We start from the raw sequence: 57,671 nt of genomic DNA, 5'->3' as shown, positions 1-57,671 counted from the left end.
ATGATTTTTGGTTTCCTGAAGTTGCCTACAAATACATTGCAGGTACAGCACCAGATGCTACGAGATATTATGGAGAGTTAGTTCATAAATTTCATGACCCAATTCGTACTGGGTTATATTGTATTTCTTTTGTGTTATTAGGATTCCACCTTTGGCACGGATTCAGTTCTTCTCTTCAATCTATGGGAATGAACAATAAGTACTCAAGATCTTTAAGTAGATTCGGTTATGGATTTGCGGTAGTAGTACCAGCACTTTTCGTCATAATCGCATTATTTCATCATTTCAATAATTAATATAAATTATAATGGCATTAGATTCAAAAATTCCACACGGCCCAATATCGGACAAATGGACAGATTATAAAGATCATATTAATTTAGTAAACCCTGCTAACAAACGTAATTTAGATATTATCATTGTTGGTACAGGTTTGGCTGGAGGTTCAGCTGCGGCTACTTTGGCTGAGCAGGGATATAACGTAAAAGCTTTTTGTTTTCAGGATTCACCAAGACGTGCGCACTCTATTGCAGCTCAAGGTGGTATCAATGCAGCAAAAAACTATAAAGGTGATGGTGACTCGGTTTACAGATTATTTTATGATACTGTAAAAGGGGGTGACTACCGTGCGCGTGAAGCAAACGTTCACCGTTTGGCTGAAGTTTCGGCTAATATTATTGACCAATGTGTGGCTCAAGGAGTGCCATTGGCAAGAGAGTATGGTGGTCTTTTAGATAACCGTTCTTTTGGAGGAACTTTGGTTTCTCGTACTTTTTATGCACAAGGACAAACAGGACAACAATTATTGTTAGGAGCTTATTCTGCAATGAACCGTCAGATTGGTCGTGGAAAAGTAAAAATGTACAACCGTCACGAAATGTTAGACATTGTTATCGTGAACGGAAAAGCGAGAGGTATTATTGCTCGTAACTTAGTTACTGGAGAAATAGAAAGACATTCTGCTCACGCTGTAGTAGTTGGTTCTGGAGGATACGGAAACGTGTTTTTCTTGTCAACAAATGCTATGGGAAGTAATGCAACAGCAGCTTGGAAAATTCATAAAAAAGGAGCGTTTTTTGCAAATCCTTGTTACACACAAATTCACCCAACTTGTATTCCTGTTTCAGGAGATCACCAGTCTAAATTGACTTTGATGTCTGAATCGTTACGTAATGACGGTCGTATTTGGGTTCCTGCAAAACAAGAAGATGCTAAAGCAATCCGTGAAGGAAAGAAAAAAGCAACTGATTTATCTGAAGCTGATAGAGATTATTTCTTAGAAAGAAGATATCCTGCTTTTGGTAACTTAGTGCCTCGTGACGTAGCGTCTCGTGCTGCAAAAGAAAGATGTGATGCTGGTTTTGGAGTTAACAAAACTGGAGAAGCTGTTTACTTAGATTTTGCTGCAGCGATTAAACGTTACGGAACTGAAGAAGCTTTTGTAAAAGGTTTAGATGATAAAGATGCTGCTTTGGTGACTAAATTAGGAGCTGAAATCGTGAAGAGTAAATACGGAAACTTATTCCAAATGTATTACAAAATCGTCGATGAGGACCCTTATACAACACCAATGATGATTTACCCAGCGGTTCACTACACAATGGGTGGAACTTGGGTTGATTATAACTTAATGACTACAATTCCTGGATGTTTCTCAATTGGAGAGTCTAACTTCTCTGATCACGGAGCAAACAGACTTGGAGCTTCTGCTTTGATGCAAGGTTTAGCTGATGGATATTTCGTATTACCTTATACTATCGGAGATTATCTTGCTCCGGATATTAAAATGGGAGAAATTTCTACAGATTTACCAGAATTCGTAGCAGCAGAAAAAGAAGTAAAAGATCAAATCGATAGATTTATCAATAATAAAGGAACTCATTCTGTAGATTATTTCCATAAGAAATTAGGAAAGATCATGTGGGATAAAGTAGGTATGGCTCGTAATGCTAAAGGTTTATCTGAGGCTATTGTTGAGATTGCTGCTTTACGTGAAGAGTTTTATAAAGATGTAAAAGTTCCTGGAAGCGCTAACGAATTTAATCAGGAATTAGAGAAAGCGACACGTGTTGCCGATTTCTTAGAGTTAGGAGAATTGTTCGCAAAAGATGCATTACACCGTAATGAATCTTGTGGAGGTCACTTCCGTGAAGAATACCAAACAGAAGAAGGAGAAGCACTTCGTGATGACGAAAACTTTGCATATGTTGCAGCTTGGGAATACAAAGGAAAACCAAGTGATGCAGTATTACACAAAGAACCTCTGGTCTACGAAAATATTAAATTAGTACAGCGTAGTTATAAATAAAAGTTGAGAGTTGAGAAACATTTAACTCATAACTTATAACCCATAACAAAATTATGAAACTTACATTAAAAATATGGCGTCAGAAAAACGCCCAAGATAAAGGGGGAATTGTTGATTACCCAATCGACGGAATCGAACCAGATATGTCTTTCCTTGAAATGCTTGATGTTCTTAACGAACAATTAATCAATAAAGGAGAAGAGCCAGTAGCATTTGATCACGATTGTCGTGAAGGAATCTGCGGTATGTGTTCATTATTCATCAATGGTGAAGCACACGGACCAGACAGAGGAGTAACTACTTGTCAGTTACACATGCGTATGTTTAAAGATGGTGATACGATTTTTATCGAGCCATTTAGAGCAAAAGCTTTCCCTGTAATTAAAGATTTAGTTGTTGACAGAAGTTCTTTTGACAGAATTCAACATGCTGGAGGTTTTATCTCGGTAAATACTTCAGGAAATACAATTGATGCAAATACAATTCCGATAAACAAACACGATGCAGATAAATCATTCGATGCTGCTGCTTGTATTGGTTGTGGAGCTTGTGTTGCAACTTGTAAAAACTCATCAGCAATGTTATTTGTTGCTGCAAAAGTATCTCAATATGCTTTATTACCCCAAGGTAAGATTGAAGCTGTTGATCGTGTACTAAACATGGTACACCAGATGGATCACGAAGGTTTTGGTAACTGTACTAACACTGGAGCTTGTGAAGTAGAATGTCCTAAAGGAATTTCTCTTGAAAATATTGCACGTATGAACCGTGAGTATTTATCTGCAAGCTTGAAAGGATAAAAATAAAATGCAATTTAGTTTTTATAAAAAACGCATTCGCCACGGCGAATGCGTTTTTTTGTTTTTGCCTATTCATAATACAATTGCGAAGCACTTATTTCTTGTTTTTCTTTCCCTTCTTGTCGGATAAAGCATCGTAGTGTAGAACTTCCTGCAGCATCAAAATAACTGATGTTTATCTTATGAAATCCTTTTTCGAGTTTTGCTGCCCCAAAAGCTTCATTAATCCAATGTCTTCCGTCGTTATCAACAATAAGCTGGTAGTCTATAAATAATTTTGCACCATCGTCTACAATAGTCGAGAACTCATATTGTGCAGTTTCAGGAATATAGATATAACCTTCAAATTTTAACCCCATGTATAGGTTTTCTTTTGATTTGTATCTTTTCATTTCAATTACTCCTTCATGAATGCCTGACTTAATAAATTTGATAGTATCTAGTTCTAGTGTTTGTTGAACGAGTTTATTTGTATAGGAATATTTTAAACCATTTTTGGTTGGCTTAATAGCCAAAGCAGGTTGGGTTTCGGAATTTTTAACTGAAATTGTGGTAATGGAACTTCTTCTTCCACTTGGGCTTATTTGTACTACTTTTATGTTTCTGAATTCTCCTTTTGGAATATAAACCGTAACTGGTTTTGTGTAATTATTGGCTGTTTCATCTGGATTATAACCATCGATGGTATAGAAAATTTGCCCATTTTTAATGGTTGGTTGCATTTCTAGAATGAATTTTGACGCTATAATAGTGGTGTCCTGAATTCCAAATGGGGTAGGGACTTTATATAATCGTTTTTCGGATTCTAATTTTTCTATATGATGTGGGAATCTTTTTAGCATTAAATTCGAATAATTTTTATTCTTTGTTTCTGTCCAGGCTATTTCTGCAAATGGAAAAAGTCTTGGATAAAGCATATAATTTAGTTTTGCAGGACTAGTTACATATTCCGACCAAATATTAGCCTGAACTCCATGAATGTATTTTTGTTGTTCTATGGTTAGGCTATCTACGGGAGTTGGGTTGTAGTTGTATACTTCATGAACTGTGGTTAATCGACCAACAGATAATGGTTCTTGTAAAGAATAGCCCTGATTATGGTCAAAATAGACATAATCTTCTGGAGTCATTACTACTTTGTGTTTGTCTCTAGCTGCTGCAATCCCGCCAGATTCTCCGCGCCATGACATAACTGCTGCATTAGGAGCAAGACCGCCTTCTAGAATTTCATCCCATCCAAAAATTTGTCTTCCGTTTGCGTTTAGAAATTTTTCCATGCGTTTAATAAAATAACTTTGTAGCTCATGTTCATTTTTTAAACCAAGGTCTTTTATTCTCTTTTGACAATTCGGACATTTTTCCCATCGTGATTTTGGACATTCGTCTCCGCCAATATGTATGTAGTTACTTGGAAAAAGTACCATCACTTCTTTTAAAACATCTTCTAAAAAAACAAAAGTTTCTTCTTTGCCTGCGCAAAATACATCTTCGAACACACCCCAGGATTCAATTACTTTTAAGTCTGTAGATGGGAAACAGGCTAAGTTTGGGTAAGCAGCCACGGCAGCAGAGGCATGTCCTGGCATTTCGATTTCGGGAATAATATTTACAAAATGCTCTTCGGCAAATTTTACAACATCTTTGATTTCTTCCTGTGTGTAATAACCTCCGTAGGGAGTATTGTCAAAAAATCTTGGGAATCGTTCGAATTTATTCCCAACGAGTGTTTGTGCTCTTTTGGATCCGATTTCGGTAAGCTTAGGATATTTTTTTATTTCGATTCTCCAGCCTTGATCATCAGTTAAATGCCAATGAAAATTATTTAGTTTGTAATAAGACATTTGGGCAATGAAATCTTTAATAACATCTGCCGAAAAAAAGTGACGACATACATCGAGATGTAATCCTCTATACGGATATCTAGGCTCATCGATAATTTCAATACATGGTAGTTTGATCTGAGAACTTACTGTTAAGTTATTTGGCAAAAGCTGAAGTAAACTTTGTACTGCGTAAAATAGCCCTTGCTCTTGACCCGTAACAAAAATACCTTTTTGAGTAATATTTATTTTGTAAGCTTCCTTATCTCCTTTTGCGGAAGCAGATTCGGTTGTAAATTGAACCAAAATGTCGACTTTCTTTTTAGAAGAGTTTTTGTTTATAACAGATTCAAAAATTTGAGCTGTTTTGAGTTCTTTTGGGGTGTATTTATTGTTTTTAAAAACAATTTTTATTTGTCCTTTTATAGCGATACTATCACCTGTTGCCTTAAAAAAATTAGGTGCAGGAATTATAGTTGTGTTGTTTGAAGTTTCTTGGGCATTCCCTAATGAATAGCACAATGTTAAAATAAATAGGAGGATTTTTTTCATGTTAGGGTTTTTGGTTGGTTAAAAACAAATTTAAAGTTTATAGTGATTTAAATTAGTTGTTTTGCGAAAAAATTGCACTGTGTGTTTTTGTATTTAATGTATTGTAAATGATGTTTTTTGTGTTGTTTTTGTGTTAGTTTTTTATTTCTTCCAGCAATATTATTGCATTATTTGTTTACTTTTGTTATAATAAATGGAAACGCATGAATGATAACGAATTGGTAAATTACACCAAGGAAGAAAGAAAAGCTCATATTTTAAAAGAGATTAACTTACATACCCGAGTGAGTTTCGACACACTTTCTAATCAATTGTTTGTTTCTGAGGATACAATTCGAAGAGATATAAATGAACTTGAATCAGAGTCTTTACTGATTAAGGTGAAAGGTGGTGCTATGACAAAAGCATATCATCATTCTTCGGTAACAAAAACTTACGCTGGTGAATCTAAACAAATAATTGCAAAAAAAACTGTTGGATTGCTTCACGACGGAATGGTTTTGTTAATTGGTGGAGGAACTACAATTAGAGAGTTTATTCGATTAATTCCTAATGATTTAAATCTTACTATTTTTACCGTAACTGTTTTATCTGCAGTTGAACTTTTGGATAAACCTAATGTGAAAGTTATAATGATTGGTGGGAGTATTTCGCCTTATAGTCAAATGTGTGTGAGCGGAGATGTGTATCATCAGTTATCAAGTATTAAGGTTGATTTATTAATTTTAGGAACAAATGCATTAGATATCAAAGGAGGTTTTTCAGACTCTGATTGGGAAACTGTTCAGGTAAAAAAAGCAATGATTCAGGCTTCTCAAAAAACGGCTATTCTTACAATATCCGAAAAATTGGATACGGTTTTAAAGATGAAAATTGCCAGCTTATCCGAAGTAGATTTTGTAATAACTGAGGTTGATCCTAATCATGAAAAACTTCAATCGTATAAGCAGGCTGTTCCAAATTTGACTTTTATTTAATCCCAATTTTTTATTAGGAAGTTTATCCAGTTTTGATGGAAGATATTTTTTAAATCTTCTTCTGAATATCCATGGCTTCTAAAGATGAAGACTAATTTTTGTAAATCGGCTATAGTGTTTAAATCATATGGTGTTTGTTCTGTGCCAAATGCGCCATCTAAATCTGAGCCTACGCCAATGTGATTTGCATTTCCTGCCAATTGGCATATGTGGTCCATATGTTTAAAAACGGTTTCGAGATTACATTGCATTCCTAATGGAGTAGAAACGCCTCGTTCCCAATTTGGTACCAACATCCATGCATCTAATGCGCCGCCTATAACTGCTCCTCTGGAAATGAGTTCTTTGATTTGATCATCACTATATTGTCTATTATGATTTACTAAGCTTCGGCAATTATTGTGACTTGCCCAAACTGGACCGTTATAGTTTTCTAGGGCTTGCCAAAAAGCATCGTCACATAAATGTGTTGCATCCAGAATAATATTTAAACGTTCCATTTCTTTAAGCAATGCGATTCCGTTTGCGCCCATTTTTCCTGTAGAATCGGTTCCGTTAGCATAACGACCTGGGCCATAATGTGCAGGACCAATAGCTCTTAGTCCGTAATTGTGCGCTTTTTCTACGTATGAAACATCAATAAGGGAATCTGCACCTTCGAGACTTAAAATATAGCCAATAGGTTTTTTGTCATTTGGAGTGCCATCATTCCATAATTCAATTTGTTTTAGTAGTGATTTCTTGTCGGTAATTGCAACCATTTCGCCTTCCTCTTCCATGCATTTGTACCAAGAGACTTGTGCTTGTGTTTGCGCCCAAGCTTGTTGTGGTGAATTCCAACCAGGAATTTTACTATCGGGTTTAACAAATCGCGCTATTTGAGTAGCTACTACAATCCCGATGTTTCCTTTTCTTAAATCGGGGAATGATACAGTAGCTTTTTCTCTATCTGGTTTGTCATTCATTCCTTTTTCTAAATGACGCAATGTAGATACATCATTTCTTAAATCTCTATTCCATTCCATAGCATTCATGCTTAGGTCTAGATGTGCATCAAATATGAACATAGTGTTGTATTTTATTTTTAAATACTTATTTTTTTATTACGGGCAAGAACAGTCCATTGATTGTAAATATCTTGCTGAGAGTTTACTACTTGAACTGTTTCGTATAAAGCACAAGTAGGACAAATATGGTAGGGGATTGCATAAATGGTATCGCCTAGTTTGTATTGTTTATTTCCTTTGTTTTCGAGAACTAAATGTTCTTCGGAATGCGATATTGGAATTAATTTATCGTCATTTAAAATTGTCAAACGTTTATCTATTGGGTTTTCTGAAGCTACAGATTTATATCCGATATCGATACATAGAGTATTTTCTGTGGGTTTAGAAATAATTGTTCCCACTAAAACCGCTGCGGGTTTAAAACTCTGCTCAGGTAAATTAGTCTGATAATTAATATCCCAAAATACAAATGTACCAGGGCTAGATTCTACATTTTCCTGAGTGGCATAAAACGGAAATGTATTAGAGCCACCAGCAACAATTTTTAGTTTGTAATTGAGTTTTTTTTTAAGTGTAGAAAGTTTATCTGTTATCTGGGTAAATGAATCTGATACTTCTTTTGTTCGTTGCTCGATAGTGCCTTTTAAATGGCCATCATAAATATGTAATCCTAAGAAATTGATATTTGGTAATTGGATTATGGCACTGGCTAAATCATTCCAATTGCTTTTAAAATTTACTCCGGTTCTATCCATTCCAGCATTTATATCAAGATAGATATTTAGCTTTAAATTGTAGCTTTTGCCTAACTCGGACAATTCGTTTGCTGTGTCGATATTATCAACAATAGTCGAAAAATTAAGACGAGGATATTTATGTAGTAAGGTAATCCAGCGTTTTTGTTTTAATCCTGTTGGTTGGTAGGCTAATAATATATCAGGAACATTGTGAATGGCACATAATTCGGCCTCGGCAATAGTGGCACATTTTACTTTGTTTATTTGATATTTTTTAAACAAATCGAGAATTTCTCCAAGTTTATGCGTTTTTATATGTGGTCTTAATTTTTGAGTATTCCCATTTACAGATTCAATTAAGTGCTCGATATTGTATCGAATACGGTCGATATAAAGCGCTAAAAAAGGAGTGTCAATACGCGTTTCTGGATTTATTTCCCACCAATTATTTTCCATGTCTTTATTTTCTGGTTTTATCAACAATAGCAATTAAATTTTTAAAAGCTTCAAATGATTTATTATAATCTAATTGAGATAGCATTTCTTTGGAGAACAAGTGAGAGCCAATTCCTACACAAACAACTCCTACTTTAAACCAGGATTTTAAATTGCTTTCTTCTAATGTTACTCCGCCAGTAGGCATCAGTTTTAAATTTGGGAATGGTGCTTTTATAGCTTTTACATAATCAGGACCTCCTATTTTATCAGCAGGAAAAAGTTTAACTATTTCGGCTCCTAATTTATTAGCATGAAGAACTTCGTTTAATGTAGCTGCTCCCGGAATCCAATAAAGATTATTTTTTAAACAATAATTTCCTATTTCTAAATCTGTATGGGGGCATATAATGCAATCTGCACCAAGTTTATGGTACGTTTCGGCATCATTTAAGGTCAGGACAGATCCAACAGCTAATTTTATATCTAGGTTATTTGTGTTTCTAAAATTTACCATTTGAGCAAAAACTTCTTTTGCGTCATCAGCACGTGCAGCAAATTCAATGATTTTAATTCCTGAATCTGAAGCAGATTTTAGTATAATCTCGGCAGTTTTAATGCTGATTTGTGTGACTAAAGGAAGTACTCTTTGTGCTTTTAAAATATTATACATTTTGTAATTATGTTTTATCTATTAATTCTATTACTTGAGCCGTATTTGATGAAATGGTTTATTTCTTCGGATGTGGTTATTGCAAAGTCTCCTACTACGCTTTGTTTTATAACACCACATGCCGTTGCCCAATCTATACATTCTTGTCCTGATAGATTGTTTTTAAGGCTGTAAAGTAATCCTGCGGTAAAGGCGTCTCCTGATCCAATCTGGTCGGTAACTAAATGTATTAGATATTGTTTTGATTCGTAAAATTTACCTTCGTGAAATAACATGCCTGAATACAAATGGGTTTGACCTTCTGATTTTCTGAAGCTCATAGCTAATGTTTTTAGGTAAGGCATTTTTTCTTTTAGCAATTCGTATGTTTTTAGAAACCGATTAGAATCGGAATCGTTTTTATCTGTTTTAATACCAAAATATATTTCTGTCGAATCTAAATCGGCTACAGTAATTGTGCTATAATAAAGTAAATCGGGCATAATTTCGGAAGGACTTTTTCCGTATTGCCATAATTTTGTACGAAAGTTAAAGTCAGAGGATATTGTTATGCCTTTATTATGAGCGGCTAATATTGCTTTCTTGCAAACTAAACCAGCCTCATTAGAAACTCCTGGGCTGATTCCAGACCAATGAAAATGGGTTGTATTTTCTAAAACTTTATCCCAATTTATTTCATCTTCAGCAATAGTTGCAAAAGCCGAATTATTACGGTCGTAAATTACCTGCGATTGTCTTATCTGATTACCTGATTCGATAAAATATAAGCCAATTCTATCTCCTCCATAAATACAATCTGTGGTATTTACATTGTACTTATGGAGTTCATTTAATGCAAGCTGAGATAGGTCGTTGTTAGGTAAACGAGTTATGTAATTGGTATTTATGCCTAATTGTGAAAGTAGTACACAAACATTTGCTTCGGCTCCTCCTATATGAACCTGCATTTCTTTGGCTTGCGTAAATCGATTGCCATTGGCTATGCCCATTCGTAATAGAAGTTCTCCAAATGTTGCAATTTTTGTTTGTGAGGTATTTGTATTCATAGTTATTATTTTTTTTTACCACTCCCGATAGCTATCGGGATTCACAGATCAAACATTTAATATTTTTTTACCATTAAGATATTAAGAAAATTAAGCTTGACTTCTTAATGAAAATTAGTAGGTTAAGAAAAATTAAGCTTAGATTCTTAATGAAACTTAATGTCTTAATGGTTTAATTAAAAAAATCAATGTTAATCATTGAATTCCGATAGCTATCGGGAGTGACATAACTTTTTTAATATAATTCGAAAATCGCTTCTACCTCAACAGGAATATTATCTGGTAAAGAACCCATTCCTACGGCACTTCTTACTCCGATTCCGTTTTCTTGTCCCCATACCTCAGCAAATAATTCGCTACATCCATTAATAACATAAGGATGACGTAAAAAATCAGAGGTACAATTTACCATTCCGAGTACTTTAATTACTCTTTTTACTGCGTTTAGACTATCAAAATTGGTAACAATTGTAGATAACATTGTTAATCCTACTTGTCTTGCGGCTAGTTTACCTTCTTCAATGTCCATATCTTCTCCAATTCTTCCTATGATTAAAGATTTGTCGTCTTTTACAGGACCATGACCAGATAAATACAAATATTTGCCATCGATTAAGAATGGTTTGTATATGCCTAAAGGTTTAGGAGCTGGAGGTAATGTTAGGCCAAGTGATTCGAATTTTTCTTGTGGTAATAAGCTCATAATATTAGTGTATAAAAATGTTTAATATAAATATAAAAATAATTCCAAGGACGGATACTAATGACTCCATCACTGTCCAGGATTTAATGGTGTCTTTCATGCTGGTGCCAAAGTATTCTTTGAACATCCAGAATCCAGGATCGTTTACATGAGAGCACATCAGGCTACCTGCGCCTATAGAAAGAACCAATAAGTTGGGGTCTAATGATTTTAATTGTAATAAAGGTACTAAAACTCCGGCAGTCATTAAGCCTGCGGCAGTGGCCGATCCAACACAAATTCGTATTAATGCAGCTATTAACCAGGCGAGTAAGTAAGGGTGGATGTCTATTTGTATTAAAGATTCGACAATGGTTTGACTTACGCCGCTTACCATCATTACTTCTTTTAAACTTCCGGCTCCCCCAATAATAAGTACTATTAATGCAACGTCTTTTATCGCAACTGCATATTCGTCCATGATGGTTTTCATGTTTTTACCTGTACGAAAGCCTAATGTGTAGGTGCAAATGATTAATGAAATTAACATGATAATACTAGGTTCGCCTATAGTTTTGCATATTAGTTCTACTTGTTCGTTTTTCCAGACTAATGGTAATAAGGAAGTAATTGTTAAGCCAAATACTGGAAATAATGAAGAAGCTATACTTGTAAAAAAACTAGGTTTTGTAGCTTGGTTTGTAGGTTCTTCGGTTGGAACAATAGTGTTTTTATCATTAGATTTAATATTCTTAAGCGTGTCAGAGAATAATAAACCTGCAATAAGAATAGTTGGTATAGAAACAATAATACCATAGGTTAAAACCAAGCCAATGTCGGCACTTAAGGTATTGCTTAAAGCCATTGGTGATGGGTGAGGAGGTAAAAAACCATGTGCAACCGAAAGTGACGCAAGCATAGGGATACCTATATATACCTTGGGTAGTTTAAACTGATTGGCTACAGAAAATATTAAGGGAACCAAAAGTATAAAGCCTACACTATAAAATAAAGGGATTCCAACAATAAATCCTGTAATCATTAAACCTAATCGTACGTATTTTTCGCCTGTCCATTCCATAACTGTTTTTGCAATTACAGATGCGGCTCCAGAAGAAACGGTAAGTTTACCAATGCAGGTACCAAATATGATAATTAGGGCAATTGAGCCCAGCATATCGCCCAAACCTTTTTGAACGGTTTGTGTTAACGTTATTATTGGCAAACCTAATAATAGGCCTGCCAATAATGATGTTATAATAAAGGCAATAAATGGGTTGATTTTAAACCAAGTTATTTGTAGCACTAAAAAAATAATGCATGCCGAAAGAATTATAATACTCATTTAATTTATTTATATTATTGTTTATCCCACCACATTCTTGTTGTAAATGCATCGCTGCCCTGACGCTTAACTGCTTCTGCTAAGTTAGCAGAATTAACAGAATATTCGGCAGTTGGATATTTAAAACGCCTTGGTATTGTGCCGTTTGTCACGTTTCCAGGAAAATTTACAGGAGTTAATATTGGGTAGCCAGTTCTTCTCCAGTTTGCATAAACCTCTTGTTCATCTACAAATAAAGCAATCCAGAATTGAGTATGTATCTGATTCATTTTTTGATCAAATGTGCCTCCAGCCAAATATGGATTTGCAGTTAAATATGGGGTTGCATCAGTTATGGCGTAAGATGGTCCATAAATCACAGCATTTAGGAAAGAAGCTTTTACCGCTTTTTCGTATAAACTTTGGTCAGATTCTCCCACATACCATCCTCTAAGAGCAGCTTCAGCCAGATATAAATTAGTTTCGGCATTACTAATTATAATAAGAGGAGAATCAACTTTAAGAACGGTACTTTGGTTTGGTTCAGAATAAGTAGCCTGCTCAATTGGAGTTGGTGCTATTTTAGTTCCGTTTGGAAAACCTTTTTGCACGGCAGGGCTTGTATTTTGTACCGTGCCTTGCCAAACACCTGAGTATATACTAATTCTTGGATCGTTAGTAGTTTTTAGTACATCGATAAAAGTTTTACTAAGTTTTCCACCTTCATTGTTTTTTTGTCCGAAAGATGATTTTGCAAAATCAAGAGTTATTGGATCTAGAGCAGATGGATTACGGTTTATATCGTTTGGCCCGTCTTTATATTCCATTATGGCATTATCGGCAGCATTAAGGATTACCCCACCTGTAATTGCCTTATTTACCCAAGTTTTAGAAAGCGCTGGGTCAACTTTAGATAATCTCATTCCTAATCGAAGCATTAATGAATATGAAAATTTCTTCCATTTATTAATATCACCATCGTATATTAAATCAGCTTCGCCAAAACTAGGTTTGGATGTTGTTAATGCTGATGCTGCTTCATCTAATTCTTTCAGTAAATCTTTATATATAAATTCCTGACTATCATATTTAGGTAAAAAAAGCAGATCAGAATTTGCTTTTGCAGCTTGAGAGTATGGAACGTCTCCATATAAATCTGTAACACGGTGAAATAGGTAAGCTCTCCAAATTCTGGCAATATTATACCTGTTGATATTTTCTGGATTATCCTTTAGTGTGTTTATTACAATAGTTACTTCGTTTATTGCATTTGGATATATTCGTGCAAAAAAGGCAGAGTAATATACTTCGTTGTCAAGGTATTTGTCTCCTGCTCCTGATGCTTCTTTGTAAGTGGAATAATGTTGCATCATTTGACCACATTCAATAATTGAGGTGAAAAAATAATTATTGTTTAATCCGTCAAGCTGAGATCTGCTAAAAATGAAATTTGGAGTAGGTTTATCTACTGCGTTTGGATTTGTATTAGTTTCCTCAAAATCTTTAGTACAAGCTGATATGCTTAATAAAAGGATGCCTGCTATATATAGGGTTGTTATCTTTTTCATGTCTTTTAATTTTTATATTTTAACACTTAAGCTTAAACCAAAACTTCTGGTTCTAGGTACACCAAATTGTTCTATACCTTGAGCATTACCAGCGCTAAAAACTGATTCAGGATCTACGTTTGGAGTTTTCTTATAAAGAATGAATAAATTTCGGGCAACAAATGAAATTGATGCTGATTGAATTACAGACAGACCTTTAATCTTATTAATAGGCAATTGGTATCCGATAATTACTTGTCTCAATTTTACAAAACTAGCATCATAAACAAATTCAGATGTTATGTTTTTTAATCCGTCATAATACGTTCTTAAGTTTTCAGGAGCAATAACCATATCTACAGTTCCTCCGTTTTTATCGACACCTTTTATTGGTAATCCATTTTCACGTCCTTCCAGAGTAAGTTTTGTAAGTCCCATACGAGTTCCGTATAAATCGGTACCAGAATATAGGCTACCTCCAAATTTTGCATCTATTAAGAAGCTAAAGGTTATTGCTTTGTATTTAAATTCATTACTAAGCCCTGCTCCCCAAGGATGTACACCTTGACCTAATTCTTCAAGTGGTCCTCTTTCTGTAGTAGCCGAGCCTCCGCTTACATTATAAACAGTGTTTCCATTTGCATCTTTAAGTGGTTTATATCCTTTTATGATACTATATGGTCTGCCAACATCACTTGCAATAATTGCATAATTATTTACAGAAGAAGCCATTGTTATTGAGGTTAATTCTTCGGTTAAGGCTTCTACTGTGTTTTTGTTATAAGATCCATTGAAGGTAACATCCCATGAGAAATTTTCTGAACTCATAATTTTTCCATTAATTAAAAGTTCTACACCTTCGTTTCTCATTTTTCCGAGATTTAATAAAGAAGTAGTTGCTCCAGATGCATTAGAAATAGTAGTTTCTACAATGTCGTTGGTTGTTTTACGATTGTACCAAGCAAAATCAATATTCATACGATTATTAAAAAAACCTAAATCTGTACCTATTTCAAATGTTGTTGAGGTTAAAGGACTTAGAGTAGGGCTAGGTATTCTTGAGCTAGTCGGACCTTGGAGTTGTTGCCCATTATGTCCTCCTTGAATCATAGAGTATGATGGATTTAATGCGTATGGGTCAGGAGTTGCTCCACCTACTTGTGCCCATGAACCTCTTAATTTTGCAAAAGAAACCCAGCTTGGCATAGTTAATATGTCTGAAACTATTACGCTAGATCCAATAGAAGGGTAGAATACGGTGTTATTATCTTTAGATAGTGTAGAGAACCAATCCTGGCGTCCTGTAAAGTTTAAAAAGAATACATTTTTATAATCTAAATCTATCGCACCGTAAACTGAGTTGGTTTTGGTTTTTCCGTAAGGGTATGTATAGCTTACAGTTTTTAAGTTTGTTAGTGAGTAAAAATCGTCTAGAACAAATCCTGTTCCATCCACTCTTACTTCGTCTCTTAGTGTCGTTCTCGAATTAACTCCTATTAATGAGCTTAAAGAAATTCCTCTGTATATGTTTTTCTTGGTGTAATTAAGTATTGCTTCAGAATTTATATTAGATAATATCATTTTTGAACCCTGAACATAACCATCAGGAGTATTTAAAGATGTTTTAGGGATGTATCCAAAAAATTCATAGTTTGTGTAATCTTGACCGATACGACCTTGTAAAAATAAATCTGGCGTAAAGTTTAATTTTACGTTTGCCATCCCCACAAAACGGTTTTTAGTATCATTATTTTTAATTCTATTCACTACAAATTGAGGATTTGTTGCAACGGGAACAGGGTTCCATGCTACTTCTCTTCCGTTTTCATCATATCCAGGAGCTAAGTTTCTAATGTCTACAGTATTTGCAATTAAGTAAGTTCCCCAGTTTGGGTTTGCTTCAGCATCGGATACAGTTGGTCTGTTGTTTGATTTTTCTAGGTTGTATTGTGTTACCACATCAAATTTTAACCAATCAGTTAGATTTACATTACTGGCTAAATTGATTGTTTTGCGATTAAAGTCGGCGTTTGGTACAATACCTTCACTATTCATGTTAGAGAATGAAAGACGGCCACTTGCTTTGTCGGTACCACCAGATAACGCAATTGAGTTTATATATGTAGTTCCAGGTCTATAGAAATTTTTAATATTATCTTTTTGTGGGCTATAAGGTCTTTTTACTCCATCAAATTGCACTACATCAGTTCCGTCCATTTTAGCTCCCCAAGACCAGCGTCCAGTAGCTATGGCTTCATTTTGGGTTAAAGGCTTTTTGCCAGCATCTCCAGCTCCATATTCATATTGCCAATCTGGTATTACTGCGGGAGTTTCTAGAGTAAATGATGTGTTATAGTCAATCCCGATACCTTTTTGAGCAGAACCTCTTTTGGTTTGAATCAAGATTACTCCATTGGCAGCATTAGCACCATATAAAGCCGCAGCAGTTCCTCCTTTAAGAACTGTTATAGACTTGATGTCGTCAGGATTTATTAAAGCAGTTCCATCTCCTCTGTCTACATTTAATTTTGGTGAGCCAGGTGCATTTCCTGTTCCGGGTAGATTAAGTTGTGTGTTGTCTATTGGTAAATCATTTACAACATACATAGGTTGGTTATTTCCGTTTAAGGAACCATTTCCACGTATTACAACTCTGGTCGAACCGTTTGGTCCTGTTGCTGTACTACTAACGTTTACTCCGGCAATTTTACCAACCAAAGCATTTGAGATATTGGCTTCTTTTGCTTTGTTAAACTCAGACCCTTTTAGCTCGGTTACTGCATAGGTTAGAGATTTGCTTACTTTTTTGACACCTAACGCAGTAACAAAAACTTGTTCTAAAACATTTTCAGATGGTTTTAAACTTATAAGTAATTGATTTGTGCCATTTATTTTGGATTCGCTTGTTCCGTATCCCATATAGTTAACGACAACAAAACTTTCGCTTTCAGGAACATTTAGTTTAAAGTTTCCGTTTTCATCAGTAATCGTTGCTATTCGGTTATTGCTTTTTGCGTATACGGTTGCTCCGGCTATTGGCATTCCGTCATCTTGACCTACTACTTTACCAGTTATCTCAATTTGACTTGTGCTTTGTTCTAAGAAATGCTTTTTTATTGCATTTTCATGTGCGTTTATTGTTAGACTCATTCCTCCAATAAATACTAAAGATAATAATTTGGTTTTCATAATTTTCTGGTTTTCATTGTTTTATGGTTTGGTTGGTTATTTGTTTGTGGTCAAATATATATAATTTATTCTCACTATTTGAAATATTTTTGCAATATTTTGCAAAAATATTGCAATATTTTTTTGTTTAATGTTTTTTTATTCCCAAAAGTGTGATGTTTGTTGAGTTGGATGAGTTTTAAGAAATAATCTATTTGGAGTTAAAGTCGAATGAGCTAATTTATTTTAAAAAAGAGTATTTTTACAATATGAAAATTGCATTAATTCAAACAGATCTATACTGGGAAAGCCCAGAAAAAAACCGAAATTATTTCGAACAAAAGATTCATGAAATTAGCGAAGCTGTTGATTTGATTGTGCTTCCCGAAATGTTTTCTACAGGATTTACTATGAATCCTTCTAGCGTTGCCGAAACAATGCAAGGAGAAACTGTTGAGTGGATGAGTTTATTAGCTAGAGCTACAAAAAGGGCAATTACCGGAAGTTTGGTAATCGAGGAGAATGGGGAGTTTTATAATAGATTATTATTTGTTTTTCCCTCAGGAGAAACAAAATATTATGATAAGCGACATTTATTTACTCTCGCTGGAGAAGATAAAGTGTATACCAAAGGAGATCAGAAACTAATTGTAGATTATTTAGGATGGAAAATATGTCCGCTAATTTGTTATGATCTTAGATTTCCTGTTTTTTCTAGAAATACAGAATCCTATGATTTGCTATTATATGTAGCCAATTGGCCTAAAATACGCACTAATGCATGGGATACATTATTAAAAGCGCGTGCTATCGAAAACATGTGTTATTCGGTAGGAGTAAACAGAATTGGTTTAGATTATCATGGATATGAGCACATTGGGCACTCACAAGTAATAGATTTTCTTGGAGAATATTTAATTACTCCCCAAGAAATAGAAGGTGTTTTTATTACGGAATTAGATAAAGAAAAAATGTACGAAACAAGAAAAAAACTTGATTTCCTGAATGATAAAGATCAATTTATAATCCAGGGATTATAGATTATTTCTTTTTATCGGTTTTCTTTTTGTCTGTTTTTTTATCAGATTCTGGATTATAAGGAATGCTTAGATCAAAAATTTGATCAACATCCCAATTGGCTCTAACGTCGATTTCTTTTGAGAAATAAATAACCTCTCTTATTCTTGCTCCAAAAACTATTAGATAGTTAAAAAAGCAACTGAACTTAGATAACTTTATCACAAGATTTACAAAACATTTGATTGTTAGGCACAATTAATTTTAACACATAGAAACATAGGTCTTGTAAACTCAAAAAAAAGGCGTTTCACTTATTTTAAATGCACATAGCTAAACTAGTGTGAAAGAAATATATTTCTTTTTGTGTTCTTTTTTACACATAAAATCTATGTTTCTATGTGTTAAATTAAATTTTTACGCCTCAAACGAAGCGAAAAGATGCAGTAATTACACCCAAAGAGCTTCGTTTACTAATACTATAAAAATTGTGTCAGTAGATTTCCTCTTAAAACTGATGAACTTTCTTAGAAATTACTAAAAATGAAACTAAAGATATTAAAGCAGCCGCAGTTAGATAAAATCCTACGTAACTCAAACCATAAGTCGTTGCCAACCAAATTGCAATCATTGGAGCAAAAGCTGCACCCAAAATACCTGCCATATTAAAAGTTAAAGATGCTCCAGAATAACGAACTGTCGTAGGAAACAACTCCGATAAAAAAGTTCCCAATGGACCATAAGTAAAACCCATCAATGACATTCCGATACAAACGAAAGCTGTTACCATGTAAGGACTTCCAGAATTAAGAAAATACGAAAAGAAAAAACCGAAAACAGCAATAGCTAAAGTCGTGAAAATTAATATTTTTCTGCGACCAATTTTATCGGCAACCAAAGCCGAAACAGGAATAAAAGCAGCAAAAAATAATACAGAAAACAATTGTATTAACAAAGCATCTCTTTTGGTAAAACCTAAATCTGAAGTAGCCCAGCTTAAGGTAAAAACCGTCATTAAATAAAATACCAAAAAGGTTGTAATTGCAGATAATGTCCCAAAAATCAATTGATTTTTATACGATTTAAGCAAAGTAAAAAATGGAATTTTCACTTCTTTTTGTTCTAATTTAGAGTTTTCAAAAGCAGGAGTTTCACTAATTTTCAAACGAATATAAAATCCAACAATTACCAAAAGTGAACTTGCTATAAACGGAATTCTCCAGCCATAATCCATAAAATCTTCGCTGGTCATAGTATCCGTTAAAACTAAAAAAGTTCCTCCTGAAAGTAGCAATCCAATAGGCGCTCCTAATTGCGGAAACATTCCATACCAGGCACGCTTATGCGGAGGTGCATTCTCTATTGCTAATAAAACAGCGCCACCCCATTCGCCTCCTAAACCAACTCCCTGACCAAATCGACATAACATCAATAAAATCGGCGCAGCGATTCCGATACTTGCATAACTTGGCAAAAAACCAATTGCAATTGTCGACAATCCCATGGTTAGCAAAGCCACTACCAAAGTAACTTTACGCCCTATTTTATCTCCATAATGACCAAAAACAGCAGAACCAATAGGTCTGGATAAAAAAGCTATCGAAAAAGTAGCTAAAGATTCAAGGGTCGAATTAGTACTACTAGCACCTGGGAAAAATAATTGCGGAAACACCAATACAGCTGCATTAGCATAAATATAGAAATCAAAAAATTCAATTGTCGTACCTATTAAGCTCCCAAAAAGAACATGTTTCAAGGAGTTTTCCTTAGTAGAATTATTTTTCATGCGGTTGATATGGTTTTTATGAAAATAGGATATAAAAATGACTCTAATTTTTGAAAATAACAAATATTAAATTCCCATTTTTTAAGAAATTAGTTTAAAAAATCATAATCCTCATGACCCCAAAAAGCCATCAACACATTCAAATTCTGTGAATTATTTTTCAAATAAATTAAAAAACAAGTATTTTCCTATATCACAATTATTTATATGATTATCAATGATTTGCAACTATTTTTAAAATTCAAATCATAAGCAATAGTTAAATCCATTTTTAAGTACAAATTTTGATTAAATTTACAGCTATCAAAAAAACAATACTTATGCCAACCGACTGTATCAGCTACCAAAACTCAGGATATTTCTCAACTTTGATACATGATTATTTAGAACAAAAATCAGATTTAAAACCATTATATAATAATTTTCCAACACTGGAAAACTTTGAAAAACAAATTATCGAAAAGCAACAAAATTTCGATAATAACAATAGAATTCCATTAGTTTCGGTCTTAAAAGAACAATATGCCAAAATTGAACTTTCGGATTCGACCAAACAAAATATCAAAGTCTTAGCACTCCCAAATACATTTACAGTTACAACAGGACATCAACTAAACCTATTTAGCGGTCCCTTATATTTCTTGTATAAAATAATCTCAACGATAAATCTTACCAACGAATTAAAAGCAAAATATCCTTCGCATAACTTTGTTCCCATTTATTGGATGGCGACAGAAGACCATGATTTTGAAGAAATTAATTATTTTAATTTTAAAGGTAAAAAGTTCCGATGGAATGCCGAAAGTACAGGTCCGGTAGGAAGATTATCAACTAAAGGACTTGAAGATTTTTTCGAAATATATACTTTAGAATTAGGTTCAAGCATCAATGCCAATGTTTTGAAAAAAATATTTAAAGATGCCTATCTAAAACACAATAATCTAGCAGATGCAACACGTTATCTTGCCAATAGTTTATTTGCATCACAAGGCTTAGTAATTCTAGATGCAGACAATGCCAATTTAAAGCGTGCTTTTATTCCATACATAAAAGAAGAATTAGAATCTCAATCTGCCTATAAAGCCGTTCAGGAAACTATCGAAAAACTGAAAGATTATACAGTTCAGGTAAATCCGCGCGAAATCAATTTATTTTATATCGAAGATAATTTACGCGAACGTATCATTTTTGAAAACGGAAAATATAAAGTTAACAATACAAAAATTGAATTTTCAGGAAGAGAAATCTTTGATTTACTAGAAAGAAATCCCGAAAAATTTAGTCCGAACGTGATTATGCGTCCGTTATATCAAGAAATTATCTTGCCTAATTTATGCTACATTGGCGGAGGCGGAGAAATTGCCTATTGGTTAGAATTAAAATCATTCTTTGATACTGCAAAGATTACTTTTCCGATGCTTTTAATTAGAAATTCCGTGCTTTTGGCTACCGAAAAACAGGCAAAAAAAGCGGATCAATTAAATTTATCATGGAGCGATTTATTCTCAAAACAAAACAGTTTAATAAATAAGAGTACAAGAGAACTATCACCATTCTCCATTGATTTAACGCCTCAAAAAGAACTTTTGCATAAGCAATTCGAATATCTTTATGAATTAGCAAATCAAACAGACAAATCGTTTACTGGAGCAGTAAAAGCACAAGAAGTTAAACAAATAAAAGGACTCGAAAACCTTGAAAAAAGACTCTTAAAAGCACAAAAAAGAAAATTAAATGACATTTTGCAACGTATTACCGACTTGCAAAATGAACTGTTTCCAAATAAAAGCTTGCAGGAGCGTCAAGCCAATTTTTCAGAATTTTATCTGGAAAAAGGAGAGGAATTAATCCCCCTTCTTATTAAAGAATTAAAACCATTAGAATCTAATTTTAATGTCATAACAATATAAAAGTTTGCTACGAATTTCGCTAATTCGCAGAAATTTGTAGCAAAAAAACAAAAGTAACAATCATAAGAAACAAATAACCACTTACCTCTTAGATTGTTACCCTCTAAACCAAATTATTAACTTTAAAAAACGAGAACTAACCTATTACAAAAAAATTATGACCAGAGAGCGCTTGATTTCACTAGATGTCTTCAGAGGATTAACTATTTTATTAATGACAATTGTCAATAATCCTGGAAGCTGGGACGCTGTTTATCCTCCTCTATTACACTCTGAGTGGCATGGCTGCACACTAACCGATTTGGTTTTCCCTTTTTTCATCTTCATAATGGGAGTAGCTGTTTCATTTGCAATGCCTACAAAAACTTTCGATAGTACTACATTCAACAAAATACTAGTACGCTCATTAAGAATGTTTTGCTTAGGAATCTTCTTTAATTTTTTTGCCAAAATACAACTTTTTGGACTCGACGGAATTCCGTTACTTATAGGTCGATTAATTATAACTATTGCGGTAGGTTATGCCTTAATGGGAAATTTTAGTTCTAGAGTAAAAAATATTCTTGCCTTTTCGATCCTGTTTATTTATCTCTTCTTGGCCTATAGCGGTATCGAAGCGTATCAAAATGTGCGATTACCAGGCGTATTACAACGTATAGCCATCGTATATTTTGTAGTATCCCTTTTGTACTTAAAATCAAACCAAAGAACACAGATAATAGTTGCTGTAATCTTATTATTAGTCTATTGGGCAATAATGGCTTTAATACCAGTTCCAGGAATCGGTGAAGCAAATTTTGATAAAGGAACCAATCTTGCTTCTTGGCTAGATAGTATCTTACTAAAAGGACATATGTATCGCGGAACCATAACTTGGGATCCAGAAGGTATATTAAGTACTATCCCATCCATCGGAACCGGAATTATCGGACTACTTATTGGTCAGTTATTACACCGTGCCATACCAAAAATTGAAATTGCCAAAAAAATGGCTATCGCAGGTATCGCATTAATTATAGTTGCTCAAATCTGGAGTATCGTTTTCCCTATTAACAAATCACTTTGGACAAGTACATACACATTATACACAGCAGGACTAGCAACTACTTGTCTGGCATTATTATATTACCTTATTGATATTTTAAACTTAAAAAAAGGAATCAAATTATTCTTAATTTGGGGCGTTAACCCAATGATTGTATTTTTCTTCTCGCAAATAATCCCACAAGGATTAGTAATGATACAATTTAAAAACCCCCATAGCCCAGGAGAACAAATCAATCTTTTAAATTATTTATATAGCTTTGGGATTGCACCATTTTTCAGTAATCCAATGTCAGCTTCCTTAGCTGGAGCAATAACTTATGTTGGAATCTGGACGTTTATTTTATGGCTTTTCTACAAGAACAAACTTATTTTTAAGGTTTAAATTTTAAAACTTGTATAAGACGCACTGCGGTGCGTCTCTACTGCTGTACGTCATTACTCATAATTAATTATCATAAAGGTATTCTGGATAGTTATAATTATGAATTTATTAAATTCAATTCATAAAAAAAGTCTATTTTTGCACAAAATTTAATAAAAATAAAAATGGCAACAAATAGAACTTTTACAATGATTAAGCCAGATGCAGTTCAAAACGGACACATCGGAAATATCTTAGCAATGATTACTAATGGAGGATTTAAAATCATTTCATTAAAATTAACTCAATTAACTGTAGCTGATGCTCAAGCATTTTATGCTGTTCACGCTGCAAGACCTTTCTACGGAGAATTAGTAGAATTTATGTCTCGTGGACCAATTGTTGCTGCAATTTTAGAAAAAGACAACGCTGTTGAAGATTTCAGAACTTTAATCGGAGCTACAAACCCTGCTGAAGCTGCTGAAGGAACAATTCGTAAAGCATACGCAACTTCTATCGGAGAAAATGCAGTTCACGGTTCTGATAGCGACGAAAATGCTGCTATCGAAGGTGCATTCCATTTTGCTGGAAGAGAGCAATTCTAATTTAGACTTCTTAGATAGTTAGATTTTCAGACTACTTAGACTGACTTAGATTAAAATAAAAACCCGCTTCAATGAAGCGGGTTTTTATTTATTTCAGCATTTCTGCACTTTCCTCCTTAGAGACATATACTTTCTCTCCTAAGTCTCGTATTTTTTTTAAGGCATACAAAAATTCATGCTTAATAACACTAAGTGACTTTAAATAATTAAATTCATATTTATCATTTAAGATATCTTCTAATTCTATTTTACCATAACTATTTATTTTTAAAAATTTCAACTCATTTTCAACTTCCTTATTTATATCTCTTACTCCACAATAAATATACCTACCTATATTTTTATCCATTTCTACTAAAATTTGTTTTTTTTCAGCAATGGTTATCCCAGGAACTTGAAAAGAATCAAATGCACTATATGAAATATTTATTATTCGTGGAAAACCAATACCTTTTGGTTCTAATTCCCCCATTTCAACTATATATTTTCTGTCTTCAGTAGAACTGAATACCAATCTTGCAATTTTAGATAACAGAGTGCTTTTACCTGATCCATTTCGTCCTACAACAACAGAGATTCTACTCGGAAGTGATTCTCTAGCTATACCGTATTCTTTTGATGAAAAATCAAAATTTATGGGAACTGACATTTCTTTAGTTTTAAATGAAAACTTCAAATTTTTTATATCAGGAAGTGTTTCATAATTACCTGTTAATAAGGTCGGCGCTAAAATAAAAATATCATCATGTAATGTAATATCCCTTAATAAAGATTTATTAAACCCTTTTTCGTATTTGAAAATCTCAAGCAATGAAGGATCATTTATAACGTCATTAAGGGATTTAAGTAATAAATTTTTACTGAAATCATCAAGCTGAGCTATTCTTTCATAATAATCTAATGATGCCCCTAAAGAACAATATTCTTTAGGAAGTTTATCAATAATTCCTAATTCTAACAAATATTTCTGTTTTTCTTCTTGTCCTTTTTTTAAAATCCTAACGCCACCAATTGGTTCAAAAACTCCACTGCCATTTCCTAATTTGGAGTGTAAAAAATAATAGGTATAATACCCAAAATCATTCCAAGAATCTTGCTCAAGAATAAAACCAACATCATCATCTTGACTAGAAACAACATTTTGATTCCAATCGATTATTTCTATTTTCATATATTTCTTTTAATGCTTTATTAAAGCTCATCAAACTATATTTATTATTTAACTTAATATACTATTCGAAATTAACATAATAAACCCTATTTATCTATTACAATACCAATAAAATTGATTTATTATGGAAAACCGTAAAACAATTCAAAACATGGTATCTAAATTTACAAATATCTTTAAAACAGGTATTTGTACCTATAAATCCCATCTTATAAAGCTGTTTATTTAGCAAAATATATTTTTAAAGTAATTGTTACATGTAAAATAATGATTACTAACCTTAATAATAATTCAATGGAAGCAAAGAAATTCTCTATTAGCAAATTAGAATTAGCCCGGAAAAACCCTATTGATTTTGGAAATCACCTAAGAGATGATGAAGAAGAACCATTTAACAATAGACCAAAATCTGTACGCTGGTTAGATTCTACAAGTGTTTATCATAAAAATTCAAGTTTATCAGAAGCAATCACTTATTTAGAAAATTCTTTTAGAAACAGAAAACAAACAAAAAAGAATGTTAAAGAAGTTGAAACCTTAGTAAATTCTTTATGCCTTTATGTTACCGAGTGTTCAGCACTAAATTACACACATTACACACACAAACACAAAATAGAAATAAACTTATCTTCAAAACTAAAAACAACTGGATGGGTTTGGATAATTAATACAACATCAACTGGTTATTCAGCATATATTGTAGTAAATGATAACGACAGTCACAATTGGCAAGGTCAACTAAGATTTCCTATCATTCAAAATTATGTAGCCAATCTTATTTTTAACTGCCCTATTGAAGATGTGGATGTGGGAATTATAAATTATACAGAAGGTAAACATCATAGAACTTGTTTTTCCCAAACTGATATTACAGAAGCATTAAATGAATTAAAAGCAATAGGTTCACAAATTTCATCTTTACTTTAAAATTATTACAAACATTTTTTCGCTTTCATCTACAAAAAACTAGATGTATCATCAAAACAAAAAAGCGCCACAATTTCTTGTAGCGCTTTCTTTATATTTTAAAAGTTCTAATTAACTTAAACTCCTAACTTCTTAGCAATATCAGCAGGTAATCCGCCTTTGTTTACCATAAGGGCAGTAGTTTTATATTTCACGAAATTTTTGGTTACAAACAAGAAACCTTTGTAGTCATTTGTTTCTCCCCAAGAATTTTTTACGATGTAATATTCTTTACCTGTTTGATCTTTGGCTAAACCAATAATGTGCATTCCGTGATCATCTGTAGTTTGATAGTTATCAAAAGCAGCCTGACGCATTTCGGCAGTAATTTCTGGTTCTGCTTTTGGTCCGTTAAACATATCTGCTTTTTCATCTGCAGTCATATCATCAAATTTCTTTGTTGGTACATATGCTACACCGTTTTTCCAGCTAAAGCTTTTCTCACTTACATCTGTAGCCCAAGCTACTGTATATCCTTTTTTTAATGCATTATCAATAACATCGGTCATGTCATTAACTTTTACATTGTAAACCTGATCAAATGACCAGTTGTCTGGCACTGCCAATAATGTTTTTTGGTAATATGGAGCTGTTGTAAATGATGACATTTCAACATATTCATCTGGATTAACACCTACTATCTCTTTAGCAAATGATTGTGGTGTATAATTTTTTCCTTTGTAAGTAAAGTTTTCTGGCACTTTTCCTAAGTAAGAATCAATAACTGCTGCATAGGCTTTTTCCCAGTTTGGAGTAAGTTCTCCGTTTGGATTTTTTACTACTGCTGTTAAAACACCTTCGTTTATAGCTGCCATTTCGGCAAATTTATTTTTATCTGTTCCGTAGTTTAATCCTGTATATACTTCTCTTGGAACTGCTCCGTATTTTCTATACATATTGATTACATCATGCAATGAACCTCCGTCGCCTAATGTTACTGCTCCATGCATACGCACGTAGTTCTTCCCTTTTTCAACATACACATTTCTTGCAGAGAAAATTTGAGACAACTCAACTGGTTGTTTCCCAAGTCTAATCATTTCTGACTCTAAGAAAGAGTTTGTCGCATAGCTCCAACATGTTCCTGAAGAACCTTGAGATTTTACCGATGTTGTTCCTAGGTTAATTTGCTCCGTAAATTTAAAATTCTCTTTACTTTTTTCGCTTGCATTTAACTTTAAAGAGTTAACCAAAATGTCTTGTGCGAAACAACCACTCACACCTACCATAAAGGCAGATGCTGCGAATACCGATTTCATCGTAATTTTATACATAATCAATGATTTAAATAGTTGACTAATTAGTAGCCTAGATTTTATTTTTGTTACAAAACAATTAAATATTAAATAAAAAAACTAACCTAATGCAGTTAATTTTTATACAATGTTTTTATTAATCTATAAAAACTTACAAAATACTCAAAACAGGTAATCTTTTTTTAGCAATAAAGTAAAATTATGCTATTGCTTCTAAATAAAAAGTCCTGAATAATCTAACACTCACGCGTGTTCTCTTTTTTAATATAAAGTTTTCTTAAATTATTATTTTTATCAAGTCTAAATAAATATATATTTGCACCGTAAAAATCCAAATACCATACAATGAAACTAATTTATATAGTGCTACTTATAGCATTTTTTAATATTGGGCAAGCTCAAACTACCCAAATTACAGGAAAAATAGTTACCGAAAACAATGAAGAGGCTTCTTATGCAGCTGTTTTAATTAAGGAACTAAAAAAGAATATCTCTGCCGACGAAAAGGGAAATTTCCAGATCAATAATCTTAAACCGGGAACCTATACTCTTCTTTTTTCTAGTTTAGGTCTATCTTCTCAGGAAAAAACGATCGAATTACATGAGGATGAAAAACTGAACTTACCAACCATTACGCTAAAAGAAAATATTAATACGCTGCAAACCGTAGAGATTACAGGTAGAAAAGAGAAATCATACAAAAACACAAAATCTTTTATTGGTGCAAAAACAGAAATTGCTCTTAAGGATTTACCACAAGCGGTTTCTTATGCTACTAAAGAACTAATTGCCGACCAAGGCGCAATACGTATCGGAGAGGTTATAAAGAATTTTAGTGGCGTAAGTCAGTTCACTTTTTATGATGATGTATCGATTAGAGGTTTTAGAATAAATGGAGGAAGCAATACGCAATTACTAAATGGTTTAAGAACTTCGACAGGTTTCTGGAAACAGCCTTTGGCAAATTATCTGGAACGTGTAGAGGTATTAAAAGGGCCATCATCAGCATTATTTGGTAATGCATCACCTGGTGGAGTTATAAATAGGGTAACCAAAAAACCATTAGATCAACCAGCAAATAGTATCAGTTTTTCTACAGGAAGTTTTAATACTCTTAGAGCATTAGCCGATTTTACAGGACCGCTTACCGAAGATAAATCACTTTTATACCGTTTGAATATTGGCTACGAGAATGCCAATTCTTTTAGAGATTTACAATTTGATAAGAACATTGTTATTGCTCCTTCTCTATCATTTTTACCAAATGATAAAACCCGAGTAAACTTTGATTTAATTTATACAAGTTCAAAAGGGATGCTTGATCGTGGACAATCGACTTACGAAAACAACTTGTATTCTACTAAAACCAAACAATCATTAAACTCTCCTAATGATTATCTTAACGAAGAAACTTATATTGTTACAACTTCATTAAACCATCAATTTACCGATAAGTTATCATTCTCTGCTTCGTATATCCGAACTGGTTATAATGAAGACTTACTAGAACATCGTGGAGCCAACAAATATGCGTCTGCAGCAGATGGTAGTACTATTCCGTCTGCAATAGAAATGCAGGTTTTTATGCGTAAACGTAAACGTTACATCGATAATATCTCAACCTTTTTTGTGTACAAAACAAAAACAGGCGATTTAGATCATAATTTAATCTTAGGATATGACTACGCTCAGGAACAAGTACCATCTGGAGGTTCTCAGCTTGAGGCAAAAGGATACAGAAATGCAGCAAATAATGGAGCAATTAATACTTATAATCCAAAAAATAGCAGTGCTTATTTATTAGATTCCAAAGGAAATCCTGTTCCTAATGTTGCTCATTTTGACTTAACAAATCCATCAGGATCTCAACAATTAAAAGATGTTAGCAAATATTTTTATACTGCACGTCCATTCGACCCTAGCTATTATTCTTTGTATGGAATCTATTTGCAGGATCATATAAAATGGGGTCGTCTGCAAGCCTTAATTGGAGTTCGATATGACGAATATACCGACCGTGAAAATTACACAAAAGACAATGAGAAGAAAGTAAAACAACATTCATTCTTACCACGTATAGGTCTAACGTACACAGTAAACTCAAACATTAATGTTTATGGTACCTACGTAAAAGGATATAACCCACAAACCACATCATCATTATCTAATCCAAATGCTGGTGGACCTTTTGATCCTTTAGAAAGTAATATGATAGAATTTGGAGGTAAATCGTCATGGTTTAAAGAAAAATTATTTGTTACTCTGGCACTATTTAAGATTCAACAAAAAAACACCTTGTATAATGCCAATGATCCTTCTAATATTGACTTAATGAGACAGGTAGGTACGGAAGAATCTAAAGGAATAGAAATTGATGTAAATGGAAGCATAACTCGCCAATGGAGTATTTCTGCAGCTTATTCGTATAACGAAGCACATATTACCGAAAGCCCAATAGCTGACGAAATAGGAAGACAAAAACCAAACACTCCAATACAACAAGGAAATATCTGGACTCGTTATAATTTTGTAGATGGTGCTCTAAAAGATTTTGGACTTGCTATGGGAACAAACTTTGTAACAACTCGTAACTTAAGTATTAGTGCAACACAAACAATACCTGGTTATACGCTAATGAATGCTGCTTTGTATTACACCATTAACAAATTCAAAATACAATTGAACGCAAATAATCTAACCAATAAAACCTATTGGGTTGGTGGATATGATTACATCCGTTTATTTCCCGGAGCTCCAAGAAACTGGTTACTTACTCTTGGCTATTCATTTTAAGAAAACTGTTTAGAAATAAAAAAACCTGATAGCAATTGCTATCAGGTTTTAGACAATTATTGAATTAACTAACTAACAGATATTTTTTAAGATTAACTAACGAAGCCAATTACTTCCAAAAACCACATAATATGCCCAGTCTTCCGGACCTCTCGCTACATCGACCCCCATTCTTAATTTAAATTTTCTAGCAATTAAATATCGAAAACCTGTTCCATAACTATAAACAACTGGTTTAGCAAAAGCTTTATCCCAATCGTTAAAAGCGCTTGCCAGACCGCCATAGCCCATAAGACTCCATCTTCTGTACAAATCCCATCTTAGTTCAGCCTCAGTTACAACACTGGCTTTACCCTGATATCTGGCTGAAGGAATTCCTCTTAAATTAATTCCTGGTCTAAGGTAAAAAGGAGCATTACCAAGTGCCTGTTCTCCTTCTAGTCTAAGTCCGCCAATTAATTTTTTAGCGATAGGATAATACCCTATTGCTGACAAATTTAACCGCCATGCATCATAATCACTGCCTATTGTATTATCTGACCAGAAAAAGTCAAACTGAAACCGCATTCCTTTATCTGGCGTAAAGATATTATCGCGCCCATCAAACTGAATGGCTCCACCTAATTGGCTTACTACACTTTTTACATCACTTAATTTAGCAAACGAAGGAAGATCATTTAAATCTGGGAAATTAACTTTAGAATCTAACAAAAGATACTGTGGACCTGCACTCCATTTTCCGTTTCTAAACTGCTTCATAACCCGAGCATAGAATGCAAATGATTTAAAATTAAGGTCAATTTCTTTGTCTTTACCATTAGGCAAATTTTCATAAAATGACATATTTACATTTCCATAGCCTCCTCCTACACGATACAATATTCTTGATTTTATAAAACTTCCTGCACGAAATGCTCCTACTGCCCAACTTTTGTTACCAGTATACATTCCCATCGCTCCTGTAATATCAGGATCTATAAATCTTTTCTTTCCATTTGCATCAATAATAGGATCATGTTTTTTAAGATAAAGAGGTAACACTGCTCCCCCGATTCCTCCTAAAGCAGGCTCGGTAATAAGTGTAGGTACAACTATAAAACCATGTGCATAAATTATGTAATCACTTAAATCAAAAGCCCCATCTAGGGAATCTTTCATACTTATGTGTTTATGTTCTTTGTCCTGTCCTGCCATCGTTATCGTCATGAAAACTATAAGAAACAGGAATACTTTTCGGAGTTGGTTTGTTTTTTTCATATTAAAATCCAAATCGATAATTTACTGAAGCTAAAATTGAGGAACGTCCACCAAAAAAACCTGCTTCTGTTCGAAACTGCCAATGGTGATCTAATTGAAACTGTCCACCCACAGACATACTCCAAGGAGAAAGTGCTTTCTTTTTAAGTGAATACGAAATTGAAGCATCTTCTGGATCTAACTTATCTAATTTGTCTCTTATTTTATCGGCTATTTGCTTGATAATAACCTTATCTGCCGCAGGTAAATTTTGATACCAAGCCTTATCTTCGACATCAAAATCTGCCGAGTTTCCGCTAACTCCTAAATCCGAAAGGTTAATAGTTCCTTTGGTCACTCTGTTTACAAAAAGTCCCTGAACTCCAATCCATGGAGCAAAATTTCTATTCGGTTTTCGTCGGGACTGAAAAACATATCCAAATCTTGGTGCTAACATTTGAGAGTGAATAGACCCTTCAATTTGATCGAATTTTGTCCATGTATTGTTATAATCTAAGGTTCCGAATACATGTTTGTAAGCGCCTCCTAAAGTCATTCCGACTCCAAAAGTTCCTCCCTCAAAATCGACTTTGTTACTAAAGTTCATTGGCTCGACAACGTTTACACTTGTACTCGCCCAAGTTTTACCTACAACTGCATAAATGTCTACAAAAGGCAAAGCCCAAACATCTATACGCGAGGTTACGGAATTAAGTGTGGCTTTGGTTTCTCCAAATTTCACAAAATCAAGAGGAACTAACGGGCTATTGTTTATTCCTACTTCCAGATCACTGATAACAACCTTTTGACTTCCTGAAAAATAATTTATCATAACCCCGATCGGATATGGCAAATCGACTCCTCTTTTGGTAATACGTTGTCCCCAAGCGGGTAATCTATAAGCCCATGTAGATGTTTTTATACTATCAGCGTAAGCTTGGCGTAAATCTTCTTTTTGGGCAAACACTATATTCTGATTAATGATAATAAATATCAGTACTAATAATCCTTTTAATTTCATACGCAGGTATATTTAATTACTTGTTGAGAGATTTCACACCTTTATCAATTGGAACCCTTATACCAATTTCTTATAATTGGCTATTTATTTCTTTGTACTAAAAACATGAGCCAACGTTATAAAAAAAGTATTCCCTTTAAATCTGTTAATAGATTCAACTTCTCCAAACCAGCGTAATCCCGCTGAGGTACTTGAGCTAATATGAAAATAATTTACTTCGGCACCTAAAGCCATAACACGATCTTTGTTACCTGAAAAAACGGAGTTCCCAATAGGTATTTCATCGCTTGTTGCTTTAAACTGCATGTAGTAAACTAAACCTGCATTAATTATAGATTTCGGAGCTGGTGCATCTGTAGTGCCTCCCATTACATAATATGTTTTTCCGAATCCTCCTTCAAGGCTAAAAAGATCTCCTGTTTTAATATCGGTATCTTTTTTCTTTCCATTTATTTCATAAGAAGCTAATGCTGATAAATGCAATGTTTTTTTATCATTAAAAAAAAATGTTGTTCCTGCCGAAAACTCATTTATAAACATTCCTAAACCACTGTTATCACTAGCTCCGTTTTCAAACTTACCCGTAGGCAAATACATGGCGTAAGTAAAAATGAAATCGGCTTTTTTATTATGCCAACCCAATTGTAATGGTATGATATAAGTATCTGAATACGCAAAAGGGCTTTTTGAGCTTACATAATTCCCCTGAATTGCATTGGAGGCAAATGGTAATAATGCTGATGCTCCATAATTTCCTCCTAAAATCTTAAAATCGCTTACCCAACTTACACCCACAGCTGTAAGGAACATATTTAAATTTGGATCTGCGACTGCAACATCGCCATCGTTATTTCGTAAAGAAGTCGTGTTATAAAAATAAACGGGTACAAATACAGAAAGGGTATTTTCGGGTGTTTGAGTACCCGATTGTAATCCCATAGCTCCCAGAAAATGTCCACCTTTAAGTTGTGCATTACTAAAAAAAGGAATTAATAAAACCAGTGTTGTAACAACTGTTTTTATAGATTGTATGTTTTTATTAAATACTGTTTTCATGATTTTATTTTATAATAATTCATTAAATAATTTTAGAATACTTAATCAATAAAAGAATCCCTCAACACAAGTTTTATCTTGTTCTGGTAATGAAATTATTTTATCGAGAATTCATTTCTTCCTTCAGAAGTTACTCGAATAAATTTAAAATACTCTGATGGAGACTTACCTGTGTGTTTAACAAATGCTCTAAAACAAGTTGTTCTGGATTTAAATCCCGAGCCCCATGCCATTCCTTCCAGAGATAAGTGTTTCCAATCGATATCGTTTACTTTATCTTTAAAGTATTCGATTCTTTTAAGATTTACATAATCCTGAAAATGAAGATTGTATTCACTATTTATCAGACTTGAAAGATGGTGAACTGGTATTCCTGTTTCTTCGGACAAATCGCGAATGACAAGATTTTTCTTTAAGAAGAGTTTTTTACTAAGAAAGGCTTTTTCAAGTGTTATTAAATAAGTTATTTTCTTTTCGTCTGTAAGCGAGCTTAATATAGGCAAAGCGTCTTTTACTTCTTCTGTCTTTATAGTTTTACTGAAATTATCGTTGCTAAAATTACGCAAAGTAATAAGCGGCTCTCGTAAACCGTACAAAACCTGAGGTTTAAAATACAACCAGCTCACTGTAAAAAGAAGGATAAAAGATACCATTGCGTTGTACAGAAAATCAATATTAATTACGGAGCTACTCAAGAATCGATGCACAAAAAGTGTCGAAAAAAGTACTATAATCATAATATTAAAAATCCTCAACCAATTAATAACCTTATCATTATATCGTTTAAGTTTATGTGTGTTTTTTAAATCAAATTTTAAAATCATTATGGTTTGCACAAAAGCATATCCTAACCAAGATAATATTATGATTAACGGAAATGCAGCATTTACTTTAACAGATAAATAGTCTGTTCTTTGTATTATATCGTCATTAAACAAACCTCCTAAATGATTAAGATAACGGTCTGAAAATGAAAATAAAATATAAATGAAACATACTATAAAGGGAGTAAAATGTATCCAATCGTATTTTCTAATCATTTTTCCAGGCAACAAAACATTTCTTATATATAAAAAAGAACATGGTGCTACCAAGAAAATAAAAGAACGGGTGATTATAAAGAAATTTGAAAACCCTTTTAATACACTTGCAGACAAGTAAAAACTATAAATACTTCCTATAGCAAGGCTAAACAAGCAAAGACTCAAAAAGAAATTCTGATTAAGATTTTTTTTGGTAAAAATAATCATCAACGAAACAGCAAAACCTGCTATTGATGCGATAAAGAAAAAAAGAGATAGTAATATATAAATCATGGGGGAAAGATTTAACATTTTTATTCTAGAAATGATTTCACTTATAAAATCAACATTATCAAAGACATCCTGTAGTTGCCTGCATTATAAAACGATTAAACTTATCTAGTAGGGAGATAAGTTTAATCGAGTTGTAGTATACTCGTTGTAGAACTTATTTTTTTACAACTAAGCCAGGAGGGAATCCTGCTAAAATTTTCTTTACAGAAGAACTAATAAATTCATCTGGATTATCTGGTCTTTTATCTAATTCGGTATTACCGATTCCTTGCCAAATTAGTTTTTGTGTTTTTGTAGATACAATATCAATTACCAAAGATCCATCAACATAATCGTAGGTATCATAAGTTGTAGTACCACTTAGCATACCACCACCAGCACCCCAATATCCATACGGACGATACATACCGCCATAGCCATAGAAATTAGAATTTGCTGTAACCTGTTTTTTGTCTTTTAAAATGGTAACCGCATTAACTTTCAGATCAGGATTGTTTGCTGTTTCTTTAAATCCTTTACTAGCCATTTCTGTACGAATTGCATTTGCAATTCTATCTACATTCAACTGGCTTACCTGACCCTCTTGCGCTTTTAAGTCATAAACCGCAAATGTTTTATACTCTGAAAAATTAGCTGAATGGTCGTAATCGTTTGTAACTTTTACGCTTGGAGCACAGCTGTAAATCAAACCCAATAATATAACTGGGATTATGAATAAGGTTCTTCTTCTCGTGTTCATTTTATTAAATTTTAAAGTGATTATTAAAAAATTAGTAAGCTATTTAAACTATTAAATAAATGATCAAATTTTGAATGAGCGGAAATTCCTGTTAAGAATATTGTTTTTTTAAGTTAAAACATTCTTAAAATTAAGTGGTATTTTCCCTAAAGGTAAATTATTTTATTAATTACCCCAAACAAATTTGATTAAATGTCCTCCATTATAAACTGAATTGCACATGTTTAGCCTTACAATGGAAGTTTTTACAAATACATTCTGTCAATTATTTACCTTGTACGACAACGTAACTATCCTGACCATCTTTAGAAATTGGCTGATAATACACATTGTTATAAAGCAAGTATTTTTGACCGTCGATTGTTTTTTCTTCTGCTCCTTCTGGAAGATGTGTTACAACTGCTCCAACTGGTGCTGTTACAACTTTATACTTGCCTGAAGTTTTACTATAATAAGTTCCTCCATAATAGTAATACTCGGCACCCGAGACAGTTATCGTTACATATCCTTTTGGCAAATCAGATATTGTTGCACCTATTGGTGCTGGTACAACTTTATACCCACTAGATTCTTTTACATAATACACTCCATCGTCATAATTATAGTTTGTATTCTCTACAGATACAATTATTGCTGCGGTGGTTAATGTTGCCAAAAAGAAACCTACAGGATACCATGTTGGCCCCCAAACATAAGGTACAAACGGATGATACGCATATGGAAATGGTACTGGGTAAGGATGAAATGGTACCGGATACGGCCTTGGATACGGGTGTGGAGGTGGTGGCAATGGCCTTGGCGGTATCGGCCTAATCGGTTCAGGACGTGGCATTGGTCTAATCGGCTCCGGGCGAGGCATTGGTCTAGGCATCGGACGCGGCGGTGGGAAATGACCAAAACGTTGTGCTGTAACTGTTTCTGGAATCATTAATAGCATTGCAAACAATACCATAATAAATATCGAAATTCTATTTGATTTATATGATTTCATAGGAATCTATTTATGTGATTACTTAGTTTTTTCTCTAGGAGCAAATTTTGTTTTGGTAGCCTTAGGGGGAGCTTTAAACTCAAACAAAGTGTCTGGCAAATCGGCGTTTATTACCCAGTCTTTATAAACTGCTTCAAATTGTGGACTCTCTTTTTGATCTGTATAAATTATTACCATCTTAAGAGGTAAAAACAAATCATCATTTGCTATCCAAAACTGAAAACTTTTGGTTTTATCACGCCCTGCAATATGAAAACATTCCTTTCCATTAATAGTTGTTTTCCCCAAAAAGACCAAATCTTCACTAGAAGACTGAATATCGCTAGCAAAAGAAGGATAGAAAAAATCGGCAGCCGAAAACTCAATTCCGTACTTTTTGCTAACATCATCTATTGTTTCAATCACAGAATTTGGTGCGGCGGTCGTAGCATAAGTATTATTATCATAAGAATAATAATTTAAACTTTGCCCATTATACAACAACGCCCGATTGCCTTTATCTCCTGTAGAAGTAACTTTCATTTTTTCTGGAAACTTAATAGCAACTTTATCAATAATAGCATGCTTTACAAGTCCTAAATTATTCGTTAAGATATCATAAGTCGTTACCGCAGTAAAACTACAAGACTTTATATCCTGCATGGTTTCGGTAGTTCGGCTTAAGAGATAAACAGCCGTAGAATCTATACGCTGTGTTTGGGCATTTGTTGAGATAACCATCATCAAGAAGCCTATTAAAAATAAAAACTTTGTATTCATATATAGATATTAATTGATTTTTATCGGTCATATGTAATTCGCATATCTTCATTGGAGTTTGCTACCAATTTAAGGTCATGCTCATTTCATACGTTTGTTTCTTATTTACTTATTAAATTAACTTTCCATTGGTATAGGTAATCTTCCGCTTTTAACAGCTTCTAACATTTTCTTATAATCTGCTTCATTTTGATTGGCATAGGAAACCGAAAAATCGGCAATCGCATTGGCAAATTCTTTGTTTTTACCCATATAACCAGATAAAACCGAAGCATCTCCCGAACGTGCATGTGCTCTTGCTAATACCCATCCGCATGCTTTGGCATAATCCATAAGATTTTTGGCTTTCATAACCTCAAGAACAGGTTTAACTTTGGCATCGCGAAGTTGTCGTATGTAAAAAAACTTCCCCCTTTCTCCATCCGTCCATCCCAAAAACATATCCGATGCTGACTGCATTAACTTCTGTCCCATTACGATACGTTCTCCTTGATGTTTATAAATACTTTTGGTTTTTAAATTAGGTTCTAATACACTTTGTCTTGCTTCTTTAAATTGTAAAAAAATCGGTTCGCCAGTTCCCGACATTAACAGACTTATCCCGCAAAGCGTTCCTACACTTCCTACGCCTACTACTTTTATAGCAATATCATGTACTGAATATCGGTTTAGGAGTATTCGTTTATCTTCAGATAATGATTTTATATACTTTTTATGAACTGCCTCTGCTTGTCTCAGCATATTTTCGCCTTCTTCGCCCGTTAGGTGATAAATAAGTGGTGGTTCATCTTTAATACGAGCCCGTTTTCCTTCTTGATACGTGAGTTTGGCAAACTCTTTTTCATGGGCAGTATATTCAGCCGCTTTTTTTAGTCTTTTTTTCTGGAACTGCTTTATTTCATCATCACTTCCTAATTCTATCAAGTCGGCTAAATCAATATGAGCATACCATATTTGTAGTGCTGATAATTTGCTATATTCAAGCATGTGTTTTTTGTAACTCTCGGCAACAAGTCGAGCTACTTCTTTGCTTATTTTTGGAGAAAAATTCTTCCATCTTGCTGCAATTGTAAAGCTGGTTGCAAGTCGTTTTAAATCCCATTCCCATGGTCCGGGAAGTGTTTCATCAAAGTCATTAATATCAAAAACTAACTGACGCTCAGGAGTCGCAAATCCTCCAAAATTCATTAAATGACAATCTCCGCAAAGCTGAAGTTCTATTCCTGTTGTGCGAGACTGTTTTAAATCGGCTGCCATAATTGCTGCTGCACCTCTATAAAAAGAAAATGGAGATTCCATCATCCTACTATATCTAATAGGTAATAAACTTTCGACTCTACCTACACTTGTATTAATTAATATAGCAACAGGATCTTCTCTATCTTTGGCGGGTTTCCACTCGCTATGAATGGAGCGCGGTGTAGTTTTACGAATTGCTTTTCCCTCGGCAAATCGTTCTGCTTTTGATATTCCAGAATCAAATATGTTTTCGTTGGTTTCTTTGGATTTGTCAATCATAGCTTCTAATTTTTATTTTCGTTTAAAAGGCAAATCAGTTGTAAGCGTAATCCTAATAGTATGATTCATTCTGCTAAGCCCACTTTCGGTATCGGGCGATTTCCAGAAAATCTGATTCATATATCCTACTTCCAATCGTATTTCTCTCCGTTTATCAAGACTGTAAGCAGTTCCTAAATACAATCGGTTTTGATCTAAGTAATTCTCATCGCTGCTGGCTGCATTGGTTCTTATATGAACCTCATCATAAACAACAGCTGCCCATCGTTCTTTAAACCATAATTGATATCGTACTTGGTATCGTAACGTATTTTCGAATTTGTAATAATCAAAATGGTCGCTTGTGCTATTTGGATCGTCTTTTCTACCTAACCATCGTTGCTCCATCCTAAAACGTTGTGACCAAACTTCTTTTCCTTCTTTCTTTACTAAACGCCAAATAAATTGCTCGTATATTCTGTAATCTGGATTATTGTATGGTAAGGAGACCTCATCATAGGGCAAATCCCATTGATAGGCAATACCTGCTCCTAATCGGTTTCCGTTTTTAAGATAATAATTGGCTCCTGCTCTGTAAAAAGCCCCTTGAAGTTCAGATACAAATTGATTTCCTTTTGAATATCCTTCCAACAGTAATCCCCATCTTCCATCTTCTTTAAATGGTAAATACAATTCATAACCAACCCATGCCGCAACATTCTGTTCCATTTTTTGAGCATTTGTTTTTACACTACCCAAAAAAGTAAGTACGATTATAAAACTTATGGTTTTCAAAATATTGGTTATGTTCATACAACTACTCAATTAGTTTTCAATAATTAAAAAAGTACTTAATCTACCTTAGTTTTATTTCACAAGTTCTGGCTGCGGAGCTTTCCATGTACCGTTTAATATCGATTCGTCTGGACCATAAATTCGGATTAAATAATAGAATGCATCTGCCGGAGTAGGCAACCAATTGGACTCTTTTCCTTTTGGAGCATTATGTTGCATGTAAATAATCAAATCTCCATTCGGTTCATATTGCAATCCTGTAGTTCTGTCTCCAATAGAATATCTGTTAATGGGATTACTAACCAAATACCTGCTTGGTAATTCGTAAATGGTAATGCTCCAAAAATATTTATCGGGTGGCGTTTGTCCTTTTGGGAAACGAATTATATAGTTATTTTTTCCTGAAAGAAAGTTATTTGCTTTATCCGATCTTGTCCCGATATAAATAGCTTCTTCTTTGGTATTACCGAATAATCCTGCTGCTGCGCCCAATGCTCTTTTGAGATAATCGCCATTTAGCATTTCTCTGGTTCCAAATAAATCTGTCGCATTTTCCAGTTTATCTGTTCCTTCTTTTAATTCTTTTTCCGCTTCCTTTACTCCTTCATTTATTGCTTTTAATACTTCTGGGGTATAGGCTTTGGGATCGAATGTATTAGCAGGAACAATTCCGATTTTAGCAAATTTTGCTCTTAGTTCCTTTTCTTTAGGATTTACCGAGGTGTATTGCAAAAGATTACTGAGTAATCCTATAAAGGCTGCCGAATCTAAATCAGCTTGTTTAAATTTCTGATAGGGCATAAGATATTCTTTATGCGCAGGGCCAGCCTGTTTTGTAAACTCATGTAGCGGAATTAATTTATACTGTGATTGTAGTTTTTTTACATTTTCGATATCACTAGGATCCATCTTTAACTCAGTTCTTCCTAATAAGGTTACCAAATCAGTCTCTGATTGAATTACTTTATCGATTCCACTAGGTTTTTCGCCTTTCCAATCAGGACCAGCAATAAGATATTTCCCTGCTTTAGTTCCCGTAGCACGGCTTCCTACATAAGCAAAGTTGAAAGTATATAAATCGATAAACTGAAATGAATAATACCTGTCTGATACTTCTGGAACTTCGAGTACAATTGGTTCATCTGCCAGATTAAGAATTGCCCAAGAATAAGGTGTATCGTTATTTGGCGTTATTACTGCGGTATCCTTAGGCGTAAAACTTTTAGCATAATGTTTAAACTTATTAAACCCTCCAGCATAATCCAGATAAGATGAATCCAAAGCATACAAACTCATACTTCTGTAATTCATTGCCAACGGGAAGCCATATATCCAAGCTTCTTTAGCAATTGCTTTTGCCGAATCAGCAGATTTTGTAATAACAATATTTACCGCAGCTTCATCATTTAATCTGTCTTTCTTTTTACATGAGAAAATAGTAATTAGAACAATTGTTATAAAGAGTGCTTTTTTCATATTACTTCAATTAAAAAATTTCTAAATTATTTTCATTTCACTTCTTTAATATCATCCATTTTCCAGCTTTTATCAAAATAAGCGGCTGTTGGTCCGTAAAAACGCATATAAGTAAACCAGTGTTTACCTGGTAAAGTTTGCACCCAGTTTTTTTCTTTTCCTGCTGGCGCTTTTGGTCCAAAATACAGATCGATAGATCCATCAGTATTTTTTATTAAATCCTTACGGGAAGATAAGTCAGCATTTTTTTGAGGATTATCGATCAGACATCTTGTTGCAGAATCGTAAATTGTAATCGACCAGAAATTAACTGCTGGTGGATCTGCAGGAACATTCAGAGTGTAATTTTTACCTCCGTCTAACCAGTTTCCATTATTATCAAAATAAGACCCTAAATACGCCTGGCCTACATTTGGCATTTTGGTAATCATAGCTTTTGAATACGTAACAGCTTCATAGAAATAAGATGTTCTTTCAAAAAATTCATCATAATTATCTGCATGCTGAGACGGATCTTTAATAATCATAACATAATCCCATTTTTTATCTGGCCAGTGTTTTACGTCCTTAAATCGTTTACTGAAGGAATTTGCCATGGCCATTTGCTGACCTTTTTCGGCAGCAGCAATTAAAATTTTCTTCTGACGTTCATCTGGAGCAAATTGTTTTCCTTTTTCGATTCCTAAATTTTTAAGCCACGCCATAAAGAAACGATCACGTTCTTCTACTGGTTCTTCTTGTAAGATAGAATGAAGGCGTTCCCAATAAGCAATTCCAGTTGGTTGAATTCCGTACCATTTTTTACCTGCGGGTGGACTAACTACTTTTGTCAGCGTTGGGTTTGCTCGTTGTGCATAAGGATATATTTTTACTTGTTTTACTAAAGTTTCAGTCGTTTTAGGATCTGGATCTAGAGCCCTAAAACCAAAAAACATATTAACAGTATTACATGGAACTATAAAATATCCAGCTGGTTTAAAATCTTTCATTGTTGGCGGAACAAGAATATATTTTCCACCTTTTCCTTTGTCGGGTCCCATTTCTCCAATTACGGCCTGCTCGCGCTGCCAAAAATCACCCAATCCTCCAGCTGTATGTCCTGCAGGCATTTCGATAACTGTTGGTCCATTTTTAGCAAGATCAATAAATGATATTATATAGGGTGTTGTCGCATTTCCTGTTAGAATTCCTAAGCGATCATTGTATGTATTATAAAAAATAAGATCATTGCTCGTTGCATTAAATGTTTTATACTGAATATGCTGCCATTCGGCGAAAGCCACAATAGGCAATCCCCATAGATAACATTGCGTTGCCTGCTGAAAATCCATCTCGTCAAACAATGCGGGAATTGATTCTTTTGAAGGTAATTCTCCATCCATTTTTATTTCTGTTCCAGATGGCGAAATTGTTGTGGATGCAGCATTTAGTGTTGTCTTTTTTTCGCATCCGATAGTCAAAATTGACAAAGAAACTGCTAGAATAACAAGGCTTTTATTTTTCATGATTTATATTTTTGTACAGGATAATTATTTTATTTGTTCTATTGGAGCAGGAAACCATTTTCCTTCCTGTACCGATTTCTTAGGAACGTATGTACGAAAGTTGAGTGAAAAACCTTTTCCTGCTGGTGTTGGTAACCAGTTACTTTCGATTGCTCCTTTTGGTAATGAAGAAGCCAGCCAAATACTTAAGGAACCGTCAGGATTTTTCTTTAAACCGGAAACATTATTCAGGTTATAGCGTTTTAATTTATTATCAACCACTCTGTAATCAGGTACACTATATACCGTTGTCGACCAAAATCCGTCAACTGCAGTCTCTGGCAACGCATCTTTTGGAAATCTTATTTCATATACTTTATCACCTGTTAAAGGTTGACCTTTACTATCTATTAATCCGATAAAATAAACGGCTTCTTCTTTACGGTTTGCCCATAAACCTCCATAATTAATAATATCGCGAGCCAAGATATCATTGCCAAAATTACCTGCAACGTACGATACTGACCATCCTCCTTTTTGAGTTCCGAAGCCTTTTGCTCCTTCTAAAAATCCTGGAATCGCTTTTGTTTTTATTATTTCATCAACACGTGCTTTTGCCTTATCATCAGTTTTACGATATTGCTCAATCGAAATTGCTTTATCCTGATATTCTTTCGCTTTGGGCATTACATCTGGATATGAAGCAATAACTTCTTCGACTTTATCAAATATTTCACCTCCTATTGGTGCTTTAGGAGTAAAATCAGGAATGGTAACTGGTGGTGTAATTTTAATTCCTTCGGGTACAGTAAGTGTAAATTGCCTTTGCAGTTTTTGTGCTATATCTGGCGTTCCTTTCAATTCTACTCTAGCTAGCATTTTTGTCTTTTCAGATGGCAATTCAATTTTTACAGCATCGGCAGGAATGGTAGGATTTGTCCCTTTTAAAACTAGAGCAAATTTCCCGTAAGGAGTTTTAGGATAATTGCGATTGTTGATATTTACAATTACCTCTCCCCATCCGTTTAATAATTCTGCGGTATAATAACGTCCCTCAATTTTAGGAACATTCAGGATTACGGCATGATCTGCATCTACAGCAAGCCAAGCTTCCAGATAAGCTACATCAAGATTTGGATTTACAAATTGAGCCGTTCCCAGTGGGTTATATTTAATTTTATTGTATCCTACTTTCTCGACATTAATGTCATGATTCTCTTGTTGAATCACCAAATATCTTCCGTACAAATAAGTATAAGCATCTACAATATCTTGGTCTGTAGGAACTGTGCTAATTTCGGTAGTCGCCGTTGTAGCATCTGAAGTTGATGCCTCTTTTTTGCAACTAATAAATAAAAAACCAATAACTAATATAAGAAGTCCTTTTTTCATGTGAGTATTTTTTAAAATTAAAAGTGATTTTATGAACCTGGAAAAACAAAAGCCAATACTGCTCTTAGTCCCCAATCTGGTTTAGATTCTGATGGTCCATCTATTGGGATTAATGGCATTAAGGCAAATTGAACGACTTGACTTCCTAATTTTGTTACCGCTCCTATCGAAGGGTTGAAAGATATTGTTGTTGTTTTTCCTTCCCAGTTTTGGGTTACTTCTACATTTGCGCCTAAACTGGCACCACTTTTAAAACTATGAGAAAGGAACGCTTGTATATAGAATTCATTAAAATCGGCGCGGTCTTCATTTCCTGCTACCGACCATATTTGGTTGGCAAGAAAACCTACCGAAAGTCCTTTTCCCTGATGCATGATTAATACACTAGGTCCTACCCCGAATTTCTCCGTTCCTAAAAACTTATCGGTTGCGGTTGGAACTAAAAATGCTGGACCAACTCCCCATATAATCTTCTCACTTTTGGGTGCAAAAAAAGCGGTTACAGTTGCATCACTTAATCCAAATTGATGTGTATTTTCACCTGTAATATCTCTTTGATCTACAATTGGAACTATATAACGGGTAATTAAATTTAGATTATCACTTAATTTAAAAGGAATTACCGGTTGTACGTTAACTGTATATTTAGATCCATTATAAGGACCAATACCATAATTAAGATTATTTTGCAATGGAACACTTATAAGACTCGCAACTGGATTTGCCAATTTATCTGCAAGTTCTTGTGCGCTTGCACCTGCTTTTTCTTCCTGAGCATTTGCTGTAAAATGAGTTAAAGAAATTACTATTACAATAAATGCTGATTTAAGTTTTAGAAATGGGGTAAAACGTTTCATATATATGATTTTAAAATGTTCTTAATTGTACTAATTAAAGGATACAGCTTTTAAACAAACAAAAAAGCTGTATCGCTTTAAAACCTAACCAAAACCAATAAAATTATTTATCTGCAAAAACCTTTTTCCAGTCTTCTTTCATGTTTACCACATGCCAGTTGTTTTTTGCAGCAGCATTCAATGATGCATTATCTTTTTCCTGATAACTAAATTCTCTTATCGAATCATTGTGATTTACTAATAATTGAAAAGATGGGTATTTGTTACCTTGGGTATATTTCAGCATTGCGATATCTCCAGCGCCACCTTCGTTACCACAAGCAAATACAGGTCGTTGCCCGATATGCAATTGAATTCCGACTGGTTTTCCTTCTTTATCATTTAATAAATCAAGAGCTGGTTCACGAGTGATATTACCAGTTGCAGCATCAAATTTGTATTTGAAAGAAGTACCTACAACTTGTTCTTTAGGGATTCCATAAAAATCGGCTGAGATTGCACGAACCAATTCTATAGTTCCACCTGTAACAATAAATGTTTTGAAACCATTAGCACGTAAATAGTTCAATAATTCCAATTGTGGTTGATAGCGAATTTGTTTCAACGGAACATTTTTCCCTGGATAAGTTGCTCCAGCAAAAAATTCCTTAACAGAACTCTCAAATTGGTCTTCGGTCATACCCGTATGGGTTGCAGCAACCAGTTCTATAAGTGCTTTATCCCCTCCTTTTGCGAAAAAATCTTTGTCTTTTTCAACAACAGCTTTGAATGGTTGCACTTTAGCCAATTCTGGTTTTGCCTCTACCATTTTTTTAACACGGTAAAAAGCAAACAATTCCTGAACATATGGCTTTTCAGCCCAAAGTGTTCCATCATTATCAAAAGTTGCAATTCTGCTTTCAACAGGAATAAAGTCGGGACTTCCTTCCTTAGTTACTTTCTCAACATAAGCTATGATGTCTTTTTTTAGTTTTCCATCATTCCAACTTGGTAACGGATCACCACTTGTTGCAACTGCTTCTGTTTTATCCGAAGTCCCAACCGCAGTTGCATCTTCTGTTTTGTTCTTACAAGAAACTAGTAGGAATAAGAATAAGGGTAATACATATATTTTTTTATACATAATCTGGGGTATTACGTTTATAAAAGATTGGGTCGTTATAGACCCAATCTCTCTTTATACTATTTTTTCTTTGCAGCTTGCGTGTCTTTTTGTATCGATTTTTTCAATTTGATATCCTGTAATACTTCTTCCATAATAGTTGCCGCAGAGAAACTTGGTGGTATAGAACGAGGAGGGAATTGCTCAAAAGTTTCAGCAAATGTTACAACTTCTGCAATATTCCCATATGCCAATTGAACATGATTCAAAATCCAATCCCAATAGGTGTTAGAAGTAAAATCGGCTCTTTCATATGGATCTTGATATAAATTGAATATTTTTTGCAAACGCAATTTGGTAAATGGTTCTGCCCACACCCCCATTGTTCCTATCATACGTTGCTCAGCATAAACAAACTTATAATCCCCCTGACGCAGTCCTACCAATAATCCGTCATCATCAGAGTAAAAGAATTTGTCTCTGGCACTTTTAGGTGTAGTTCCTCTCAAATAAGCCGACTGATCAAATCCATCTAAATGCACTTTATAGTTTTTACCATTGGCACTATATCCAGTTAAAGCTTTTTTTGTTAAATCTGGCTCACCTGCAATTGAAGCAAATGTTGGCATCCAATCATTATGAGATACAATTTCATTACTTACAGTCCCTGGCTTGATAACGCCTGGCCAACGTATCATACATGGAACTCTAAAAGCCCCTTCCCAATTGGTATTTTTCTCAGAACGAAATGGTGTCATTGCTGCATCTGGCCATGAATTCATGTGAGGTCCATTATCTGTAGAGTACATCACAATTGTATTATCGGCAATTCCTAAATCATCCAACGCTTTTAAAAGTTCTCCAACAGTCATGTCATGTTCGATCATACCATCATTATACTCACTATCTCCATGCGTATATTTACCTCTATGTTCTGGTCTTACGTGTGTACGTAAATGCATACGTGTACCATTCCACCAAACAAAAAATGGCTTGCCCGCTGCATTTTGTCTTTTTATAAAATCAATTGCAGCAGCAGATGTTTCGTCATCTACAGTTTCCATTCTTTTTTTAGTAAGTGGTCCTGTGTCTTCGATTCTTTGTTTTCCAATTTTTCCAAAGCGTGGGTCAACAGTGCCATCATCGGAATTTGTAGCTGTACATTTTAAAACACCTCTAGGTCCAAATTTTGCTAAATATGCCGGGTCTTTAGGATAATCCGGCAATTCTGGTTCTTCTTCAGCATTTAAGTGATACAGATTTCCAAAAAACTCGTCAAAACCATTTACTGTTGGTAGGTTCTCGTTACGATCCCCAACGTGATTTTTACCAAATTGCCCTGTAGCGTATCCTAAATTTTTCATGATTCCTCCAATAGATGGATCAAGTTGACTCATACCCATTGGTGCTCCTGGATAACCTACTTTGGTTAATCCGGTACGAATACCATGTTGTCCCGTTAAGAATGCTGCACGACCGGCAGTACAACTTTGTTCTCCATAATATTGAAGAAAAAGTTCTCCTTCTTTTGCAATACGATCAATATTAGGAGTTCTATATCCCATTAACCCGTTGCTATACGCACTGATGTTGCTAATACCAATATCGTCTCCCCAAATAACGAGGATATTCGGTTTTTTACTGTTTTGGGCTTCCAGCTGGGGAACTGCAAGACATCCTGCCGCAAAAACTAATATTGCGCCTTTTAATCCACACTTGTTAAATAATTGTTTCATAATAATAATAAAATTTGTTAATAATCCTTGTTGCTTTATAAATACTAAAAATGTGAACCTAAGCCCTATTTAACAAGTCACTTAAGGGATAAATATGTTCAACATTTATTTTACTTCTTTAATATCATCGTTTTGTAACCTTAGTAAAAATTGGTTACATAAAAGCGTATATAAATAAACTTGTATATGCTTAAATAAGGCCTACTACTATTTTGATTATTAATTCTTGATTTTGATTTCTCATTCATCGCATTTAAGCTTTTGTAAAATCCTGTTTACTATTACATCTATCGTTAGATACCTAAATAATAAAACCAAAAACGTACATTACTAGTTTGCAATTCATTGAAAAATCTGAAACAAGAATTTTCTTAAAATTATCATAAGGCAATCAAAATTAAATATTAAAAAAGAGCAACATGTCTAAGATGAGCTATCCTTCGTTTCATTTTATAAAATGGAACGTCAAAAAAATTGCTTTTTTCGTTTCATTTTTAAATATGAAACCTTAATAAAAGCGAATTAATCGCTATGTAAACTATAATCCTTATTTTATATGTACGATTTATCCCAGATTAGTGGTTTTCTCTTTTTTCAGGTAAATGGAAAGAAATGATTAAAATTTGTCTCTAAAAAAGTCATAGATGTAGTATTTGATGTAGTATTTTGTTTAAAAAGTTTTCTGAAATGATAAACAGAATTTAGAGCTAAAAAAAGTCCCATGAAAATCGTTTCATGGGACTTTAAAGTAATAAATGGGTAATCTATTTGTTTCCTAATAAAAGTAGTTCGTTTATAACGACTTCGGTTATAAAACGTTTCTCTCCATTTTTATCATCGTAGCTTCTGTGGGTTAATTTTCCTTCAATAGCAATTTCTTTTCCCTTAACAACATATTTCTCGATAATCTCGGCAGTCTTACCCCAGGCAATAAGACGATGCCATTCGGTTTGCTCTACTTTCTCCCCTTTATCGTTAGTGTATCTTTCATTTGTAGCAATTACTAAATTGGCTAACTTTTTACCTCCTTCTAGGTTTTTAATTTCTGGATCGTTTCCTACGTTTCCTACTAACTGTACTTTGTTTCTTAATGTACTCATGGCGTGTATGTTTTAAATATTTTATATTGACATGTCTCTCAAATCAACAAGGCAAAGTTGCGACAAGTAGGTATCGTTAATCGGTTGATAACTATTTACTTTCGGTTGTAACTACTTGTAAACGTTTGTAAATGGGAATAATTCATTATATTTGAGGAAAATCTCACATTATGCAGGCCAAAATTAATAAAGTAGAATTACGGAATTTAGAATTTGAGGACTACAAACAGTTGAAAAACTCTATGGTAGAATCCTATCCTGCCATGGCCGACTCTTATTGGAGGGTAGAGCATATTGAGAAATTACTCGAAATTTTTCCTGAAGGTCAATTAGTGATTCTTGTAGATGGAAAAGTGGTAGGGTCAGCATTATCGCTGATTGTCGATGAAAAATTAGTCGATAAAAAACATAATTATCTCCAGGTAGTAGGAAACTATACATTTTCGACGCATAATAAAAACGGAGAAATCTTATACGGGATTGATGTTTTTATTCATCCTAATTATCGTGGTTTACGTTTAGGAAGACGTTTATATGATGCCAGAAAAGAATTATGCGAGCAACTTAACTTAAAAGCAATTGTTTTTGCTGGTCGAATCCCGAATTACGCGCAACACGCCAAGAAATTAAGCCCGAAAAATTATATTGATAAAGTAAAACATAAAGAACTACATGATCCTGTGCTTTCGTTTCAGTTAAGTAATGATTTCCACGTTATCCGAATCATGAAAAATTATCTGGAAGGAGACGAAGCTTCGATGGAATTTGCTGTGCTTCTGGAATGGAATAATGTTTATTATGATGAAAGTCCGAAGTTAATTAATCTCGACAAAAGCATTATCCGACTTGGACTGATTCAATGGCAAATGCGCCAACTTAATAATATAGAAGCTCTTTTTGAACAATCGGAATTTTTTATAGATGTAGTTTCGGGTTATGGAAGTGATTTTGCTTTGTTCCCTGAACTCTTTATTGCGCCTCTTATGGCGGATTATAATCATTTATCTGAGGCCGAAGCAATACGCGAATTAGCCAGACATTCGGACCCGATTCGTAAGCGTTTTCAGGAATTTGCTATTTCTTATAATATTAATATTATTACGGGTAGTATGCCGTATATGGAAAACGGTAATTTATATAATGTTGGTTTTTTGTGTAAACGTGACGGAACATCCGAAATGTATAGCAAAATACATATAACTCCCAACGAAGTACAACATTGGGGAATGAAAGGTGGTTCGGAGATTAAAACCTTTGATACTGATTGTGGCAAAATAGGAATCCTGATTTGTTATGATGTTGAATTTCCTGAGGTTTCAAGAATTATGTCTGACGAGGGTATGAATATCTTGTTTGTTCCGTTCTTGACTGATACTCAAAATGCGTATGTTAGGGTAAAACATTGTGCACAAGCCAGAGCGATTGAAAACGAATGCTATGTTGCTATTGCAGGTTGTGTTGGTAATTTACCAAAGGTGAATAATATGGATATACAATATGCGCAAGCAGCTGTTTTTACGCCTTCGGATTTTGCTTTTCCTAGTAACGGAATTAAAGCTGAGGCAACTCCTAATACGGAAATGACATTGATTGTAGATGTGGATCTGGATTTGCTAAAAGATATTCATGAGCATGGTAGCGTGCGAATTTTAAAAGACCGCCGACATGATTTATATGAAATTAAGAAATTAAATCCATAAGAATATCGGGATTGGTAAGAAAAACAATTATCCTCATTAGCCCTGATAGAGCCGATATCCTCGTAACGTAGTGGAGAGATAAAGGCGAAAGCAGGAACGATGTTAACAAATAAAAACTATTGACTCGCTCATCATAACAAAGTAATTGAGCTGTTTAATATAAAAAAGTGAATCCATGAAAACATGCTTGGAATGCTCTGAAAAAATTGTAGGTCGAGAGGATAAAAAATTCTGCTCAGACAGTTGTCGGAATGCCTATAATAATAAAATAAACAAGGATAGTACTAATTTTATGCGTAACGTAAATAATAAATTACGCAAAAACTATCGCATATTATTGGAGTTAAATCCCGACGGAAAATCAAAAGCTACAAGAGATAAAATGCTTAGTAAGGGTTTTGATTTTGATTTTTTCACCAATATTATGGACACTAAAACCGGAAATACCTACTATTTTTTATATGACCAAGGATACCGTTCTTTGGAAAACGATTATTTTTTGCTTGTTAAGAAAGAACTCTAGCCCCCCAAAAATACCACATGAAAAAAACCATTCCCTCCATCTTATCTATTCTAGGCATACTTGCCGTACTAGCTTTTGTTTATGTCACTCTTAAACCACAATGGGTTTCTAAGGGTGAAGAAGCTCTTGCCGAATTTTCAACCGATAGAGCTTTGGCTCACGTTAAAGAAATTGCTCAGGAACCTCATTATGTCGGTTCGGCAAATCATGAAGTAGTAGCTCAATATATCGAATCTGAACTCAAGGAACTAGGTCTTGAAACTTCTGTTCAGGAAGGTTTTACAATGAGTGACTGGGGAAATCTGGTAAAATCTAAAAATATTATGGCCCGCATAAAAGGGTCTAACAATAGCAAAGCGTTGTTATTACTATCTCATTATGATAGTGCTCCGCATTCTTTCTCGCATGGTGCAAGCGACGATGCATCGGGTGTTGCAACGATTCTAGAAGGTGTTCGCGCCTTTTTGTACAGTAAAGAAAAACATAAAAATGATATTATTATCCTTTTTACCGATGCCGAAGAATTAGGTTTAAATGGTGCTGCTCTTTTTGTAACACAACACCAATGGGCCAAAGATGTAGGATTGGTTATAAACTTTGAAGCTCGTGGTACGTCTGGACCAAGTTATATGCTAATGGAAACTAACAGCGGAAATGCTGAGATGGTTAAAGAATTTGCCGAAGCTAAAACTACTTATCCTGTATCGAACTCGCTTATGTACAGCATTTACAAGATGTTACCTAATGATACTGATTTAACTGTTTTTAGAGAACAAGGTAATATTCAAGGTTTTAATTTTGCTTTTATAGATGACCATTTTAATTATCATACGCAACAAGATGATCTTGCTCATTTAAACAAAACTAGCCTAACACACCAAGGTAGTTACTTAATGCCTTTACTAAAATACTTCTCTAACAGCGATTTAAATCATGCTCCAACTACTGAGGATTTTGTTTATTTCACCATTCCGTTTACGTTTATAAATTATCCTTTTTCATGGGTTTTACCAATGACTCTTATTGCATTGGGTCTTTTTATATTCTTGATTTTTATAGGAAAAGCAAAAAGGATTATCACATTTAGTGACATGTTTAGAGGTTTTATCCCTTTGCTTGGTGCAATAATTGTTGCCGGACTTGTTACTTTCCTGGGCTGGAAATTAATATTACAAATTTATCCGCAGTATAACGACTTGCTAAACGGTTTTACATATAACGGTCATGCTTACATTTCTGCCTTTGTCTTATTGACAATCGCTATTTGTTTTTCATTTTACAATAGTTTCTCTGATACAAAAGTTACAATTAGTCATTATGTAGCTCCTTTATTTTTATGGATTGTTATTAATGGTTTACTTGCAAATAGTTTAAAAGGTGCAGGATTTTTAATCATTCCTGTTTACTTTGGGTTAATCTTATTTGCAGCTTATATAATTACTCAAAGAGTAAATTTATTCGTTAGTCTATTATTCAGCATTCCTGCTTTATTGATTATTGCGCCTTTTATCCAAATGTTCCCAATAGGTTTAGGATTAAAAGTACTTTTTGGAAGTGCAATTCTTACTGCACTAACTTTCGGGTTATTACTTCCTATTTTTGGTACATTTATAAGAAAAGGAATTTGGGCATTGTTCTTTCTTATCGCTTCGATTGGATGTTTTGCATGGGGCGGCTATACTTCTGGATATGAAAATGGTAAGGCAAAATCGAATAGTTTGTTGTATGTATATAATGCAGATACGGACAAGTCTAAATGGACAACTTATGATGTTAACCTAGACGAATGGACTCAAAAATATTTAGGGCAAGCCCCAAAAGATGCTATTGCCTTAAACAACCTTCCGCTATTTAGCAAATACAGCTCTGGGTTTACCTATAGCGCAGATGCTCCAAAAATAGCATTGGCAAAACCTACAATCGCTTTTCTACAAGATAGTGTGAGAGGAAATACAAGGTTCTTAAAAATTAAAATTACGCCTAACAGAAACGTAAATCGTTATGATATTTTTGGAGATCCAAAAATGGCTTTCAATAATTTTAAAGCAAACGGTACAGCACCTCTTGGACAAAAAGGAAGCCAACTGGAACGAAAAGGCGCTAAAGTTTTAAGTTATTATGTGGTGAACAATGAACCGCTTGTAATGCAATTTAGTATTGATGCAAAAACTGTTTTCGACATGACTTTAATAGAAAGTTCGTTTGATTTATTGACTAATCCATTACTTAAGGTCGAAAAAAGAGCTTCCTGGATGATGCCAACTCCTTTTGTATTAAACGATGCTGTTGTAATTAAAGAAAAAATAAAACCTTCGAAAGTAGTTTTAGACACTCCCGAAACAACAACTGTTGCTCAAGACAGTTTAAAAGTTGTAAAAGATAGCTTAAGACCAACTGCAATCACACCGCAATAATACAAGGTTTACACAAAAAACAAATCCCAAATTATCAAACTGATAGTTTGGGATTTTTGTTTACTACAAGTAAACATTCTTCATGTATTGTTATTGGTTTTTCTTTCTTTTTATAATTGATGATAAAAACTCCCAAAATAATCAATGCCGTAGCAATGATAAAATCAACCGTAATTACTTCTTCTAGTAACAACCAACCCAAGAATACAGCGATTATAGTATTGATATAAGACAAAATAGAAATTTGAACCGCCGTTACTCGCTTTATCGCATAATGGTAAGAGAAGAATGCGAGTACAGAACCAAAAACTGACAAATATAAAGCCGCAGAAAAGCTTCTTAAACTCCACGAACTTATATCTGGATTAGGAGAAAAGATAAAAGCCAAAACAAGCTGAACCAAAGTTGCAATTGCAAATTGGTAAAATAAATTGAGTGCAATTGTATTCGATTTATGCGCTTGAGCTTTGGTATAAACCGTTCCCGATGCCCAACCAAAAATTGCCATGCTTATAAATATAAGTCCGTGTTGGTAATTAGAATCTAAAAAAGCTCCAAGTCCGTCTTTAAATATAAAAACGACTCCCGAAAATCCTATTATAACACCTACAAAACCTTTTAAACTCGCTTTTTGCAATCCAACAAAAACGCTTCCAACAAAAATAAGTATGGGAGATAGTGCGCTCATTATCGATGCGAGTCCGCTTGGTAAAGTTTGTTCGGCAATTGTTGTGAACCCATTTGCAATAACAATCATTAATAAAGATGGAATTAACTGATGTCTGAAATTTGTCCAGCCAATCCATTTTAATTCTTTTTTAAATAGTAAAATAACCATTACTATTAATCCCGCCAATCCTTGTCGGATGGAGGTTACAAACCAAGGCGGAATCGTTTCCACCGCAACCCTGATTCCTAAAAAGGTTGTTCCCCATACAATCCCAACTGTCGCTAAACAGAGGAATAATTTATAATCTGGACTTTTTTCCATTATAATGAAATGTGTTTTTATTAATTATGAGAATCATTTTCTCGCTAAGTCGCAAAGCTTGCATTTGGTTTCTTTGCGTCTTTGCGAGAGATTTATTTGCCAAAGCATTATAGTGTCTTTCTTATTTTTGTGCCAGAAGGCTAAAACAGAAGGGCTATTCTTAACAAGCACATTCAATTTTCAATCCTGTTTGCTTTCCATTTGTGCCTTCGGTAGTATAACCGTCAAATTTCCACCATTCAATTCCTCCCATTAATTCTTTTACCTTAAATCCCAATCGGGTCATAGCAAGAGCGCCTTTTGTCGATGCGTTGCAACCAATCCCATCGCAGTAGGTTACATATAAAATATCTTTATCCAGATGTTTCGTGCTTTCAATGGTCATTTCGCGATGCGGGATATTAATTGCTCCTGGTATATGCTCGGCTTCAAACCCAAAAGTTTTTCGGGCATCTAGTGCAACTACTTTTTCACCATCGTTTAAAGCATCGAATAAATCTGAAGGATCCATTTCAAATGCTAGTTTGTTTTCATAATGTTTAATTTGATCTTCCATTATAGTATTGTTTTTAGTTATTTAACAATCCAAAATTAGAGCAACCACAACTGTAATAAAAACGAAAAGAATTCATGTATTGCATTACTTTTTTTCATGCAAATGCAAGTATAAATTTTTGTTCCTTTGTGTAAACAACGCTCAAAAATGGAAATAAGACATTTACGATTGATAAAAGCAATTGTCGAGGAAGGAAGTATTACCAAGGCTATTGATAAACTACATCTCACTCAATCGGCATTAAGCCACCAACTGAAGGAAGCAGAATATCAATTGGGTACTAAAATATTCCTGAGAGCAAACAAAAAACTGGTTTTAACTAAAGCTGGTGAAAAACTATATGGGATTTCTAATGAGATTCTGGACAAAATATCAGAAACTGAGCAAGAAATCAAACAAATGGTTTTTGGCGAGTATGGAGAAATCCGTATTAGTACCGAATGTTTTTCCAGCTATCATTGGTTGCCTTCCGTTTTAAAGCAATTTCACTTTGTATATCCAAATATTGAACTCAAAATTGTAACCGAAGCCACGCAACAACCCGTTCAGAAATTACTTGATAATGTAATAGACATTGGTATTGTAAGCGACATTATAAAAGATGACAGAATAAAATACCTCGAACTTTTTCAGGATGAAATGGTAATGGTTGTATCTGAAAATCATTCCTGGGCAAATAAAAAATATGTCGTAGCCGAAGATTTTATCAATGAACATTTAATCATTCATTCGCTACCGATAGAAAGTGTTACAATTCATCAAATGCTTTTGGTTCCTGCCAAAGTAACTCCCCGAAAAATAACTCCGTTGCCTCTTACCGAAGCTTCTATCGAAATGATTAAAGCTGATATGGGCGTTATGTCGATGGCAAAATGGGCATTGTTGCCTTATTTAAAAAACAGCCCGTTAAAAGCGGTAAAAATTGGCAAAAACGGCTTAAAAAGAAAACATTTCATTGCTATTAGAGAAAGTAAAGAATATCCGGACTATTTTAATCATTTTATAGAATTTTTACAAACCGAAATTCACCATCAATGGAATTTATAATACGAGATTGCAACACAAACGACTTAACAAAACTAGTCGATTTGTGCCAGAAACATGCCGAATACGAGAAAGCGGCTTTTACCTCTGAAGGGAAAGAAGACAAATTAAAACTTGCTTTGTTTGCTGACAATCCAAAATTATATTGCTTAATTGTCGAATTAAATGCAGCGATTATTGGCTATGCAACGTACACTTTCGATTATTCTACATGGGATGCCGCCGATTTTATGTATATGGATTGTTTGTATCTTGAGGATTCCGCTCGCGGGTTTGGAATTGGCGAAGCCATTATAGAAAAGCTTAAGCAAATTGCGATTGATAAAAACTGTATCAACATACAATGGCAAACGCCGACATTCAACACCAGAGCAATAAATTTTTATAACCGCATTGGAGCAAACGGAAAAGATAAAGTTCGTTTTTTTCTAGATTTCTTAAATTAAGGTGCAAAGGCACAAAGGCGCAGAGATACAAAGGAAATAACGCTAAGAATAAAACTTTCTTATCGAGAAAATACACACTGATTACAAGAAAACAAAATGACAAAAATTAGTATTTTAGGTTGTGGATGGTTGGGATTACCTTTGGCGAAAGCCATGATTACAAAAGGTTTTCTGGTAAACGGATCTACAACCTCAACTGAAAAAATATCGATATTAAAAGAATCCGGAATTAATCCGTTTTTAATAAATATCAATCATAACGAAGAGAATCCGCCTTTCGGCAAAAGTACATCAGGACAAATTGAAGCTTTTTTAAATGAAAGCACCATTCTTATTATTGACATTCCGCCCAAGTTACGTGGCGAAAACGCAGAAAGTTTTGTAGATAAAATCGCTTTCCTGATTCCGTTTATCGAAAAATCAACCATCGAGAAAGTACTTTTTATAAGTTCGACATCTGTTTATGGGGAAAGTAATTTATTAATAACCGAAGAAACAAAACCTGATGCCGATACCGAAAGTGGTAAACAATTGATAATTGCTGAAACTCTTTTGCAAAGCAATACCAATTTTAAAACTACTGTTCTGCGCTTTGGAGGTTTAATTGGCGAAGACCGAAATCCTATTAAATTTCTTGCTGGCAAAGAGAATGTCGAGAACCCCGATGCACCTATCAACTTTATTCATCAGGACGATTGTATTGGTATTATCCTAAAAATTATAGCATCCGACTCATGGAATGAAACTTTTAATGGCGTTGCTCCATTTCATCCTTCCCGTGAGGAATATTACACCCAAAAAGCAGCCGAAAAGGAATTAACTCCTCCTAAGTTTAATCATGAAAAAGAAAGCTTTAAAAAGGTTGTTTCGAGTGCTAAAATAGAAACGGTACTCGATTATTGTTTTGAAAAGGTGCAAAGGCTCTGAGGTGCTAAGAAACAAAGGTTCAAAGACGGAAAGGTTTTCTGTAGAGACGCACCGCAGTGCGTCTACGTAATATAGGTTTTCCATAATGTGAACGTATGTGAGGCGGAGCTCTGCAAGTAACTAATACATCTTATTCCTTAGATTGTGGAGCAACTAACGGAGATCCCTCAATTCTTCGGGATGACAAGATTGTCTACATAACCATAGCCCAAGGTTTCAACCATGGGCTACCGATTACGAGATAATGCATTCCAAATAATACATTGCGCTCCAACGGTTGAAACCGTTGGCAATGTTTGTAATGTGTTATCAATTACTCACAAAACAACCTCAAACTTGTCTTTCTGACGAAGGAAGAATCTCTACGAGTAACTCGACAAAGATTATGTAGCAACTAACGGAGATTCCTCAATTCTTCGGAATGACAAGTTTGTGGTAACTCTATGCGCAAACCAAAACCTTTGAACCTTTGTCACTCAGAACCTTTGCACCTCAAAACCTTAGAACCTTAGAACCTTAGAACCT

47 protein-coding genes (1 of these 47 running past the window's edge) are annotated in these 57,671 nt (G+C 34.2%); 16 read left to right on the top strand and 31 right to left on the bottom strand.

Features of this window, described 5'->3' with window-relative positions:
- The 3 genes in view from B8T70_RS02375 to B8T70_RS02365 are tightly spaced (at most 53 nt apart) and all read left to right on the top strand, a layout consistent with a single transcriptional unit that may run on beyond the window.
- A protein-coding gene (locus B8T70_RS02375; protein WP_039113117.1) for a succinate dehydrogenase cytochrome b subunit crosses the window boundary here: on the top strand, window positions 1-296 show its end. Its footprint begins 370 nt before the window's first position; the window shows 296 of its 666 coding nt (coding positions 371-666); the start codon falls outside the window, past its left edge; it ends in the stop codon at window positions 294-296.
- An 11-nt stretch (window positions 297-307) separates the two neighbouring features.
- Entirely contained in the window at window positions 308-2,308 is a 2,001-nt protein-coding gene (locus B8T70_RS02370) for a fumarate reductase/succinate dehydrogenase flavoprotein subunit (RefSeq protein ID WP_039118006.1), read from the top strand.
- Between the two features lie 53 nt (window positions 2,309-2,361).
- Window positions 2,362-3,108 (top strand): succinate dehydrogenase/fumarate reductase iron-sulfur subunit, encoded by a 747-nt coding sequence (locus B8T70_RS02365; RefSeq protein ID WP_035617551.1) that lies wholly within the window; start codon window positions 2,362-2,364, stop codon window positions 3,106-3,108.
- Between the two features lie 68 nt (window positions 3,109-3,176).
- Here B8T70_RS02365 and B8T70_RS02360 read toward each other — a convergent pair whose 3' ends face one another.
- Window positions 3,177-5,480, bottom strand: coding sequence for a family 20 glycosylhydrolase (locus B8T70_RS02360; protein ID WP_086893775.1), 2,304 nt, complete (start codon window positions 5,478-5,480; stop codon window positions 3,177-3,179).
- A gap of 203 nt (window positions 5,481-5,683) precedes the next feature.
- Here B8T70_RS02360 and B8T70_RS02355 point away from each other — a divergent pair, with 203 nt between their 5' ends.
- A complete protein-coding gene (locus B8T70_RS02355) occupies window positions 5,684-6,457 on the top strand; it encodes a DeoR/GlpR family DNA-binding transcription regulator (RefSeq protein ID WP_039113114.1) in 774 nt (257 codons plus the stop codon).
- Here B8T70_RS02355 and B8T70_RS02350 read toward each other — a convergent pair.
- From B8T70_RS02350 to B8T70_RS02315, 8 genes are all read right to left on the bottom strand, one after another.
- The gene (locus B8T70_RS02350; protein WP_086893774.1) at window positions 6,454-7,524 is read right to left on the bottom strand and encodes a dipeptidase; all 1,071 of its coding nucleotides are present in this window, start codon (window positions 7,522-7,524) and stop codon (window positions 6,454-6,456) included. The two genes, B8T70_RS02355 and B8T70_RS02350, sit on opposite strands and share 4 nt — an antisense overlap.
- 17 nt (window positions 7,525-7,541) lie before the next feature.
- Complete coding sequence (locus B8T70_RS02345; protein ID WP_086893808.1) at window positions 7,542-8,657, bottom strand: D-TA family PLP-dependent enzyme; 1,116 nt, start codon at window positions 8,655-8,657, stop codon at window positions 7,542-7,544.
- 4 nt (window positions 8,658-8,661) lie between these two features.
- On the bottom strand, window positions 8,662-9,309 hold the full coding sequence (locus B8T70_RS02340; RefSeq protein WP_039118011.1) for a bifunctional 4-hydroxy-2-oxoglutarate aldolase/2-dehydro-3-deoxy-phosphogluconate aldolase: 648 nt from the start codon (window positions 9,307-9,309) through the stop codon (window positions 8,662-8,664).
- A gap of 14 nt (window positions 9,310-9,323) precedes the next feature.
- Complete coding sequence (locus B8T70_RS02335; RefSeq protein WP_039113256.1) at window positions 9,324-10,355, bottom strand: sugar kinase; 1,032 nt, start codon at window positions 10,353-10,355, stop codon at window positions 9,324-9,326.
- A 235-nt stretch (window positions 10,356-10,590) separates the two neighbouring features.
- Window positions 10,591-11,058: a RidA family protein gene (locus tag B8T70_RS02330; protein WP_039113111.1), complete on the bottom strand. Its 468-nt coding sequence runs from the start codon at window positions 11,056-11,058 to the stop codon at window positions 10,591-10,593.
- 4 nt (window positions 11,059-11,062) lie between these two features.
- The gene (locus B8T70_RS02325; protein ID WP_086893773.1) at window positions 11,063-12,382 is read right to left on the bottom strand and encodes a GntP family permease; all 1,320 of its coding nucleotides are present in this window, start codon (window positions 12,380-12,382) and stop codon (window positions 11,063-11,065) included.
- Window positions 12,383-12,396: 14 nt separating this feature from the next.
- Window positions 12,397-13,929 (bottom strand): SusD/RagB family nutrient-binding outer membrane lipoprotein, encoded by a 1,533-nt coding sequence (locus B8T70_RS02320; protein WP_086893772.1) that lies wholly within the window; start codon window positions 13,927-13,929, stop codon window positions 12,397-12,399.
- Window positions 13,930-13,941: 12 nt separating this feature from the next.
- A complete protein-coding gene (locus tag B8T70_RS02315; protein WP_086893771.1) occupies window positions 13,942-17,097 on the bottom strand; it encodes a SusC/RagA family TonB-linked outer membrane protein in 3,156 nt (1,051 codons plus the stop codon).
- 248 nt (window positions 17,098-17,345) lie between these two features.
- On the opposite strand from B8T70_RS02315, the gene B8T70_RS02310 reads away from it, so the two are divergent.
- A complete protein-coding gene (locus B8T70_RS02310) occupies window positions 17,346-18,116 on the top strand; it encodes a nitrilase family protein (protein WP_039113107.1) in 771 nt (256 codons plus the stop codon).
- Window position 18,117: 1 nt separating this feature from the next.
- On the opposite strand, the gene B8T70_RS02305 is transcribed toward B8T70_RS02310, so the two are convergent.
- Both B8T70_RS02305 and B8T70_RS02300 read right to left on the bottom strand, forming a co-directional pair.
- Window positions 18,118-18,318: a hypothetical protein gene (locus B8T70_RS02305; protein WP_086893770.1), complete on the bottom strand. Its 201-nt coding sequence runs from the start codon at window positions 18,316-18,318 to the stop codon at window positions 18,118-18,120.
- A 283-nt stretch (window positions 18,319-18,601) separates the two neighbouring features.
- Entirely contained in the window at window positions 18,602-19,879 is a 1,278-nt protein-coding gene (locus B8T70_RS02300; RefSeq protein WP_086893769.1) for an MFS transporter, read from the bottom strand.
- A gap of 320 nt (window positions 19,880-20,199) precedes the next feature.
- On the opposite strand from B8T70_RS02300, the gene bshC reads away from it, so the two are divergent.
- The 3 genes from bshC (at window position 20,200) to B8T70_RS02285 (ending at window position 23,802) form a co-directional block, all read left to right on the top strand.
- Window positions 20,200-21,789 carry a bacillithiol biosynthesis cysteine-adding enzyme BshC gene (bshC, locus tag B8T70_RS02295; RefSeq protein WP_086893768.1) on the top strand — a complete coding sequence of 530 codons (1,590 nt, stop codon included), beginning with the start codon at window positions 20,200-20,202 and terminating at the stop codon, window positions 21,787-21,789.
- 157 nt (window positions 21,790-21,946) lie between these two features.
- On the top strand, window positions 21,947-23,218 hold the full coding sequence (locus tag B8T70_RS02290) for an acyltransferase family protein (protein ID WP_086893767.1): 1,272 nt from the start codon (window positions 21,947-21,949) through the stop codon (window positions 23,216-23,218).
- A gap of 164 nt (window positions 23,219-23,382) precedes the next feature.
- Window positions 23,383-23,802: a nucleoside-diphosphate kinase gene (locus B8T70_RS02285; RefSeq protein WP_039119977.1), complete on the top strand. Its 420-nt coding sequence runs from the start codon at window positions 23,383-23,385 to the stop codon at window positions 23,800-23,802.
- An 88-nt stretch (window positions 23,803-23,890) separates the two neighbouring features.
- On the opposite strand, the gene B8T70_RS02280 is transcribed toward B8T70_RS02285, so the two are convergent.
- A complete protein-coding gene (locus tag B8T70_RS02280; protein ID WP_086893766.1) occupies window positions 23,891-24,973 on the bottom strand; it encodes an ABC transporter ATP-binding protein in 1,083 nt (360 codons plus the stop codon).
- A gap of 267 nt (window positions 24,974-25,240) precedes the next feature.
- On the opposite strand from B8T70_RS02280, the gene B8T70_RS02275 reads away from it, so the two are divergent.
- Entirely contained in the window at window positions 25,241-25,900 is a 660-nt protein-coding gene (locus tag B8T70_RS02275; protein ID WP_086893765.1) for a hypothetical protein, read from the top strand.
- Window positions 25,901-26,016: 116 nt separating this feature from the next.
- Here B8T70_RS02275 and B8T70_RS02270 read toward each other — a convergent pair whose 3' ends face one another.
- On the bottom strand, window positions 26,017-27,213 hold the full coding sequence (locus tag B8T70_RS02270) for an aminopeptidase C (protein WP_039113572.1): 1,197 nt from the start codon (window positions 27,211-27,213) through the stop codon (window positions 26,017-26,019).
- Window positions 27,214-27,540: 327 nt separating this feature from the next.
- Between B8T70_RS02270 and B8T70_RS02265 the strand changes: the two genes are divergently transcribed.
- Complete coding sequence (locus B8T70_RS02265; protein WP_086893764.1) at window positions 27,541-29,988, top strand: TonB-dependent siderophore receptor; 2,448 nt, start codon at window positions 27,541-27,543, stop codon at window positions 29,986-29,988.
- A 96-nt stretch (window positions 29,989-30,084) separates the two neighbouring features.
- Here B8T70_RS02265 and B8T70_RS02260 read toward each other — a convergent pair whose 3' ends face one another.
- From B8T70_RS02260 to B8T70_RS02185, 16 genes are all read right to left on the bottom strand, one after another.
- Complete coding sequence (locus B8T70_RS02260; protein WP_123912057.1) at window positions 30,085-31,245, bottom strand: BamA/TamA family outer membrane protein; 1,161 nt, start codon at window positions 31,243-31,245, stop codon at window positions 30,085-30,087.
- Window position 31,246: 1 nt separating this feature from the next.
- Window positions 31,247-32,245, bottom strand: coding sequence for a hypothetical protein (locus B8T70_RS02255; RefSeq protein WP_086893763.1), 999 nt, complete (start codon window positions 32,243-32,245; stop codon window positions 31,247-31,249).
- Window positions 32,246-32,329: 84 nt separating this feature from the next.
- A complete protein-coding gene (locus B8T70_RS02250; protein ID WP_086893762.1) occupies window positions 32,330-33,301 on the bottom strand; it encodes a transporter in 972 nt (323 codons plus the stop codon).
- A 95-nt stretch (window positions 33,302-33,396) separates the two neighbouring features.
- Window positions 33,397-34,617, bottom strand: coding sequence for an AraC family transcriptional regulator (locus B8T70_RS02245; protein WP_086893806.1), 1,221 nt, complete (start codon window positions 34,615-34,617; stop codon window positions 33,397-33,399).
- Between the two features lie 154 nt (window positions 34,618-34,771).
- Window positions 34,772-35,356, bottom strand: coding sequence for a DUF4136 domain-containing protein (locus tag B8T70_RS02240; RefSeq protein WP_039113563.1), 585 nt, complete (start codon window positions 35,354-35,356; stop codon window positions 34,772-34,774).
- Between the two features lie 265 nt (window positions 35,357-35,621).
- Window positions 35,622-36,347 (bottom strand): DUF6515 family protein, encoded by a 726-nt coding sequence (locus B8T70_RS02235; RefSeq protein ID WP_123912056.1) that lies wholly within the window; start codon window positions 36,345-36,347, stop codon window positions 35,622-35,624.
- 18 nt (window positions 36,348-36,365) lie between these two features.
- A complete protein-coding gene (locus tag B8T70_RS02230) occupies window positions 36,366-37,106 on the bottom strand; it encodes a DUF2092 domain-containing protein (RefSeq protein ID WP_086893760.1) in 741 nt (246 codons plus the stop codon).
- Between the two features lie 117 nt (window positions 37,107-37,223).
- On the bottom strand, window positions 37,224-38,624 hold the full coding sequence (locus tag B8T70_RS02225) for a DUF2252 domain-containing protein (RefSeq protein ID WP_086893759.1): 1,401 nt from the start codon (window positions 38,622-38,624) through the stop codon (window positions 37,224-37,226).
- Between the two features lie 12 nt (window positions 38,625-38,636).
- Window positions 38,637-39,416 (bottom strand): DUF2490 domain-containing protein, encoded by a 780-nt coding sequence (locus B8T70_RS02220; protein WP_086893758.1) that lies wholly within the window; start codon window positions 39,414-39,416, stop codon window positions 38,637-38,639.
- Window positions 39,417-39,470: 54 nt separating this feature from the next.
- Window positions 39,471-40,874 carry a DUF1254 domain-containing protein gene (locus tag B8T70_RS02215; RefSeq protein WP_086893757.1) on the bottom strand — a complete coding sequence of 468 codons (1,404 nt, stop codon included), beginning with the start codon at window positions 40,872-40,874 and terminating at the stop codon, window positions 39,471-39,473.
- A 32-nt stretch (window positions 40,875-40,906) separates the two neighbouring features.
- Window positions 40,907-42,379: a DUF1254 domain-containing protein gene (locus B8T70_RS02210; RefSeq protein WP_086893756.1), complete on the bottom strand. Its 1,473-nt coding sequence runs from the start codon at window positions 42,377-42,379 to the stop codon at window positions 40,907-40,909.
- 24 nt (window positions 42,380-42,403) lie between these two features.
- Window positions 42,404-43,750 carry a DUF1214 domain-containing protein gene (locus B8T70_RS02205; RefSeq protein ID WP_086893755.1) on the bottom strand — a complete coding sequence of 449 codons (1,347 nt, stop codon included), beginning with the start codon at window positions 43,748-43,750 and terminating at the stop codon, window positions 42,404-42,406.
- A gap of 29 nt (window positions 43,751-43,779) precedes the next feature.
- Window positions 43,780-44,607, bottom strand: coding sequence for a transporter (locus tag B8T70_RS02200; RefSeq protein WP_039113555.1), 828 nt, complete (start codon window positions 44,605-44,607; stop codon window positions 43,780-43,782).
- Window positions 44,608-44,710: 103 nt separating this feature from the next.
- Window positions 44,711-45,730, bottom strand: a complete 1,020-nt coding sequence (locus tag B8T70_RS02195) for an HAD family phosphatase (RefSeq protein WP_086893754.1) — start codon at window positions 45,728-45,730, stop codon at window positions 44,711-44,713.
- Between the two features lie 59 nt (window positions 45,731-45,789).
- On the bottom strand, window positions 45,790-47,445 hold the full coding sequence (locus B8T70_RS02190) for an arylsulfatase (RefSeq protein ID WP_039118648.1): 1,656 nt from the start codon (window positions 47,443-47,445) through the stop codon (window positions 45,790-45,792).
- A gap of 764 nt (window positions 47,446-48,209) precedes the next feature.
- Complete coding sequence (locus B8T70_RS02185) at window positions 48,210-48,545, bottom strand: single-stranded DNA-binding protein (RefSeq protein ID WP_086893753.1); 336 nt, start codon at window positions 48,543-48,545, stop codon at window positions 48,210-48,212.
- Between the two features lie 170 nt (window positions 48,546-48,715).
- On the opposite strand from B8T70_RS02185, the gene B8T70_RS02180 reads away from it, so the two are divergent.
- The 3 genes from B8T70_RS02180 to B8T70_RS02170 all read left to right on the top strand — a co-directional run bounded on the left by B8T70_RS02180 (window position 48,716) and on the right by B8T70_RS02170 (window position 53,182).
- Window positions 48,716-50,245: a bifunctional GNAT family N-acetyltransferase/carbon-nitrogen hydrolase family protein gene (locus tag B8T70_RS02180; RefSeq protein ID WP_039113549.1), complete on the top strand. Its 1,530-nt coding sequence runs from the start codon at window positions 48,716-48,718 to the stop codon at window positions 50,243-50,245.
- Window positions 50,246-50,420: 175 nt separating this feature from the next.
- Window positions 50,421-50,768 carry a hypothetical protein gene (locus B8T70_RS02175; protein WP_039113547.1) on the top strand — a complete coding sequence of 116 codons (348 nt, stop codon included), beginning with the start codon at window positions 50,421-50,423 and terminating at the stop codon, window positions 50,766-50,768.
- Between the two features lie 17 nt (window positions 50,769-50,785).
- Complete coding sequence (locus B8T70_RS02170; RefSeq protein ID WP_086893752.1) at window positions 50,786-53,182, top strand: M20/M25/M40 family metallo-hydrolase; 2,397 nt, start codon at window positions 50,786-50,788, stop codon at window positions 53,180-53,182.
- Window positions 53,183-53,216: 34 nt separating this feature from the next.
- Here B8T70_RS02170 and B8T70_RS02165 read toward each other — a convergent pair whose 3' ends face one another.
- Together B8T70_RS02165 and B8T70_RS02160 are read right to left on the bottom strand one after the other, a co-directional pair.
- A complete protein-coding gene (locus B8T70_RS02165; protein ID WP_086893751.1) occupies window positions 53,217-54,173 on the bottom strand; it encodes a DMT family transporter in 957 nt (318 codons plus the stop codon).
- A 160-nt stretch (window positions 54,174-54,333) separates the two neighbouring features.
- Window positions 54,334-54,729: a rhodanese-like domain-containing protein gene (locus B8T70_RS02160; protein WP_086893750.1), complete on the bottom strand. Its 396-nt coding sequence runs from the start codon at window positions 54,727-54,729 to the stop codon at window positions 54,334-54,336.
- Between the two features lie 147 nt (window positions 54,730-54,876).
- On the opposite strand from B8T70_RS02160, the gene B8T70_RS02155 reads away from it, so the two are divergent.
- The 3 genes from B8T70_RS02155 to B8T70_RS02145 all read left to right on the top strand — a co-directional run bounded on the left by B8T70_RS02155 (window position 54,877) and on the right by B8T70_RS02145 (window position 57,146).
- Window positions 54,877-55,776, top strand: a complete 900-nt coding sequence (locus B8T70_RS02155) for a LysR family transcriptional regulator (protein WP_086893749.1) — start codon at window positions 54,877-54,879, stop codon at window positions 55,774-55,776.
- Window positions 55,764-56,219, top strand: a complete 456-nt coding sequence (locus tag B8T70_RS02150) for a GNAT family N-acetyltransferase (RefSeq protein ID WP_086893748.1) — start codon at window positions 55,764-55,766, stop codon at window positions 56,217-56,219. The genes B8T70_RS02155 and B8T70_RS02150 overlap by 13 nt, the downstream gene beginning before the upstream one ends.
- Before the next feature lie 96 nt (window positions 56,220-56,315).
- Window positions 56,316-57,146, top strand: a complete 831-nt coding sequence (locus B8T70_RS02145) for an NAD(P)-dependent oxidoreductase (protein WP_086893747.1) — start codon at window positions 56,316-56,318, stop codon at window positions 57,144-57,146.
- The last annotated feature ends 525 nt before the right edge of the window (window positions 57,147-57,671 follow it).

Origin of the sequence: Flavobacterium sp. AJR (assembly GCF_002156885.1) — a bacterium.
In the GTDB taxonomy this organism is placed as follows: Bacteria; Bacteroidota; Bacteroidia; order Flavobacteriales; family Flavobacteriaceae; genus Flavobacterium.
The sequence above is the reverse complement of the archived record's forward strand: the minus strand, read 5'-3'. Positions and strand labels throughout refer to the sequence as shown.

What these genes read in the sequence shown, in the direction of transcription:
- B8T70_RS02330 (WP_039113111.1), bottom strand. Translation starts at nt 11,058, where the DNA reads ATGAGCTTATTACCACAAGAAAAATTCGAATCACTTGGCCTAACATTA.
- B8T70_RS02190 (WP_039118648.1), bottom strand. Translation starts at nt 47,445, where the DNA reads ATGAAACAATTATTTAACAAGTGTGGATTAAAAGGCGCAATATTAGTT.
- B8T70_RS02240 (WP_039113563.1), bottom strand. Translation starts at nt 35,356, where the DNA reads ATGAACACGAGAAGAAGAACCTTATTCATAATCCCAGTTATATTATTG.
- B8T70_RS02235 (WP_123912056.1), bottom strand. Translation starts at nt 36,347, where the DNA reads ATGAAATCATATAAATCAAATAGAATTTCGATATTTATTATGGTATTG.
- B8T70_RS02370 (WP_039118006.1), top strand. Translation starts at nt 308, where the DNA reads ATGGCATTAGATTCAAAAATTCCACACGGCCCAATATCGGACAAATGG.
- B8T70_RS02155 (WP_086893749.1), top strand. Translation starts at nt 54,877, where the DNA reads ATGGAAATAAGACATTTACGATTGATAAAAGCAATTGTCGAGGAAGGA.
- B8T70_RS02290 (WP_086893767.1), top strand. Translation starts at nt 21,947, where the DNA reads ATGACCAGAGAGCGCTTGATTTCACTAGATGTCTTCAGAGGATTAACT.
- B8T70_RS02285 (WP_039119977.1), top strand. Translation starts at nt 23,383, where the DNA reads ATGGCAACAAATAGAACTTTTACAATGATTAAGCCAGATGCAGTTCAA.
- B8T70_RS02350 (WP_086893774.1), bottom strand. Translation starts at nt 7,524, where the DNA reads ATGTTCATATTTGATGCACATCTAGACCTAAGCATGAATGCTATGGAA.
- bshC (WP_086893768.1), top strand. Translation starts at nt 20,200, where the DNA reads ATGCCAACCGACTGTATCAGCTACCAAAACTCAGGATATTTCTCAACT.
- B8T70_RS02165 (WP_086893751.1), bottom strand. Translation starts at nt 54,173, where the DNA reads ATGGAAAAAAGTCCAGATTATAAATTATTCCTCTGTTTAGCGACAGTT.
- B8T70_RS02185 (WP_086893753.1), bottom strand. Translation starts at nt 48,545, where the DNA reads ATGAGTACATTAAGAAACAAAGTACAGTTAGTAGGAAACGTAGGAAAC.
- B8T70_RS02175 (WP_039113547.1), top strand. Translation starts at nt 50,421, where the DNA reads ATGAAAACATGCTTGGAATGCTCTGAAAAAATTGTAGGTCGAGAGGAT.
- B8T70_RS02195 (WP_086893754.1), bottom strand. Translation starts at nt 45,730, where the DNA reads ATGTATAAAAAAATATATGTATTACCCTTATTCTTATTCCTACTAGTT.
- B8T70_RS02335 (WP_039113256.1), bottom strand. Translation starts at nt 10,355, where the DNA reads ATGAATACAAATACCTCACAAACAAAAATTGCAACATTTGGAGAACTT.
- B8T70_RS02225 (WP_086893759.1), bottom strand. Translation starts at nt 38,624, where the DNA reads ATGATTGACAAATCCAAAGAAACCAACGAAAACATATTTGATTCTGGA.
- B8T70_RS02355 (WP_039113114.1), top strand. Translation starts at nt 5,684, where the DNA reads ATGAATGATAACGAATTGGTAAATTACACCAAGGAAGAAAGAAAAGCT.
- B8T70_RS02205 (WP_086893755.1), bottom strand. Translation starts at nt 43,750, where the DNA reads ATGAAAAAAGGACTTCTTATATTAGTTATTGGTTTTTTATTTATTAGT.
- B8T70_RS02180 (WP_039113549.1), top strand. Translation starts at nt 48,716, where the DNA reads ATGCAGGCCAAAATTAATAAAGTAGAATTACGGAATTTAGAATTTGAG.
- B8T70_RS02200 (WP_039113555.1), bottom strand. Translation starts at nt 44,607, where the DNA reads ATGAAACGTTTTACCCCATTTCTAAAACTTAAATCAGCATTTATTGTA.
- B8T70_RS02310 (WP_039113107.1), top strand. Translation starts at nt 17,346, where the DNA reads ATGAAAATTGCATTAATTCAAACAGATCTATACTGGGAAAGCCCAGAA.
- B8T70_RS02210 (WP_086893756.1), bottom strand. Translation starts at nt 42,379, where the DNA reads ATGAAAAATAAAAGCCTTGTTATTCTAGCAGTTTCTTTGTCAATTTTG.
- B8T70_RS02315 (WP_086893771.1), bottom strand. Translation starts at nt 17,097, where the DNA reads ATGAAAACCAAATTATTATCTTTAGTATTTATTGGAGGAATGAGTCTA.
- B8T70_RS02365 (WP_035617551.1), top strand. Translation starts at nt 2,362, where the DNA reads ATGAAACTTACATTAAAAATATGGCGTCAGAAAAACGCCCAAGATAAA.
- B8T70_RS02170 (WP_086893752.1), top strand. Translation starts at nt 50,786, where the DNA reads ATGAAAAAAACCATTCCCTCCATCTTATCTATTCTAGGCATACTTGCC.
- B8T70_RS02275 (WP_086893765.1), top strand. Translation starts at nt 25,241, where the DNA reads ATGATTACTAACCTTAATAATAATTCAATGGAAGCAAAGAAATTCTCT.
- B8T70_RS02220 (WP_086893758.1), bottom strand. Translation starts at nt 39,416, where the DNA reads ATGAACATAACCAATATTTTGAAAACCATAAGTTTTATAATCGTACTT.
- B8T70_RS02345 (WP_086893808.1), bottom strand. Translation starts at nt 8,657, where the DNA reads ATGGAAAATAATTGGTGGGAAATAAATCCAGAAACGCGTATTGACACT.
- B8T70_RS02360 (WP_086893775.1), bottom strand. Translation starts at nt 5,480, where the DNA reads ATGAAAAAAATCCTCCTATTTATTTTAACATTGTGCTATTCATTAGGG.
- B8T70_RS02230 (WP_086893760.1), bottom strand. Translation starts at nt 37,106, where the DNA reads ATGAATACAAAGTTTTTATTTTTAATAGGCTTCTTGATGATGGTTATC.
- B8T70_RS02160 (WP_086893750.1), bottom strand. Translation starts at nt 54,729, where the DNA reads ATGGAAGATCAAATTAAACATTATGAAAACAAACTAGCATTTGAAATG.
- B8T70_RS02280 (WP_086893766.1), bottom strand. Translation starts at nt 24,973, where the DNA reads ATGAAAATAGAAATAATCGATTGGAATCAAAATGTTGTTTCTAGTCAA.
- B8T70_RS02265 (WP_086893764.1), top strand. Translation starts at nt 27,541, where the DNA reads ATGAAACTAATTTATATAGTGCTACTTATAGCATTTTTTAATATTGGG.
- B8T70_RS02325 (WP_086893773.1), bottom strand. Translation starts at nt 12,382, where the DNA reads ATGAGTATTATAATTCTTTCGGCATGCATTATTTTTTTAGTGCTACAA.
- B8T70_RS02255 (WP_086893763.1), bottom strand. Translation starts at nt 32,245, where the DNA reads ATGAAATTAAAAGGATTATTAGTACTGATATTTATTATCATTAATCAG.
- B8T70_RS02215 (WP_086893757.1), bottom strand. Translation starts at nt 40,874, where the DNA reads ATGAAAAAAGCACTCTTTATAACAATTGTTCTAATTACTATTTTCTCA.
- B8T70_RS02260 (WP_123912057.1), bottom strand. Translation starts at nt 31,245, where the DNA reads ATGAAAAAAACAAACCAACTCCGAAAAGTATTCCTGTTTCTTATAGTT.
- B8T70_RS02250 (WP_086893762.1), bottom strand. Translation starts at nt 33,301, where the DNA reads ATGAAAACAGTATTTAATAAAAACATACAATCTATAAAAACAGTTGTT.
- B8T70_RS02150 (WP_086893748.1), top strand. Translation starts at nt 55,764, where the DNA reads ATGGAATTTATAATACGAGATTGCAACACAAACGACTTAACAAAACTA.
- B8T70_RS02320 (WP_086893772.1), bottom strand. Translation starts at nt 13,929, where the DNA reads ATGAAAAAGATAACAACCCTATATATAGCAGGCATCCTTTTATTAAGC.
- B8T70_RS02270 (WP_039113572.1), bottom strand. Translation starts at nt 27,213, where the DNA reads ATGTATAAAATTACGATGAAATCGGTATTCGCAGCATCTGCCTTTATG.
- B8T70_RS02245 (WP_086893806.1), bottom strand. Translation starts at nt 34,617, where the DNA reads ATGATTTATATATTACTATCTCTTTTTTTCTTTATCGCATCAATAGCA.
- B8T70_RS02300 (WP_086893769.1), bottom strand. Translation starts at nt 19,879, where the DNA reads ATGAAAAATAATTCTACTAAGGAAAACTCCTTGAAACATGTTCTTTTT.
- B8T70_RS02145 (WP_086893747.1), top strand. Translation starts at nt 56,316, where the DNA reads ATGACAAAAATTAGTATTTTAGGTTGTGGATGGTTGGGATTACCTTTG.
- B8T70_RS02340 (WP_039118011.1), bottom strand. Translation starts at nt 9,309, where the DNA reads ATGTATAATATTTTAAAAGCACAAAGAGTACTTCCTTTAGTCACACAA.